We start from the raw sequence: 56,563 nt of genomic DNA, 5'->3' as shown, positions 1-56,563 counted from the left end.
GAAACGCGCCTGCAATTCGCTGCGGAAGCTCATGAGTTCACTCATGACCTCGTGCATGGCTTCCATCGCATTGTTGCCCAGGTCCGGATTGGAGGAGTGCCCGCTTTGTCCGGTAATCCGAAGTTCTTCCATCATTATGCCCTTGTGCATATAGATGGGGCGCAGGCCGGTTGGTTCGCCGATGACAGCATAGCGCGCTTGCCCGTTCTGATTGAAGCCCTGGGCGGCCAGCGCATTGGCCCCGCTCATGGAGCTTTCCTCGTCAGCGGTGGCAAGCACAATCAGGGGGTGTTCGAATGGTGTATTCTCAAAGCGCTCTACTGCGGCCAGCACAGTTGGGAAAAACCCTTTCATGTCGGTTGCACCCAAACCATAAAAGCGTTGATCTCTGTCTTCCAGAGCGAAGGGGTCGCTTTGCCAGCGGCCTTCATCATAGGGCACGGTATCGGTATGGCCAGCTAGAACCAGGCCACCTTTCCCCGTGCCGCGTGTAGCGATCAGATTGGCCTTATTTTCGTGGCCATCGACTGGCAGTATCTGCACGTCGAAAGAGAGCGCCTCAAGCCAGCTGGCGAGGGTATGGATAACATCGATATTGCCCATGTCCCATTGGGGACTGTGGCTGCTAACGGACGGTATTTTTACCAACTCGGCGAGGCGTTGGCTAAACAGCTTTTCGTTCATGTTTTGCAATCCATCGGGCAATAAAGCTCTACTGTGGATTATTGTATAAGGATTTGCAATCTTCGGCTCGGGTCAAGGGTGCGGAAGAATATCTGGAAATAGCCGTAAACTTGACCTGCTGTTTCAGCTAGGTATGCTCCCGTCATAAAACCAATAAATGAAGATCAGAGGAAGATCCGGTGAAAGCTGCCAGTCGAGCATATGCCGCGGTTGAAACACAGAATGCTCCCTGTGTTATTGAACTGAACGCGCTGAACAAAATTTACCAAACCGGTGATTTGAAAGTCGAAGCCCTGAAGTCCATCAGTTTGCAGGTTCATCAAAATGAATTTGTTGCCGTGATGGGCTCGTCAGGTTCGGGCAAATCAACCATGATGAATATCTTGGGCTGTCTGGATAAGCCCAGTGGTGGTGAATACTGTTTGAATGGCCGTAACGTTGCCGCTCTGGATGATGCCGAGCTGGCGTCGATTCGCAACCGTGATATTGGTTTTGTTTTCCAAACGTTTCATTTACTTCCCCGTTTAAGTGCTTTGCAGAATGTTGCCTTGCCGCTGCGCTATGCCGATGTTGAACGCAGCGAAGCGGCGGCAAAAGCACGAGCGATGCTGGAGCAAGTTGGTTTAGGTGATCGTGTTAATCATTTGCCTCACGAGTTGTCGGGTGGGCAACGCCAGCGTGTTGCGGTGGCGCGGGCGCTCATTAACAACCCCAAGATCATCCTGGCGGATGAGCCCACCGGAAATTTGGACAGCAAAACCTCTTTGGAAATTATGGGGTTGCTGAAAAAGCTTCATGAGCAAGGGCAAACCATTGTCTTAATTACCCATGAGGCCGATATCGCCGAATTCGCACAGCGCTTGTTGATTATGCGTGATGGGGAGTTGGTCGATGGGTAATGGGTTTATAGGATCTCGATTTGCAAATCGCCGACCAATGGACAAGCGTGTGTCAATTCGTTTGGTCATTCCGATGTTAAGCGCAGTATTGGCTGTTTCTTGCGGGTTGACTTGCTCGGCGGTGTTGGCGGAGCCCCTGCTGGTTAGCGGCTTTGTGGAGGCCCGATACAAGCAGCAGTTCAGTACTCCGGATTCAGACAGCTGGCAGCTGCAAATCAAGTGGTTAGCCAAAGAAGGGACGTTGGTGAACGCCGGAGACGTCGTCGCGATATTCGATTCGGCGGCCGTTGAATCTGAGGTGGAAGCCGAAGAGGCTAAGCTCAGAAAAACGTTGGCAGAATCTCAGAAAAAAGAGCAGAAGCTTCGCCTGGAATTACTCGAGGCAGAATCTTTGATGCGTATTGCGGAGCTCGAGCTGGAAAAGTCAGCGCTGGAAGCGTCGATCCCAGAAAGCCATTTGACAAAAATTGTGTACGAAAAAAACCAGCTGGACAAACAAAAAAAGTCGCTGGCGTTGCAGGATAAGAAACAATCCTTTGAACAAAAGAAAACAGAATTCTCTAATCAAGTCGACATTGCTGAAATTCAAATTTTAGCCGCCAGATCTGAACTTGAACGAAAGCAAACTATGTTGGCTGGTTTAAATCAAAAGGCCGATCGGATGGGCACCGTAGTTTATGTTCGGCATCCCTGGTATGGGAGAAACATTCGTGCGGGGGATACTGTCCAAAAGAATTTTACTGTGCTTGAAATTCCCGACACCAGCCAACTGTATATTCAGGGTTGGTTGAATGAAGTGGATGTCGCTAAGGTGATGGTCGGGCCTGTTGATATTTACATCGATGCCCTAAATCAGGAAAAAATCAAAGGAGTATTGCGCTCGATAAGTCAGCAGGGGGAGTCGCGCCCGGCCTGGGGTGATGCCTATTACCACGCTTTGGACATTGATGTTGATGACGCTGATTTCGATGCGTCCAAACTTCTGCCTGGAATGAGCGTGATGCTTAAGGTGCCGACCTTAGCCGACAAGCCAGAGGGCGAAGAGGGATGATGCCAGCAATGATTAGATTCAAATTGATATCAATAGCTTTGCTGGTATCCGCCTGTTCTTTCGATCAGGGTGAAGGCTACCGAGTACAGCTGGAAGAAGTCGAGTTGAGCATCGATAGCACGGGTGAGTTGATTTCGTCCGATTCCATCAAGGTTGGAGCACCCTATGTGAAAAACACTTGGCGCTACAAAATCAATTATATGGCCGGCGAGGGAGTTGAGGTCAAAGAGGGCGACAAGATCCTGGCTTATGATGGTCAGGAACAAATGAGAAAACTGCAAAAAAGCAGCGCCACACTGCAAGCGGAAAAAAAGAAACTGGAGAGTGAAAACCTTGTAAGTGAAAAAGCGGCTCAAGATTTAAAGCTGTCTTTGTCCGAAACCCGAATGCAGTTAAAAAAGGCTAAAAGGAAAGCGTCTCAGGATGGGGATTATGCCGCTAAACTGGATGTGAAGCGATTGATTGTCGAATTAAAAATCGCTGAGCAAAAGTTGTTGCTGGAACAGTCTCGCTTAGAGAGCAAAAAAGCAGAGTCTCAAATGCAGCGCAAAATTACAGAATCTGAGATTGCTCGTCTGTCAGCCGAAGTGCAAGCTCATCAACACGCACTGCAGAGCTTAAACGTCACAGCGAAGAAATCCGGTGTGGTGGTTTACCTGAAGGATTTTGAAGGCAATAAGTTTGCCGTAGGCGACACTGTCTTTATGTCTCAGAATGTTCTGGAGATTCCCAATCTCAATAAGATGCAAGTTAAAACTACTATTCAGGAGCATCATTTCTCACATCTGACTTTGGGTAAAGAGGTTCAGGTTCGATTGGATGCTCTGCCAGACAGGATGTTCAAAGGACGGTTGCTGCAGCTTGGAAAGATTGTCCGAATGAAAGCCTATGATGATCCCAGTATGGTTTACGATGCACTGGTCGAACTGGAAGAAACCGATCCGGGCATTATGCGCCCGGGTATGGCGGTACGGCTGAATATTGTTCAACAGACGTTAGACGAGGTGGCGGCGATTCCCAAGCGCTTTGTGAAGTATGAAGACAAGCGAGCCTATGTGGATATTAAAGGCTGGCTTGGGTCATATCGTCAGACAATCAATATTGTTGGCTTTCTTGGTGATCGCGTTGTGATCGATCAGGGCTTGAAAGGCGGGGAGCGCTTACTATGAAGCGATTGCTGTTCCTGTTACCAATATTGTGTCTGCAGGCGTGCACGGAGGCCGTACAAGAACAGACAATTTCGGTTGTGGTTGAGCGGAGTGACTTTGATGTGTTGCTTCGCGCAAAGGGGGAGTTGCACGCAAAGGACAATAAGTTGGTGGCGGCCCCGATCAGCTCGATGTACGCATTACGTCTGGACTGGTTGAGGCCGGAAAACAGTTTTGTGAAGAAAGGCGATCTGCTGGCTCGGTTTGACGCAAGTCGCTATAAATTGATTCGACAAAAAGCCATGTGGTCTTTGCAGCAGCATTCGTTGGCAAAAAATAACACTAAATCAAAACTGGATCTTGATCAGCTTTCCGTGCTCAGTGAAAGCAATGTTGTTGCTGCCGAAATGGCTTTGAGTGAACGCTTCTCCGTGGATGATCTTCTTGTTTACAGTAAAAATGAAATCGCTGATCAAATGTTGGATAAGGAATACTTGGGGTCCAAGCAGGAGTATCTGGATTGGCGAAAAGACACCTCTTCAGCTCAGGGCAGTGCTCAGCTGGCCGTGCATGAAGTCAAGGAGCAGACGGAGCAGCGCACGATTGAACGAAACGACAAGGTCCTCAAACAACTGAATGTCTATGCACCCCAGGATGGCATTTTCGTTTATCACAAAAACTGGCGTGGTGAAAAAGTTCAAGTAGGGCAGCAGCTCCTGTCGGGTAGCCGTTTGGGGAGTATTCCCAATCTCGACGCTCTTCAGGCTAAATTGTACGTTTTGGAAAGTGAGGCCCTTGGAATCGAAGCGGGCCAGCGTGTGACCTTAACCTTGGATGCTTTTCCAGGCAAAAACATCGAAGGTGAATTGTTGTCCATTTCTTCGGTGGCGTCACCCCGTTCGAGGCAAAGTCCGGTCAATTACTTTGAAGTGATTGTTGAGCTCGCTGAAACAGATTCCGAGTATATGCGACCGGGCCAACGCCTTGAAGGGAAGATTGCCATTGTCAGTAAGCCCGACACATTGACTGTGCCACGGCAGAGCCTGTTTTCAAAAGAGGGTTTGTTCTGGGTGTATGTGAAAGTCGGCGATGGGTACGAGCGCCGAGTGGTCAGTCTGGGTGTACGCAGCTTAAGTCGAGTGGAGATCAGCAGCGGGCTTGAGCCCGGTGAAGCGGTGGCGCTCAGTTTACCAGAAAATATAGTGGGGTCCTGATGGCGCTCAGAGACGATTTTATCGACGCGGTGGACCAATTGTGGCACCACAAATTACGAACACTGTTGACCTTGTTAGGGATTATTTTTGGTGTTGGGGCGGTCATTGCAATGATCAGCGTTGGCGAGGGTGCGGAAGAAGAAGCCTTGCGCCTGATTGATTCTATGGGGGTCAGGAATCTGATTGTCGAGGAGCGAGAAATTGATGATGAACGTTTAAAGGAACTGCGTAAGCACTCCATTGGTTTGTCGTTAGGGGATGTGGACGCGGCTCTGGATACCATGCCTTTTGTGGTTAACTATTCTGCTGAGAAAGACTTGGACGTTCATACCTTGTTTAGCCCTTATGCGCAGGGTGAGAGTAAGGTTCAGGGTGTCAGTGAGAGTCACTTTGATTTGTCTCGCAGCAGCATGTTACTGGGACGTTGGTTTACCGAGGCCGACAGCCGCGGTTTTGCTCAAGTCGCAGTGCTCAGTGAGGAGGCGGCAGCTCAGCTGTTTCCTCAGCGTGATGCCCTAGGCGAGGTGTTCAAAGTTAATCATGTCTGGCTTGAAGTGGTTGGCATTTTGAAAAACAAACAATTATCCAAAGATAGCTTTCAAGGTGTTGAGTTGTCGGTTGATGGAAATGTTATCTATTTGCCTTTGAGCACAATTAAAAAACGCTTTAAATACCCGGAGCTCAGTAGTGAGTTGGATCGAATCAAATTGGAACTTGCACCTGGAGTATCTGCACCCGCCGCAGCCAAAGGCCTTGAGCATTTGTTGTTAAAGCGACATGGACAGGAAAAGGATTTCGATGTGCTGGTTCCTGCGGCATTACTACAGCAGCACAAAGCCACTCAGAGAATCTTCAATATCATCATGTCCTGTGTAGCCGGGATTTCGTTGCTGGTGGGTGGTATTGGGATTATGAATATTATGCTCGCAAGCATTTTGGAGCGAACCAAAGAAATTGGTTTGCTGAGAGCCGTCGGGGCGACCCAGGAGGATATTCGAAATCAGTTTATTGTAGAAAGTTTTACGATTTCGGCTTTGGGCGGCTTACTGGGAATTTTTCTGGGCTTTGCCTTAGCGGGCATTATTTCAGTGTTTTCTGGCTGGCCAGTGGCTTGGTCGTTTGTCGCGGTTTTGATTGCGGTGGTGTTTTGCTGTGGCGTGGGCCTATTGTTTGGTATTTATCCTGCGATAAAGGCTTCGAAGCTTGACCCAATTACGGCCTTGCAACGAGAGTAGGTGTTTGACGAAAATTCTCTAGAGATAAAGAGCAGGGGCTGACAGCAGAAAGGCGGTCCACCCAAAGGCATTTGGGTGTATTTGAGTTGTCTCGCAAAGCGGTAAGGTAAGTAACGTGAATCAATCAAGTGAGCGTAAATGGCTATCGCTCACTGGTGACAAGTTTGACAGCCAAAATTGCAAACACACCTCCGGCAAGGCGATTCAGTCTGGTCTGTGCTTCGGGTGATCGGCGTAGCAGTTGACTGAGTGCACCCGATAGCATGGCGATCAGAGAAAAACACAGCAAAGACACAAGCATAAAAACCGCCCCCAGAGCGAAAACCTGCAGACTGACATTGGCGGTTTCCGGGTGAGTAAACTGGGGCAGGAAGGCCAAAAAGAAGATTGCCACCTTCGGATTGGTGATGTTCATAATAATGCCACGGCGGTAAAACGCTGCATTTGATAGGCGACGGCCATTTTCAGTGTCGATAGCTTGCGCATCTGCACGAAACGCTCCCCAGGCCAAATACAGAAGATAGGCTGCACCGACAACTTTCAGTGCGGTGAAGGCCATCGCGCTGACTTGAAATATGGCCGCGACACCGGCCGCAACTGCAAGCGTATGGACAATGAGCCCAGTACACAAACCCAGTGTGATCAGGATGCCTGCGCGTGGGCCATTCATTGCGGATTGGGTCAAGACGAAGATATTGTCAGGCCCGGGGGCGAATGCAAGGAGCGTGGAGGCGGTGATAAAAGCAAGAATAATGTCGACACTAAACATCCGCGCAGCATAACACTATACCGCTCCTCTGTGTGCAAAGATCTAGAACTTCATCCGTCGATGTTGCATGGGGAAGCAAACGAAGTAGAGAAAGCCACTGAAAAACAACGTGCCTAACAGTATGTCCTGCAGTTGCCCGGCGGCACTGATTTGCATAAAACCGTAGGTCAATGCAATGGCCATCGCGCCGCGACTGTAGGCGTCGTAACGAAACCGTAATAATTGTTGCCAATGTATATTCCGGGGAGCCAACAGGGCGTTGATGCTGAGGCGTGTAAACTCAATGCCAATAAACAACAGCAAGGTTGCCAGCAGAACATCACCCAAGTGCTGTCCGAGCCCAGACGCAAGATATATGCTGATAGTAACGCTGATGACTGTTGCGGTCAGCAGCGCCAATATCGATGGCAGGCGTTGATGCAGTACGTTCAGAGGGGTTTTTATCATTTCCCTGGCTCCCGGCTGACTTGAAATGCTGAATCCATTTCATCGCATGATTCATTTCAGTGTAGATCAGCCTGGGGAGCCTAATGTGAACTTTTTTTGAAAGATCCAGCGGCGTATTTAACAGAGTATCAAGCGCCGTGGCTGGAGCCGGCTTGCCACTTCAGTTTGCGTTCAATGGCGCCAATGAGCAGGCCTGCAATATCTTTTTCCGTTGCCGATTCAATTCCCTCAAGCCCGGGTGAGGAATTCACCTCAAGCAACAAGGGACCCTTATTAGAACGAATGATGTCCACACCGGCGACTTTGAGGCCAAGTACCTTGGTGGCTTTGATGGCCAGCGCCCGTTCTTCTTTGCTGATGCGCACGATCCTGGCGGTGCCACCTTGGTGAATGTTTGCTCTGAATTCACCGGGTGCTGCGGTTCGTTCAATGGAAGCTACGACTTTGCCATCAATCACAAAACAGCGTAGATCTTTGCCTTGGGCTTCCTTCACAAATTCCTGCACCAGTAAGTTGGCCCGTAAGGATTTGAAGGCATTGATTACCGATTCGGCTGCTTTGCGGGTTTCCGCCAGGACGACACCCCGGCCCTGTGTGCCTTCCAGCAGTTTAATGATCAGTGGAGCACCGCCAACCATGTCAATCAGTTCGCTGGTGTCACTGGGCGAGTTGGCAAAACCGGATGTGGGAATATCCAAGCCATTTTGTTGCAGCAACTGAAGGGAGAACAATTTATCCCGGGATTGGCTGATGGCCTCTGAGCGGTTTAAGCAATAGACGCCAAGGCTTTCAAAATGTCGGGTCAATGCGCAACCGTAAAACGTAACACTAGGGCGAATGCGCGGAATTACCGCATCCAGATCGTTAAGCAGGCTGCCGCCGCGATAATGCACTTCCGGGTTTAGGGCATCCAGCTTCATATAACATTGTTTAATGTTTAAGAAGTGCATTTGATGCCCACGGGCCTGACCGGCTTCCATAATACGTTGATTGCTGTATAGCTCTGGGTTGCTGGCCAGGACACCAATTTTTAAACCCGTATTCAGCGAATCTTCTTTGCCATACAGCGCCTTGATTTCAGGTTCGCTGAGGTCACCCAGATTGAAACTGCTGGCGGGGTCGACCAACATTCTATGTTGCATCGCTTCGCGACCCAGCAACATTCGATAACCCATGGTATCGCGATTGCTCAAGGTGACTTCGATGTCCCATTGGAGGTCACCGATTTTCATCGGGGTCTTGATGACGTAACGTTTTTCCGTATTACCGCTGGAACTTCTGATCGTTCGGCGATCGATAATTTGCGCTTCACAACGGATAACCGTATTACGGTTTTGCTGCAAAGGATGAACTTCAAAGCTCACCCAGGCAGCATTGTCGCGTTTGAATGTTTGAATGTTAAAGGCATGCAGTGAAGACGTTTTCGCACCGGAATCTACACGCGCCTTAACGGCGGGAACATTTAGATTAGGAAAGCAGCACCACTCTTCGCTGCCGACAATGATTTTCTCATCGAGCATCTCAAGAACTCTCGCAATAGGGTTAAGGAATAACGCACTCGTGCAATGAGTGCTTGGCCAATATGGCCAGTTTCAGTTTTATCTATGAAATTATAGTGACAAAAACAAGGGGGAAGGCAAGCTATAGGCGCGTGCATGCCCCTATAGCTTGTGACAGTAAGGCAGCTCTTCTTACCCGGTAAGTGTTTTAACCAAACACATTTTTAAACGTAAAGAAGAAGACGATGGCTAAGCCAGCACCTGCGGGCAGGGTCACAACCCAGGACATGGCAATGGTGCCAATAACGCGCAGGTTCAGTGCCCCGATACCGCGGGCCAGGCCAACACCCAAAATGGCCCCCACCAGAGTATGCGTCGTGGAAATCGGCAGGCCAGTACCTGAGGCCAATACTACGGTGCCAGCAGCGCCCAGCTCAGCGGCGAAACCGCGGCTTGGGGTGAGTTCGGTAATTTTCTTACCGACCGTGGCGATCACTTTGAAGCCATAAGTGGCCAGACCCAGAACAATACCGGCACCACCCAGTAGCAGAATCCAACTTGGCATGGTGGACTTGGCGGCCACTGCGCCACTTTGAATCACATTCACAACCGCAGCCAATGGCCCTACGGCGTTGGCAACATCGTTTGAACCATGGGCAAATGCCATGGCACAAGCGGTGAAAACCATCAGAATGGCAAAGACTTTTTCAACGCTGGCGAAGCGATTGTTTTCATCTTCCTGATACTGCACCTTGCTCAACAGGTAGATGCCAAAGGCGGCAACGGCCATGCCAATGATGGCGGCAATACCGATAGACTCGATAAAACTGAGTTTAAAACCGTAATCTTTAAAGACGTGTTTCAGACCTTTAAGGATGGTGACCATCGCGATCAAAAAGCCCACGGCAAACATATAGACAGGGATATAACGCTTGGCATTGGCGAAGGGATTGTCGGTGTCCAGAATCAATTTTTGAACACTGCGGAACAAGAAGAAGGAAATAGTGCCGGCCAGAAGAGGTGATACGACCCAGCTGGCTACAATTTTCATGACCTTGCCCCAGGCGACGGCATCAACCGAAATACCTGCCGCAGCAAAACCCACAATAGCTCCCACGATTGAGTGGGTAGTGGAAACCGGCCAGCCCATAATGCTGGCAATTAACAGCCAGGAACCGGCAGCGAGTAAGGCAGAAAGCATCCCATACACAAGGAGTTCGGGGGTGTCATCAAATAATCCGGGGTCGATAATGCCCTTACGAATGGTTGAGGTCACTTCACCACCGGCTAAGTAGGCACCCAGGAATTCAAATACCATCGCGATTAAAATCGCCTGCTTGATGGTCAGGGCTTTCGAGCCCACGGAAGTACCCATAGCGTTGGCAACATCGTTGGCACCAACCCCCCAGGCCATAAACAGGCCAAAAATACAGGCCATAATTAAAAACACATTGCCGTATTCTGCGAGCACGGTCATAGTTAACTCCACATCAGTTTTATGGCGCCCGAAAGCAATGGGCGCTGAATCAATCTAATTGTTGTTTTATTGTCTGAGCGTTTAGCGTGCGATAAGCAACTGCAGGCGAGAGCCTACTTTTTCAGCTCGGTCGGCCAGATCGCCAATCCATTCGATGACTCGGTACAGGAACATCACTTGTACCGGAGGCAAATCTTCTTCGATTTTGAACAGGGCCAGACGCATCTGGATTTCCAATTGATCGGTATGGCTTTCCTGGGCATCGAGATCTTCAATCAGCTTTTCAACCAGGTCCATTTCACGACCAGAGAAACCGGTTTCGAGGAGTTCATCCAGTTCGTTAATGGCTTTGTGAGCCAAGCGGGCGGTGTCGACGGCGGACTGAACAAACGCTTGCAGCTCGGCAGTAATCGCCGCGGGGGGGACCATTTGGCGGCCCAACATAATGCCGGCGATATCTTTTGCGCGGTTGGCGATTTTGTCCTGCATTGCCAATAGCTCCAGCAGGTCGGTACGCGGTACCGGCAGGAACAGGCTTTTGGGCAGGTGGCGGCGCAGCTCACGTTTGAGTTCATCGGCCTCATGTTCTTTGTCAGAGATCGCTTTTTGCACCTGTTCGGCTTTTTCCCAATCGTCCGCAGTGGCGGCGATAAAGAACTCCAGCAGCAATTCAGCAGCCACGGTGGCTACCTTCATATGCTCCTGCATAGGGGTAATAGGCGACTTGCCAAACAGGCTCGTCAGCGGGTTAGAGATAGCCATATAAAGCTCCCTATCGGGTTAATTCGGGCTTGCCGGAGGGTCGGCAAAGTGGGCGAAGTATAGTGCCAGCCGAGCTGGTCGTCATCACAAATATGACAAAAAAATGAACTTTATTTGACAGCGGCTGATCTAGCTCTAGTTAGCGTCATTTCTGGCTTTGAGCGGGAATGGCCCCTCTATATTTCAGTGTGCGCTAAGCCTTTGATTTGCTGTATGATTTATCGTGTTATCCCGATTGACTATGCTAAGCTAGCCACCGTGCAAAGGAAGAGTGAGATTCCACTATGAATGCCGTTTCGGACCGATTATTGAGTTTACGCAGCGTGCTGGATGATTTGCGCTCGGATGGACGCCTCAGTCTAGCCGATGCCAATGTCCTGATTGGCTCCAGCCGAAGCAAAGAAGAAGCGGCGATGCACCCGTTAACTTATATCGCCAATCAGCGTTTGGATGACCAAAGCCAGGAAGGAACGATTCTCAATGCGGAGGTGTTGAGCCGCTGGCTGGCGGAAAAATCAGGTTTGCCTTTCTATCATCTGGACAGCTTGAAGTTGCGAGCGGCTGAAGTCACCAAGGTGATGTCATTTGCCTTTGCCAAACGTCACGACATTCTCTGTGTGGAAGTCAGCCCGGAATACATTACCGTTGCCTGCAACCAGCCCTACAACAACAGTTGGGTTGAGCAGCTTGAGCATGTGGCGCGTAAAAAAGTTAAACGGGTCTTTTCGTTCCCGGGTGATGTTGATAAATCCCGCACTGAAATCTACGCATTGTCGCGCTCAATCTCTGGTGCCAAGTCCATGCCGGGGGGCAGCTCGGTCAGCAACTTTGAACAGTTGTTGGAATTAGGCAAGCTGAAAGATCCCGAAGCGAATGATCAACACATTATTAATATTGTGGATTGGTTGCTGCAATACGCGTTTGATCAGCGCGCCAGTGATATCCACTTGGAGCCTCGCCGCGAAACCGGTAAGTTGCGTTTCCGCATCGATGGCATATTGCACACGGTTTATGAATTGCCCAAAGGTGTGTCCACTGCCGTCCTGAGCCGAATGAAAATTCTCGGTCGTATGGACATTGCTGAAAAGCGCAAACCTCAAGATGGGCGCGTAAAAACCAAACGTCCGGATGGCAGCGAAGTGGAGTTGCGTCTGTCGACGTTGCCCACCGCTTTCGGCGAAAAGCTGGTAATGCGAATTTTTGATCCGGATGTGCTTCTGCGCAGTTTTGAGGACCTCGGGTTAGTCGGTGATGATTTAAACCGTTGGCAGAATATGGTTGGGCGCCCAAATGGTATTGTGTTGGTAACCGGTCCGACGGGCTCGGGTAAAACCACTACCTTGTACACCAGTTTGAAATCCTTATCGACCAGTGAGGTCAACGTCAGCACGATTGAAGATCCCATCGAAATGGTGGAAGAAAGCTTCAATCAAACTCAGGTGCAAAATAATATCGGTCTGGATTTTGCGGCCGGCGTACGAACTCTGATGCGACAAGATCCAGACATTATTATGGTCGGTGAGATTCGCGATAAAGAAACGGCGCAGATGGCATCTCAGGCCGCGCTGACGGGCCATCTGGTGTTAAGTACTTTGCACACTAATGACGCTGCTGGCGCCTTAAGTCGACTACTGGATCTTGGTTTGCCCGCTTACATGGTACGTTCCACGTTGACCGGAGTGGTGGCACAGCGTTTGGTACGCACTTTATGTCATCACTGTAAAAAAGAAGCGCCCGTGGACTTGGATTTATGGAATTCGCTCGTTGCACCTTGGAAAGTGACTCCTCCGCCTCATATTTATCAACCTGCCGGCTGCAATGAATGTCGTCATACTGGATACTTGGGCCGCCAGGGTATTTACGAAATACTTCTTCTCAGTGAACCGTTACGCGGTTTGATCAGTGATGATCTCGATCTGCAAACCATGCGCAAAGAAGCCATGCGCGAAGGTATGCGCACCTTGCGTTTGTCGGGTGCCCAAAAAGTATCGGCAGGTACAACAACGATAGAAGAAGTGATTCGAGTGGCGCCGCCGCCAGAAAAATAAGCCGTGAGATGGGATTAGGTGGAACGTGTTTTGCCTGAGCGGCCGGTAAAACTTTTCAAAAAATAGGGCACCCATAGAGTGCCCTACCTTCGGATGACTGCTTACAAGCGGTGCATCGCGCAGATCTTGTTGCCTGCAGGATCACGCAAATACGCCAAGTACAATTTCATACCTGCGCCTTCACGTACACCTGGGTCATCTTCAATCGCAGTGCCGCCGCTTTCCAGGCCGGCAGCGTGCCAAGCATCGGCGGCTTCGGTGCTGGCTGCAGCGAAGCCGATGGTGCCACCATTACCATGAGTGGCGGGGTTACCATCAATAGGCTTCGTCAGGGCGAAAATGCCACCGTCGGTAAAGTAAAAACAACGACCTTTCTCGTCCATTACGCCAGGGCCGTGGCCCAGTGTGCCCAGTACGGCATCGTAAAAAGCTTTAGATTCTGCTACATCGTTTGCGCCGATCATAATATGGCTAAACATGGAATCGCTCCTGTTGAGTTTATTGATTTTATGAGCTCTTGGCTCATTGAGGGGTTAGTCGCTCTGCAACAACGGACACTAAGAGTTACAAACTTTTGTACCGGCTTCAATGCTCTTTACGCCCCTTAGCATTTACTGTGAAATACTGTCGTTAATAGCTTCTATAATGTCATGGGAAGGCGGATTTGTTTGATCCTGACCCTACAACTGCTCCGGGTTTTCGGATAGGCTTTCTTGGGTATGGGCCAATCGGCAAGGCCCTTATGAGTTGATCTTATAACGATATGCCCGGCTGGCCTGTTAACCGTGACAGCAATTCGGGTTGTAGATAAATAGCATCATAGAAAAAGAGAGCATTGTGTTAGCGTCATACGTGCCAGATCGGGCCAATTTCAGGTCCACCCTAGAGCAATATTCCCAGCAGTGGCAGGAGCGAGTCAGTGATGAGCAGCAAGCCGCTCTTGTGTCGCTCCTGAAGAATGAAACCCTTGCGAAACAGTTGGCGAAAGCGTGGTTGGGCAGTGAGTTCATTTTTCATTGCTGCCGTGATCAGCCCGCGCTTTTGTTTGAGCTGCTAGACAGTGATGAACTCCAGCAAAGCTGGTCGCGCGCTACGTTTACCCAGCAACTGCAGAAGTATGCCCAGAGTGTGGAAAAGGACAGCGAGTTGGATCGTGTCCTGCGCCAATTTCGTCGCCGCGCGATGATTCGAATTGTGTGGCGTGATTTGAATCAACTGGCGTCACTGGAAGAAACCACTGCCGATATGAGTGCCCTGGCTGAAAGCTGTACTCAGCTGGCACTGGAGTTCCATTATCGTGCTTTGGTCAAGCGTTTTGGTTTGCCCATTGGCGAAGAAAGTGGGCAGGTGCAATCTTTGGTGGTGTTGGGCATGGGCAAGCTCGGCGCGCGCGAACTGAATGTGTCTTCCGATATCGATTTAATTTTCTCCTATCCTGAGTCAGGTGAAACTCAGCATCGGCATATTGAGGTGGGAGGGCGCAGTAAGAAAACCACAAGTAACCAGGAATTTTTTAATCGGCTGGGCCAAAAAATTATTAAAAGTCTGGATGCGCAAACGGTCGACGGTTTTGTGTTTCGCGTGGATATGCGTTTACGCCCGTACGGTGAAAGTGGTTCTCTGGTTATGAATTTCGGTTCCATGGAGGAGTATTACCAAACCCAGGGGCGGGAGTGGGAACGCTATGCCATGATCAAGGCACGGGTGATTGCAGAGGGTGGCCCTTTAGCTGAGTGTTTGCAAGAGGAACCTGAGCAAGAACAAACGGCAGGCGAAGAATTGATGGAGTTGTTGCGCCCCTTCAGTTACCGCCGCTACATTGATTTCTCGGCCATTGATGCTTTGCGAGATATGAAGCGCATGATCAATCGAGAAGTGCATCGCAAAGGCATCAACAGCGATGTGAAACTCGGTTTTGGCGGCATTCGTGAAGTGGAATTCGTTGTGCAGGTGTTCCAGTTAATTCGCGGTGGCCGCGATCAACGTTTACAGGAACGTCGAGTGTTAAAGCTACTGCCTCTGTTGCAAGGCGATGGTTATCTTCCGGAGGGTGCGGGTGACAGGCTTGCCGACGCCTATCGTTTGCTGCGTCATGTCGAACATGCCATTCAAGGTCATCAGGATAAGCAAACCCAGGCCTTGCCAATGGATGTCGATGATCTCGAGCGTTTGGCCTGGGTGCTGAATTATTCCGGTTGGGACGCTTTGTCCGAAGATCTGCAGCAACATCGCGAGCAGGTGAACGCCGAATTCCAGGCCGTGATTGCTGAACCGGAAGACGACGCAAAAGAAGACGATGAAGCTGAAGCGTTTTTACCGCTTTGGCTGGATGAGCTGGACAGCGCGGCGGCTATAGAGTTACTTGAACAGCGCGGATACCAGCAGGCGGATAAATTGTTGCAACAGCTTCGGGACTTGCGACAGAGTCGCGCCGTGCTTGCTATGCAATCCGAAGGGCGCAATCGCCTGGATAAATTTATGCCTCGCTTGTTACACACACTCAGCCTCGGCCGCAATCCCAATGAGGATATTGCCGAAACGTTGAGTCGAGTGTTGGGATTGGTGAGTTCGGTGGCCCGACGCACGATTTATTTAGTGCTGTTGACCGAAAACCCAGTGGCGTTAGCACAGCTGGTGCGACTCTGTGCAGCCAGTCCCTGGATTGCTGATCAACTCTCCAAGCACCCGGCGTTATTGGATGAGCTGCTTGACCATCGCAGTTTGTATTCCCCACCCAGCCGGCAGGAATTGGCGGATCAATTGCGCCAGGAATGTTTACGTATCGAGTGGGACGATCTCGAAGAGTATATGGAAGCGTTGCGTTATTTCCGAATGGCCAATGTGCTGCGCATTGCGGCTTGTGAAGTCACGGATGCCATGCCTTTGATGAAGGTGAGTGATCACTTGACGGATATTGCAGAGTTGTTACTGGAAGAAGTGATAGAACTTGCCTGGCAGCAAATGGTTACTCGCCATGGTCGGCCACGCAACCTTGACGGCGATATTGTTGAGCGTCCGGAGTTTCTGGTGCTGGGATACGGCAAAGTTGGCGGTATTGAGCTGGGACACAGTTCGGATCTCGATCTGGTCTTTATTCACGGTGGCGCAGCTGGCCAGAGCACCAGCGGGCGCGACGACAGCGGCGAGCGCAGTCTGGACAATCTGATCTTCTATACCCGCATGGCCCAGAAGATGATTCACATCATGAACACCCAAACCGTTTCCGGTCAGTTGTACGAGGTGGATATGCGCCTTCGTCCTAACGGAAATTCCGGCATGTTGGTCACAACGATTGGTGCTTTTGATCAGTACTTGCAGGAGGAAGCCTGGACTTGGGAGAAGCAGGCGCTGGTGCGCGCACGGGCAATTGCCGGTCATCCTGAGCTGGCTATGCAATTTGATAGGGTTCGCCAAAATATTCTCTGTCAGCCCAGGGATTTAGCAGCATTGCGTGAAGATGTTGTGCAAATGCGGGAAAAAATGCGCAAACATCTCGCGACCCAGGGTTCGGAGGGTGAAAAAGCCCTGCGCTTCGACATCAAGCAGGATGTCGGAGGTATCGTGGATATTGAATTTATGGTTCAATACGGCGTACTTGCCTGGGCTCATGAGCAGCCCTCCCTGGCACAGTGGACGGATAATATTCGTATCCTGGGATGTCTTGAACAGACCGGGTATTTATCGGCAGAAGACACTGCCCAACTTATCGAAGCTTACAAGGCCTATCGATCCGCCGGACACCGACTCGCGCTACAGCGCCAAAAAAGTGTCTTGCACGGAAATACCGATTTTCAAGCTGAGCGCCAAACGGTACAGCGACTATGGCAGCGGTTTATGCAGCTGCCTGAATAGTGGCCTATGTCGGGGTGTTTAGCTTTCCTGTCCAGCAGGGGCGAGCGAGTACCTAAACTTGCTAACGACTTTAATGACGGAGATAACTATGTCTTTTGCAGATCGCGATGGTGTCATCTGGTTAGATGGCGAACTGGTACCCTGGCGCGAAGCGAAAACCCACGTGCTGACTCACACCTTACATTACGGTATGGGCGTGTTTGAAGGTGTCCGTGCATATGAAACAGAGAAACACGGTACGTCGATCTTTCGCTTGAATGAGCATACTGATCGCCTGTTCAACTCTGCCAAAATTATGATGATGGACATGCCGTACAGCAAAGAAGAGCTGAACGACGCCCAGAAATTGGTCGTGCGTGAAAACAATTTGAACGAAGCGTACCTGCGCCCAATGGCCTTTCTGGGATCTGAGGGGATGGGGCTGCGTGCCGATTCCCTGCAGACTCATGTCATGGTCGCGGCTTGGGAATGGCCTTCATACATGAGCCCTGAGGCGAAAGAGCTGGGCATCAAAATCCGCACATCGAGCTACACCCGCCACCATGTGAACATTTCCATGTGCAAGGCGAAAGCTAACGGTCACTACATCAACTCTATGCTGGCCCTGCGCGAAGCGCTGGACAGTGGCTGTGAAGAGGCCCTGCTGCTGGATAACGAAGGTTACGTCGCTGAGGGCAGCGGTGAAAACTTCTTCCTGGTGAATAAAGGGGTGATCTACACGCCTGAATTGACCTCTTGTCTGGATGGAATCACCCGTGATGCCGTGATCCAGATGGCAGAAGAGTGTGGCTATGAAGTCCGCGAAAAGCGTATTACCCGCGATGAAGTGTATGTGGCTGATGAAGCCTTCTTCACCGGGACGGCGGCTGAAGTTCTGCCGATTCGCGAATTGGATGGCCGTCAGATCGCCGATGGCCGCCGCGGTCCAATCACTGAGCGTTTGCAGACAATGTATTTCGACGCCGTAAAAGGCCGTCTGCCCAACCGTTATGACTGGTTGGCACCGGTGAAGTAGTCTTCCCAAGGGATTAAGTGCTACTGATGAAACGCCGATCACTTAAGTGGTCGGCGTTTTGCGTTTAGGGCTGTTATAATCCGCGTTTCACTGAAGACAAGGCAAGATATCGTGTGGCCCACATCGGCTAAAAAGAACAGCGAAGCCTATATTGAGGCCCATTTCCGCAAGCAGTTTCGCCCCGCGCATCTGCTGAATTTTCACGCCTTGTGGGAAATGCAGTTTCTCGACAGTCATAAAGTCTCTTTCCCTGAATCCGGGCACAGCCTGATAGATCGATTTGAGCTGCCTGACGGCCAGGGGGCTTTCTATCTCAAGCGTCAGTTGAATCGTAGTATTCGTACCTGGCGGCGCCCGTTCGGAGAGCCGGCTTTTGCTCAGGAGCTCCGCAATATCCGCCTTTGCGAGCAGTACCATATCCCCACCTTGGAACCGGTTTACTACGCTGAGCGTCAAATGACGGTAGGGCCGGCGGCCATTTTGGTGGTGAGGGCACTGGATGGCTACCAGTCGCTGCAGGATATTCTGACCCATTGGTATGGCCTGGAAAGGCATATGCGAGAGTCCATCCTTCACACCGCAGGTAAAGCTTTGGGGCGTTTGCATGCGGCGGGTTTGGGCCACAGCCGTCTGAAGGCGGATGACATCATTATTGATCTCACCCAAATCCCTCAATGGCGCTTGGCCAGCCCGCAATTTATCACTCAGGTCAAAGGGCGCGATCTCCTGCTCGATGTACAGAGCTTTTTAGACAGTGTCGCTGTTGTGGGTGACACCGAACTGGATTTCCTGCTCAAAGCTTATGTAGATATCAGCCCCCAGTGGCCCAATCTCAGCGCCTTGAAGCAGGCACTGTACCCAAGTCAGCAAGCCAGCTAAACAGCCTTATTACGGGATCTTGGTATGACAGAACTTAGCTCTACCGAAGCTGAGAACAAAACCAGCGGGGCGCAAACCTATCGCCGTCTGCTGTCTTATTTATTGCCTCATAAGTTTATGTTGTCTATGGGGCTGCTGGGCTTTGCCATTTTTGCAGCGTCCCAGCCAGCGCTTACCAAACTGTTTGGCATTTTGGTTGATTCCATTAATGGTGGCGACAGCGACTACAAAGTCATCATCCCCTTGGCAGTGGTTGGTATTTTCTTTGTCCGCGGTGTTGGCACCTTCATTGGCAGCTACGCACTGTCAAAAGTATCTCTGGGCATTGTGCACAATCTGCGGGTGCAACTGTTCGATCAACTGACACTCGCTCCGGGTGAGTATTTCGACAGCAATAACTCAGGGCATCTGGTTTCCAGAATTACCTACAATGTTACTCAGGTTACAGATGCCTGTACCGAAGCCATCAAAGTGTTGATTCGGGAGGGACTGACGGTCATCGTGTTGCTGGGCTATTTGATTTGGGAAGATTGGAAGCTCACTCTGGTGTTTGTGGCCATTGCCCCCATTCTTGGTTTTATCGTTTCCAAAGTAGGGAAACGGCTGCGTCGTCTGTCGAGCAATATTCAGCTGACCATGGGGGACGTTACCCAATCGGCATCAGAAATGATTAATGGATACAAAGTGATGCGCAGTTTCGGGGGCGAACGCTATGAGCGTGGTCGCTTTGAAAAAGCCAGCGTTGCCAATTTCAAACAAAATTTGAAGTTGGTCACCACCGCCGCGATTAATACGCCGGTGTTGCAATTGATTGTTGCGGTGGCTTTAGGTGTGTTGATGTACATCGCGCTGAGTTTTATGGGCTCTTCCAGTCCCGGCGATTTTATCGCTTACCTGGGTGCGGCGGCGCTGATTCCCAAACCGGTGCGCCAACTCAGCGAAGTGAATTCAAAAATTCAAAAAGGCATTGCCGCTGCGGAAGACATTTTCGCACAATTGGATGTCGAACCCGAACCGGATTATGGCCAGCACCGTGTTGAGCGTGTCGCGGGCAATATCTCGATTAAGGATTTGAGCTTTGCTTACAATGCCAGTGAAGGCAATGTACTGAAAAATATCAATCTGGATATTAAAGCGGGTCAGACCATCGCCTTAGTGGGACGCTCCGGCAGTGGCAAGACCACGCTGGCGAGTTTAATCCCACGCTTTTATCACCATGAGCAGGGCAGCATTTGTATTGATGATGTGGCTCTGAACGATTATCAGCTCTCCAGTCTGCGACAGCAGATTGCCTTGGTGAATCAGGACGTCACGCTGTTTAACGACACTCTGCGTAATAATATTGCCTATGGCGGTTTGGCAGATGTTGGCGATGAAAAATTGCGCCAGGCTGCTGAAGCGGCTCATTGCTGTGAGTTTATCGATCAGTTTGGTGAAGGCTTCAACACCCTGGTGGGTGAAGATGGTACTCGCCTGAGTGGTGGTCAGCGTCAACGTATTGCTCTGGCGCGAGCCTTGTTAAAAGATGCGCCGATTCTGATTTTGGACGAAGCCACCTCGGCGTTGGATACGGAATCGGAGCGTAAAATTCAAGCGGCGCTGGATAAACTGATGCAGAACCGCACAACCTTGGTGATTGCTCACCGCCTATCCACCATTGAAAATGCGGATGTCATTGTCGTGATGGAACAGGGTGAAATCGTTGAGCAGGGTAGCCATAAAGACCTGCTGGAAAAAAACGGTGCCTACGCCAAGCTGCATGCCATGCAGTTTGGTGAAGACGACGACGCCAGCTAAGCTCGCATACATGTTAAGCCCAGTGCACAGATTGAGGAGATTATCATGCAGTTAAGCATGCCACGTTTTGACCAGGGCTCCGTGCTGGTTGTCGGCGATGTAATGCTTGATCGTTATTGGCAGGGCGACACTGGACGGGTTTCGCCCGAGGCGCCGGTACCGGTTGTCAATGTACAGGCGACTGATGACCGCCCTGGTGGCGCCAGCAATGTGGCCATGAATATTGCCGCACTAGGCGCCGCTGCAAATCTGGCTGGTTTGGTGGGGAATGATGATGCAGCGGCCAGTTTACTCGATTCTCTGAGCTCAGTGGGGGTGAACTGCCTGTTTACCACCGTTGCAGATAAGCCCACAATTACCAAGCTTCGCGTGGTCAGTCGGCAGCAACAATTGTTGCGCATGGATTTTGAAAAACCGTTCAGTGCGCAAGACAGTGAAAACTTGAGTCAACATCTATCTCTCGACGGTGTTCAGGTTTTGCTGCTGTCGGATTATGCCAAAGGCAGCTTGCAACACTGCCAGGTACTGATCGAATCGGCTCGCAAGAAGGATATCCCTGTCTTGGTCGATCCCAAAGGCCATGATTTTGAACGCTATCGCGGCGCGACATTGTTAACCCCCAATCTGTCTGAATTTGAAGCCGTCGTTGGTGTTTGTCAGAGCGAAGCAGAGCTTGTCAGCAAGGGACAGGAACTTCTGAAAAGCCTGGACTTGGATGCGTTGCTCATCACTCGTGGTGAACAGGGTATGACGTTATTGCAGGCCAATATGGAAGGTGAGTTGCATCTTCCCGCAAAAGCCCGAGAGGTGTTTGACGTGACGGGTGCGGGCGATACGGTTATTGCCGTTCTGGCTGCAAGCATTGCGGCAGGCAGTGATTTGCCCATGGCGGTTGCTTTGGCCAATGTCGCCGCGGGCATGGTGGTCGCCAAGCTCGGTACCGCAACCATTTCTGCTCCGGAATTGCGCCAGGCTGTTGCAGCAGGGCAGGAGGTTGAGTGTGGTGTGGTGAACGAAGAGCAGTTGGTGCTTTCTTTACAGGCGGCGCGCGCGCGTGGTGAAAAATTGGTATTCACCAATGGTTGTTTTGATATTCTGCACGCCGGCCATGTTGGGTATCTGGCGGATGCACGAGAATTAGGTGATCGCCTGATCGTGGCCATTAACAGCGATGAGTCCGTGTCTCGATTGAAAGGGCCTTCCCGACCCATTAATCCAGTGGATCGTCGTATGGCGGTGCTCGCAGGGCTTTCTGCCGTAGACTGGGTGTTGTCTTTTCCTGACGACACACCTGAACGATTGCTGGAATTAATTCAGCCTGATGTTTTAGTAAAAGGCGGTGACTACAACGAAGAGCAAGTAGTCGGCTGGGAAATCGTGAAAGCTTACGGCGGCGAAGTGAATGTGTTGAGCTTTTTCGACAACTGTTCAACTACGGCTATTGTTGAAAAAGTCATTGCGGATGCGGATAAGCCTGCCTAGTCGCTTGTGGTGGTCAAACGCCCCCTTGTGCAGATTCGCGGCCAAGGGAGCACGCTGGAAAGGAATGTTACTGGGCTGTTTCTGAGCGTTTTCTCTCGCTGTATCGATCGACCAAAAAATGTTTATGATCACGCGTGAGATAAGTGAAACGCATCAGTTCTTCCATCACATCGACAATCCGATCTCGATAGGCTGAAGGCTTCATCTGTCCATCTTCATCAAATTCTTGATACGCCTTTGCAACCGAAGACTGATTTGGAATCGTTAGCATACGCATCCAGCGGCCAAGAATGCGCATATTATTCACCGCATTAAAACTCTGCGAGCCACCGGTTACCTGCATTACGGCGAGCACCTTTCCCTGTGTTGGTCTCACTGCTCCGATGGACAAAGGAATCCAGTCAATTTGGTTTTTCATGACGCCGGACATATTGCCGTGCACTTCAGGGGATGACCAGACCTGCGCTTCTGACCATTGACTCAATTCTCGAAGTTCCAACACCTTTGGGTGATCGGCTGATCGATTACCATCAAATAATGGTAGGCCAGCAGCGTCGAAATACCGTACCTCGGCGCCCATGGCTTCCAATATGCGTCCGGCTTCTTCAGCTGAAAAGCGGCTGAATGAGCGATCCCGTAATGAGCCGTAAAGCATGAGGACTCGGGGTTTGTGCGTGCTTGTTGATACTGGGTTTGTGCTCAGTTCAAAGGCTTCTTGATTCAAATAGTTCATCGTTGTTTCCATTAGATTTTCCCTCCAAAAAATATGTGTTCTACCCGTAAGACGTTAGGCTTTTAAAAAAGACGACGCGAACGGCCTGAGGTCACCCAATTCGGGCGAATCACTTCAGATATTTCGTCTTTTTGACATGGTCGTCGTCTTACGGGTAATGACATTGAATGGAGATATCCTCATGAGAAACACGCGGTCTATCACTATGGGGCCTGAGCCACTTGCAAAACAAGATACCAGCAAACGCAACGAGCATAGCCCGAAAACCACAGCACAAAGGACAGCGCGTTATGAGGCGCATGTTCGAAAATCATGTGGACTGTTGTGGGGCGGGATCAACAAAGGCTAGCGACTGCTGTGCATAGAAAGGACGAGTCCATGGTGGCTCTAAAGCTCACGGGAGCGGATGCGTTTGACGATGTTTCAATAGGCTCACTGGGCTTTGCTCAGCTGTGCTCTTGGGGCACGTTGTATTACAGTTTTCCCCAGCTGGCCGATGCAATGATGGCGGAGTTTTCCTGGGTTAAATCCGAGGTTTATGGCGCTTTGACGCTAAGTTTTCTGTTCTCAGCGTTGGCTGCCATACCGGTTGGTCAAGCGATTGATAAGGGTTTGGGAAGACAAGTTATGACCGGAGCCTCGGTGTTCGCGGGCTTGCTGTTTCTGTTGGGCTCACAACTGAGTGCTCTGTGGAGTTTTTATGTGGTATTTGCGGGTATTGGTCTTCTGCAAGCCGGGACATTATACGAAGCTGTCTTTTCAGTCATCGCTAATCACTTCGATGTTGCGACAAGCCGCCGACACATCACAACCTTGACGCTATGGGGTGGTTTTGCCGCCACCCTATTTATTCCATTGATCGAATGGTTGTTGCTGGTTGGGAATTGGCGCCAAGTGATGATTACCCTGGCGGGTATCAATATACTCGTCGGTCTGCTGATATATCGCCGCCTGCCGATATCGGTTCAGCCAAGGGCTCGAACCGAAGCTGAGAGAGCTGAGCATAAGGTTGGTGCTTCAGTTGAGAAAAACACGATAAGCGAATCAAAAAAAATTCACACGCGCGAACGCTGAGTTGGGCACTAAGGCAACCCATGTTTTGGAGTTTGCTTCTGTGCTTTTCTTTCTTTTCGGCTGCCGGAACAGGTTTTAAGTTTCACCTTTATCCCATGCTGCTGGAAAAAGGATTGTCTGCTTCTGAGGTCGTGATAATTATCGCGGTGTTGGGGCCAGCACAAGTGGCTGGAAGAGTATTGCTGTCCGCGATCATGGAATCTATGAGTATCGTTAAGCTTGGTGTGATAACCGCATCGGCATTGCCTGTCGTATTCATTGCCCTGGCGTATTTACCAGTGTCGATGTGGTTGTTGATTCCTCTGGCCGTGGTATTTGGTGCTGCCAGTGGCATCATGACCATTGTGAAAGGCATGTCCGTTCCTGAACTGTTGACCCGAGACGCGTATGGAGCCATCAATGCTGCCATGAATATTCCTGTCAAATTGATACAGGCATTTTCTCCCTGGTTAGCGGCCGCAATTTGGTACATCGGCGGTGGCTACCATGCCGTGCTGATGTTTTTGGCGTTCCTTGGGGTTGTCTCTTTAATCAGTTTTATTCTTTCGGCCAAGGTAACAACTTGTCAGCCTTAACATTACTGACATGCGCTTTAGGAATGGAGGTGTGGGTAACCATGAAAAGTGAATTCAGAGAGCATCTATAAAGATGTACCTGGGGGGAGCTTTGAATACTGTCCGAGCTAAGAGCAGCGGTCGCAATCTGGGTTTTTACGTTGGTAGTCAATGATATTGCCTTGGGCGTCCAGAGTCAGGTGGCAGCAGTTTTCATACAGCTTTCTCAATTCCTGGCGAGACTTCTGGACTCGGGATTTCAGTGTCGAATAGCTGATGTTGTTCGCTTCAGCATAGTCCTTCTGTTTAATATTGTTGATATCAATAGCTTTGAGCAATTCAGATTGTTCTTCTGGCAACGCATTGATAAATGGCAGAATGCAGGTGGACAGCTCAGCCTTGATGTTAGGCAGGTCTTCTTCATACCAAAGATCTTCCGCACGCAACGCTTTAGCCTTGGATTTTTTTCGGTAATGATCGATGATGGTGTTGTTAGCCAGTTGAAACAACCAGGCTTTAACACTATCTGCCGATTTTATGGTGTGCAGGTTTTTATAGCTCTTGATGAGTATATCTTGCAACAAATCCTCGACATCTTCCGGGTTCGATACTCGAGAATTCAGAAAGCGTGTGAGTGCTGAGCGGTACTCGTTCCAAATGGTTTCAATAGACATATTCTATGTTCGGTCGTGGAGCCTAGCTTGCGGCATTATAACATTCGTGATTATTTTATGCTCAAATCCTGTTTCAGCCCGAATTTACTGCTATTCATAGGGGCGTTGTCTATGATTAACCAAAAATCACGTTATCCAGCCGAAATTCACTTTTTGACTCTTTTGGGAATGCCTCTCCCCTACTATTCATCCTGTACCCAATAACACACTTAAATAGGTGACAGAGATGCTTGATAAAATCGATTTGATGCTTAACACCCTATGGGCCGAACATGGTGCTTTTCTGCTGGTGTTTGTTCCGCTTTTCCTGGCCATTTACTTTTTGCCCAGCTTGGTGGCGCTGCTGCTGCGTCGGGAGCACAAAAAGAAAATCATGTTGGCGAATATTCCGGCAGGTCTGTCTTGGATAGCCTGGTTTGGTGTGCTGATTTGGGCGATTAGCGGTAAGCAGGAAAAGGAAGGATGTTAATCACGGTTTACCTTGGGGCCTGGGCATTGTTATGCTGCATGGACGAAATCAACCAACAACAATGGTTATCCTGGATATGCCACAGTTCCTTAGTACTTGGTTGGCTGAATGTCGCCAGCCAAGTACTGCCTATAAAATTGCTTGCTGTATAGCGGTCCTTACCCATGTTTCCATGGCGTATTTAATGACCGATCTCTTTCTTGGCAAGATGATCAACAATAAACCGCTGCTACTTTTGCGAATATTGTGTGAGTCTATAGCGTTGTTGGTGATCTGCCACGTCTTTATACGGCCGTTTTTACGTCTGGGAATACTGCGTTGGGGGTTGAGTATATCCTCAATAGCTGCTGTGTTTATTTACACTATTCCGATAGCCATTGTTCTAACCCTGTTGATGTTTGCTATTGGGCAAACTGTTGTGTTTTCAGAGTTTGATATAGCCAGTATCCAATTCCAAAGCAACAGTGGGGAAGTGTCCTCACGTCACATGTCAACCGCTGCTTACATGATAGTTGCGGGGCAAAACTATATCATTTTACTGTTCTGGTCGGCTCTGTACTTGTCTTGGCATTTTTACCGTAAGCGGAATGAGTTGACTCGAGAATTGGAAGTGACCCGTCTAAAACAACTCGCGAATCAAATTAACCCGCACTTTATGTTCAATACCTTGAATAGTATTCGTGCGCTGGTTTACAGCGATCAAAATAAAGCGGCTGAAACCATCACTCAACTGTCTGAATTGTTGAGGGTTCATATGCATGCTGAAGTGGAAGCGTTGAGCAGTCTTGAGCAGGAGAGAGAGCTGGCCGAAAACTATTTACAGATAGAGCATCTGCGCCTTGGAGACCGATTGCAGCTTAAGTGGGATATAGAAGAAACCCTGCTTCAAGAAACCATTCCCAGTTTGATTATGCTGACGCTGTTGGAAAACTCTGTGAAGTATGGCGTGGCGCCATCCCGCAAAGGTGGATGGATAACGATAACCGCGAGAGAACTGGATTCTGAGCACTTTTGTTTGCAGGTGACAAACAGTCTTCCGGAAAAGAAAGTAGAGCAGGGCAATGGTATTGGTCTTGGAAATATTCGAAAGCGCCTTGAGTTAATGTATGGTGAGCGAGCCACCATGAATGTACGCTCCGATGATAATTTTGATGTGCTGCTGGAATTACCCAAAAAATGAACATACTGATCGTAGATGATGAGCCGCTGGCACGTCAGGAAATTCGCCGATTATTGGGGCGTTACTCACAAATAGAATCGATAGTCGAGGCAGCAGATGGCCTGGAAGCCTTGGCCCTTGTGCAGGAACAAGACTTTCATTTGGTGTTCGTTGATATCAGAATGCCCGAAATGGACGGCATTGAACTGGTATCCAGCGTGGGAAACCGAAGCTTGTTTGTGTTTTGCACCGCTTACAGCCAACATGCTCTGGAAGCCTTCGATTTGAATGCTTTTGATTACCTACTCAAACCGGTCAACCCTAATCGCCTCGACCAAGTGATGGCCAAGGTGGATTTGGCTCTTTCCGGTAAGTCTTATCATGGGCAGCAAGAAAAAGAGTCAACACCGGATATCCTGCCGGAAAACCATGGCTTTCTTTTGAAATTTGGACACGACTATCGAATTGTTCGTTTACAGGAAGTCCTGCGATTCGAAGCGTTGGGCAATCATGTGGTTGTGCATCTGGAAAAGGAAAAATCGTATATTCAAAGCTCCCTCAGCCGCCTGGAAGCTAAACTGAACGATAGCGATTTTTTTAAAGCAAGCCGAAGCGATGTTGTGCGAATCGATGCAATACATAAGGTTGAGGAAGGGATGAATCCGGGGAGTTTGGTGGTACAGCTTAGCAACGGCCACTCTATTGATGTAAGCCGTCGCCAAGCGCAGTATCTCAAAAAGCAGTTTTCGATTTAGGGGCCGATCCCTAACCGGCCTTGTGTGCTTCCAAAATCATATCGGATGCCTTTTCAGCAATCATCATGGTAGGCGCATTCGTGTTGCCGCTGACCACCGTGGGCATAATCGAGGCGTCGATAACACGCAAACCTTCGAGGCCGTGAACGCGAAGCTCTTCATCCACCACGGCCATATCATCTGAACCCATTTTACAGGTGCCCACAGGGTGGTAGATGTGCTGGGCGTTTTTGCGAATGAAGGCCTCAATATCTTCGTCGCTTGTACAGTCCGTTCCCGGAGTCATCTCCAAGCCACTGAGATTCTGCAAGGCTTCCCCTTTGAGAAGTTGGCGCCCACGTTTTACCGCGGCACTCAGCAATTTCAAATCTTCTTCTTCGCTTAGAAGATTCAAGTCAATCAATGGGTCTGCACTAGGATCGGCACTGGCCAAGCTTACTTGGCCGCGGCTTTTGGGGCGCAGGACGCAAACATGCAGGCTGTGACCATACGTGCTGTAATAATCGGTATCGCGGCCGTGGTCGCCCATGGCTACCGGAGAGAAGTGCAGTTGAACGTCGGGGGTTTCAGCGTGTTCACCAACCTTGATAAAACCGCCAGCTTCAGCAATGACCGAAGTTAAGTTGCCGCGACGAGCAAATATAAACTGAAAGAAGGCTTTGGTTTGATTCCACAAAGCTTTGGGGCGGGTGAGTGCAAAGCTGGTGCCCGTGGTTTCCTCTGTGGTGATCAATACATCAACGTGTTCTTGTAGGTTTTCACCCACACCAGGCAACTCATGTATTGAATCGATATTGTGTTTATCGAGTTGTTCTTTTCGGCCGACACCTGACAACAGCAACAGCTGAGGTGAACCAAAGGCGCCAGAACTCAACAGGATTTCTTTATTGGCTGTTAGAATCCGAGTTTGTCCGTTTTCAATGATCTCCACGCCGCAAGCCCGCTTGCCTTCGAAGACGATCTTACTGGCGCGTACGCCCTTGATCAGTGTCAGATTGTTGCGCTTATGTAATACAGGGTGCAAATAGGCTGCCGCTGCGCTGCAGCGCAGACCGTTTTTCTGTGTCGTTTGATACCAGCCCACACCTTCTTGATCGGCGCCATTAAAATCTTGAGTCGCCTTTTCACCTTGCTCAATCGCAGAATCCAAAAAGGCCTGGCACAGCTGATGTTGATTGCGCAACTCAGCCACATTCAAAGGGCCGCCTGTGCCATGAAATTCATTGGCACCCCGCTCCTGATGTTGTGATCGTTTGAAGTAAGGCAGAACCTCATCGTAGCTCCATCCATGATTGCCTGCGGCGGCCCAGCCATCGTAATCTTCTTTTTGACCACGCACGTATAACATGGCATTAATGGAGCTGCTGCCTCCCAACACTTTTCCGCGGGGACAATAGATCTCGCGATTATTCATATTTCTTTGAGCGGTGGAGTTAAAGTTCCAGTTAAACAGCCCACCCGCGAGACTGGCGAGAATACCTAATGGGGTATACACCAAAGGATTGCGATCACTGCCACCGGCTTCAATTAGACAAACACGGTTTTTGGGATCCGCTGATAAGCGATTCGCCAACACGCAGCCCGCTGAGCCAGCGCCAATAATAATGTAGTCGTACATGGGGAAAGGGTCACTCTATTATCTTAACGTCTGACGCTATAGTAATGAAAAGCGTTTGTGTTTAAGTTGAGTGGTTTGACAGATGGTGCCAGACCTTCTATGGAGAAAACAAAGGCGAGAGGGATTGCCAGCCTGATGGTGGGGGCCGGCATTATTCATTATGAAGGAATGGGTAAGTTATGTGCCCGTAAAAAACTCAGCTTATCCCAATAGCCACGTTGAAAAACGATCAAGCCATTTTCAATTTGGAAAAAGCCACAACCGCGAAGGCCAAGAGGGTCTTTCCACTCCAATATGGCCCAGTCACCCTCTTGAAAAATATTCTCAACGATACAGACCATGTCCGCATTCGCGAATTCCTCAGAGAACATTTTGTGAATAGCGGCTTTGCCAACGACAGGTTCATTGGCCACTTGGTGGTTGATGGCGTTTTCAGCGTAGAAAGCCGCAATTTTATCGGCATTGCCTTCGTTGAAAGCGTCTACCCATTGTTGAATAACTTCCTTTGTTCGCATCTTGTTTCCTGCTTCATATATGCCGTCGGTCGTCATCTCAAATTGTGTGTAGAAAATTGCCCACGTTTTCTACCAAGTGCTTCGGATTAATCGTCCCAATAATAGCCGAGGTACTGCCTGGATGGGCGAAGACAAACTTCATGCTTTCCAGCACACCATTCTTCTCATCGTGGTGAGCAATATGTCCGCTGGCCAGTGCTTTTTTAATCAGGGCCGTTTTATTGTGCTCGGCACAGTAGTCCAACACTTTGGCTTCGGCCGTTTCTTGGAGATTGTAAGTCAGCATGACGCAATCGGATTGCTGGGCGGCGGCAATGCCACCTTCGACGGTTTTGGTGGACATGCCGCTGGCGCGGATTAAACCGGCTTGCTTGAGTTCATTCAGTGCATCGAGTCCGCCCTGGGCGATGGCGTCCATATCGTTACCGTCGGAGTGGAGCAGCACCATGTCGATATAGTCGGTTTTTAATCGGCGCAGGCTGCGCTCTACACTGTAACGTATATGTTCCGGGCGAAAATCAAAATTGGATTGGCCACCGTCAAACTCTTCGCCCGCTTTGCTGACAATTACCCAATCTTGTCGGCTGCCTTGTAGCAATTGCCCTAATCGTTCTTCGCTGTGGCCATAGGCCGGTGCGGTGTCGATCAAATTGATACCGCAATCTCTGGCGGTGGCGAGTAACGTTTTTGCTTCTTGGTCGCTGGGCAGTTCAAAAGCTTTAGGGTATTTCACCCCTTGATTGCGTCCCAGCTTAACAGTGCCCAAGCCAAGTGGACTGATGGAAAAATCCAAACCAGGTGCGGGTTTTTGGGGCAATCGTGTTTGGCTCATTTTACGTTTTCCATATCGCTGTTACGGCTGTTTGAGCTTGCAAAGAGTGTGTCCCATGGCGCTGGGGCGATCTCAGCTTTGGTCAGTTGAGGCAATAGTGAATCTTCCGTTAAGGCGATCGCTGTTTTCGGGAGCAAGGCCATCGCCTGATCGGAAAAGTTGGGACTCAAGGCCAGTTTGGTTGGCCAGCCTACGATAATGTTGTCGACCTCTTCAGCGCGAGAGGCGAAGGCTTTGTCGGGGCGAACCAAGCCTTTTTGTTTGGGCTCCGCGCGATTGATGGGGAGGCTTCTCCATTCGGCATCACTAAAATCCAGCCAGGGAAAAAGCTCGCGCAGTTCTCGCTGGGCATTGGCGATGACGTCTTCGCTGTGTTGTTTGGCTCCGGTTTCGGCTAGGCTGCCACCCAGATACCAAACCTGTTCTCCGTCAGCACAGGGGTGACTGGAAATGGTAAGACGCGGTGTACTTTCAGCCCCCATGCAGTGACCGTAAAAACGATAGGGCAGTTTATGCTTTACGCAGACCTGCTGCAGTGGGCGCCTTTGCATGGCGGGCTTTTCCAAACCCAGTGATTCCAATAGCGCTGCATTGCCTTCGCCAGCGCAGAAGATAAAATTTCTGGCTCGGATTGCTTGGGGTTCATCGCTATTGTTATTCAATACGAGAACCGCCGTTTTGCCTTCGCGCTGCCAACGGTGTTCGGCAGGCAGTTTAAAGATTCGTTCGCTTAAGGGGTCGCTTAAGACTTTTAGCAGGGACGGTGTGTCTACCACGATGTCGAGAAGTTTATACACCTGAGCCTGGCTTTGCCCTTTGAAAATCTCGGGCAGGTTCTCTTCGCTGACGGCTTCCACTCGCCCGCGAGTCAGCTTACTGGCCAAAAAAGTACTGATCTTGGAGTGGCTTTGCTTGCTGGAGAACATGTAAAAGTCTTCGCTGAGCAGTTTCGCTTTGCTCAGGTCGATCTCGCCATGTCCTGCAAAACAGTCGCCCCAGCGGCGAGGCATATCGGCGATGGCCTCGGAGGCGCCGCTCAAGGCACCGGCCAGAGTGTATTTGATGCCACCATGAATCATGCCTTGAGAGGCCAGGGTTTGTCCTGCACCGAGGGCGTCCCGTTCGAACAGAGCACAATGACGCCCTTGCTGGTGCAGTCGATTGAGCAGCCATAGGCCCGCAATGCCACCACCGATAATGGCGGTATCGAGTTCAATATAGGCTTGAGCCATGGTGCGAGGGCCCCCTTCAGTCAAGAGCTGTATGGTATTGGCAGATTGCTTTATTATACCGCGAATTAATGAAGAATCTTGCTGGTGTCTGTTCATGTGGGCGGAACTTGCCTGGCGAGTCTAAAAAAGCGTCAACCATGAGTGCAGACAGGCTTTAAATGCGTTTTTTCTACAGTCTTATTTTTTACCTGGCTTTGCCTTTGGTGCTCTTGCGTTTGTTGTGGCGAGCCATTAAGGCGCCTGCCTATGCCCGACGTTGGCAAGAGCGCTTTGCGATATTTCCCAAGCCGGAAGATACGCGCCCACTGATTTGCCTGCATTCGGTGTCGGTAGGTGAGACTATTGCGGCAAGTCCATTGATCAAGCGTTTACTGAAAGATTACCCCGGGCACCAATTAATGGTCACCACGACAACACCTACTGGTTCGGCGTTGCTGCAAGAACGGTTTGGGGAATATGTCTTGCACGTTTACTTGCCGTACGATTTACCTGATGCCATGGCGCGTTTTCTGGATAAGCTAAAGCCAGAGATTCTGTTGATAATGGAAACCGAGCTGTGGCCGAATCTACTTGCTGCATGCAAACAGCGAGGAATCCCCAGTTTGCTATTAAATGGCCGCTTGTCCGAGCGTTCTGCCCGCGGCTATCAGCGAGTCTCAGGATTAAGTCGTCCCATGTTTGCGGCACTGAATGGGGTGTATGCCCAAACGTCGGCGGACCGAGAGCGTTTTATTGCCTCAGGAGCTCATGCCGAGCAGAGTCAGGTGAGTGGCAATATTAAATTCGATTTGCAGTTGAGCGACGAGTTAAGAGCCCAAGCCAGTCAACTGCGTGAGCAATGGCAAGGCAAGTACGAGAGTGGGGCTGAGTATTTTATTCTCGCTGCTGCGTCTACTCACCCCGGTGAGGATGAGATCATTTTAGAGGCGTTTCAACAATTGCTGGCTCAAGGCCTGAATGTCCGTTTGTTGTTGGTCCCCCGCCACCCAGAACGTTTCAGCGATGTTGCTCGTTTGATCGAACATCGGGGGCTTTCCATGCAGCGGCGCAGCGAAACTCGAAACGCTGAAGCTTTACATAAAAGCTGCCAGGTGATCTTGGGCGATACCATGGGTGAGATGTTGTGCTTCTTTGGCGCGGTGGATGCGGCGTTCATTGGCGGCAGTCTGGTGGACCGGGGTGGCCACAATATGATTGAAGCTGCGGCCTGGGGTTTGCCGATAGTGACCGGTCGGAGCTGTTTTAATTTTGCTGAAGCCGATGCGCTGCTGCAGAGTGCGGGCGCTTTGTTACAGGTAGATGATGCGGAAACCTTGGCGGCCCATTGGGAAGAGCTGATGACTCAGCCGGAAGTGGCCAAGACAATGTCGATGAAGGCCTTGGGTGTTGCCGAGGGAAATCGTGGGGCTTTGGATAAAATGATGACGGGCATTGCTGCCCATCTAAGACATGACTAGACGCGCAAGGCTCTAGTTTTATTTACTCTGTGGTGCTGGGCAGTCGGTACCGCCTGCTGCCTCAATGCGTTCTTCGGTGGCAGGGTGTGTTTGCATATAGTTCAGCACTTCACCAAAATCGATTTCTTCGTCTAAGCCGAGCTGTTTCTTGAGGCGTTCTTTCCAATCGGGTTCTTCAGTGTCATTGGGTGCTTCCTCGATAACGGTTGTATCGGATGTTGATGTTTCGGTTATTGCGGTGTTCTCAGTGAACACCTCCTCGTTTTCCTGAGCGGGCTCTGTGGCCTGTTCGGCAGGTGACAGTTTGGCATCTTCGACGATCACATCGGTAACGTCTTTAAAGCCATGGGAGGCCATCAAGTGGTTCAGGCCGGCTCCCAGGCAACTGCTCGGCACTTGCAGTTCCTTTAATTGCGTTATAGAAAATTGATCAGCTTCGCGTTCCAAATCCCGGCTGTAAGAAAGCTGCTGGAACAACACTGGGCCTGAAACCAGAACCGTCTCGGCGAGAGCGCTGATGTCACCGACAATGACCGTGAGCAGTGCGACGGTGCCAAGGGACTGAATGACATTGCGCAGGCCGTGGTATTGCTCAACATGACCGGCTTCGTGGGCCAGAACGGCGAGAATCTCATTTTCATTGTTCAGCGCGCTCACCAGTTCATCGGTGACCAAAATGTGTCCACCCGGCAAAGCAAAGGCATTGGCGCCCATGGCCGGGCTGTTTTTGCTGATCAAGATGTAACGCTCGTTATTGGGTAAGCGCTGCCAGGCCTGATTAAGGAGTGTTTGCTGTTCTTGGTTGAGATCACTTTCCTTAAAATAGCCTTCCATTTGCTTTAGGGCCTGCTCGTCCAGGCTCAATCGCACGTCTTCGGGAATTCGAGGAGACAGTTCCTTGGCGAGTAGGGGAAGGCCCACCTTGATATACAGGAGTGTGATGAGTGGCAGCATCAGCAGCGCGAGCAATGCGAAATGGCGGCTGCGTTCCCAGTAATGCACGAAGTGCGAGTGATATTTGGGTTGGAATATTGCCTCTACGGCAGCGTGATCCTCACACTCAACAGCGTCACCGTTTGGGAATTCAATACGATAGGGCATGCGGCCGATGGGCGAAGAGAGCGTGCATTCGCTCGGCGCGAGGTTCTGCAGTATTTCTCCATTGTGGCTGTGCAGTGTCAAGCGAGATTCCTGATACAGGATCTCGGCTTGAATCTGCTCAGAGCTGCCCGCTCTGTAATATCGTCCCAACATGGCCATGCCTAATTAAAACCCAAAGTCGAAGTCAAAGGCTTCGCCCACTTCGTCGCCTACAGCGTTTGTGTGAACCTGATTATGCGAGATGAATTGATCGCTGTCGCCGCGATATTCAATGGATTCCAGTTGCATTCTCAATAGACGAATCTTGATCCATGGATAGGCAAAGCCCAGGGTAACCACCATTAACAGCGTATTGATAACCCACAGCTTGGCGTAGGCGAGTACACTCAGTTGTGAGCGAAACTCGATATCACCTAATCCCAATGTGTTGAAGGTGTCATTAAAAATACGGCCTCTCCAATAGGCGTAAGCGGCCATATAGGAGGCGATCATCAGGCCATAAATAAACACAAAAGCCAGGATCATCAACACGACCATCAGTGGGCTGCCGTCAAATTCCAGGCCCAGGCCAAGAACAATGGCGACCCCAATACCGACAACAATACCGCCAGCAATCATAATGACCAGGCCCGCGGCAATGGAGATTCCAAAGGCGATCCAGAAATGCTCAAAGAATTTGCCACGTTTTAAATCCACATTAAACAGGCTGCGGCCATACTGACTGTGGCGTGTGGTGAAGTTGCGGACGTCGCAGATAAAGATGGGGAAAATAAAGGCCATAGTGATCATGATTAGACCGTAGAAGCCCATCAAGCGTTGAAACTCTTCCATTTCAGGCATATCCATATCGTCACTGGATTGTTGTGCCCATCCATCGTCAGGGCTGAGTACGCCTTCGCTCTCACTCTCTGTCAAGTCGTACTCGCTGAGTTCAGCCTCCGACTCTTCGAGGTAGTGTTCAGCTTCTTCGGTCTCCAATTCTTCTTGATAGCGTTGCTCGTTGCGTTCCTCCACGTCGGCGCTCCAGGCAAGCAGTTCATTGCCTACGTAGATCATTCCCGCGGCCGCAATCAAAAGCGCAACCAGGTAGGGCCAAAGCGCTTTATAGGCGTCGCTGATCTTGCCACTGAAGCCAAAGCGGATGTTGCGTAAGCTGGTGTGACGTAGACGAAAACCCAATGCCCGAACCAAAAACATGGGCAGCAGGCCAAGAACAATCGCTGCTGAGATAAAGGGAATGGCGCTATGCAGCAGGGCGCCTTGTGACCAGCCAATCAATAAGACGATGGCGATAATTCGACCAAAAAGGATCTGCAGTGGTTTGCCGTGAAAGTCAAAGCGGCCGCCAGCAACTTCGGTATGGCCGTAAAAATAACGGCGCTCGCGAACGGTAGCCCAAGCGGAATAAATGCCCAATGTCAGCAGCGTCAATACGAGATTAACGATCCAGATACGGAAGTATTCGCCTCCTGTTCCGTGAAATGTCACCAACTGCCAGGGTTGCTCTGGTGCTGGGGGCTGCGAGGCGTTGGGTTCGGTTGGGGAGGTTTCTGGAGCGTCCGACATTATATCCTTCCTTACTGAGGTTAAATCCTTTCGTATTACCATACGATCTAAGGGCCGTATCTAAGCCGCAGGGAGCAAGTGTACGCCAAAAGCCCTTTGGCCAGCCAGACCAACTATGAAATTCAGAAATTTGCCTTAGCGACATGTAAAGCTCATCACAAAGTCTAATCGCTGGCTGCAAAATCCAGTACAATGGCACGCCTAAACAGCCTGATCAGAAGAGAGCCCCATGACGGAAGTATTGTCATCCAATATTGAAGAGAATTTCGACCGATTTATTGTCGAAGCCCTTGAAACCGGTTGTGTATGGGGTCTCGAAGGCCCTGATGGCTGGGCCCTTTGCCCCTCCGAACAGTACAGCGAAACCGATGTAATGCCCTTCTGGAGCCAACCTGAATTTGCCAAGCAGCATTGTGTCGAAGATTGGTCTGTATATCAGCCCGTTGCCGTCTCGGTGGAAGAGTTTTTGGATAAGTGGTTGCCAGGCATGCACGACGATGTCTATCTGGTTGGGATCAACTGGGACAAGGATATGGAAGGCATGGAAATTGAGCCATTGGATCTATTGGAAGAATTCGAAAACGAAATCAGCTGATATGTACCCTCTGAACTATATTGAGCCGGTTTTTCGCCCCCCAAGCGAGTGGAAATCGCTGATCCTGCAAGTCGCCAACGGTTGCTCATACAATAAGTGCACCTTCTGCGAGATGTACACTCTGGAGCAGAAGCGCTTTAAGCCCAAAAAAATCGATGTGATTGAAGCTGAACTGCGCCAAATCGCGGAGGCGGGCTATCCGGTCCAGCGGATTTTCCTGGCCGATGGCGATGCGATGACTCTGTCGGTAAGGCGGTTGCGCGAAATTTTGCAGTTGATCAGAGAATACTTCCCTCATATTAGCCGGGTGTCTTCCTACTGTCTGCCTCGCAACTTAAAAAATAAAACCGTAGAAGAGCTGCAAACATTGCGTGAACTCGGTTTGAGCTTGATGTATGTGGGTTGTGAATCCGGTGATGACGAGGTGTTGGCGAGAGTGCGCAAAGGGGAAAGCTACGACAGCTCCCTGGATGCTTTAAAGAAAATCAAAGCCGCCGGTATGAAAAGCTCAGTGATGATTTTAAACGGTTTGGGTGGGCCAAGTTTGAGCGAGCAGCACGCACGTAACTCCGCACGTTTAATGAACGAAGCTCAGCCGGATTATTTGTCTACCCTGGTGGTGGAGTTTCCCCAAGGCAGTAGTGATTTTGAAGACGCTTTTGAAATTCCCTGGCGCAAACTGGAACAACTTGAGCTGTTTCGAGAAATGGAGTTGTTGCTCGAGAATCTCGAACTGGATAAAACCATATTCCGAAGCGACCATGCATCGAATTATTTGGTGTTGAAAGGCGTGTTGGGGAAAGATAAACATACCCTACTCAATACCGTTCGTACCGCGATTAACAAACCGGGAATGATTCCGCTGCGTCAGGAATGGCAGCGGGGCTTGTAACAGGATTGAACGAGATGACAGCGATTGCTTGGGATTACCCAAATCCTTTTACGGTTGATGTAACGGTGGCTGAGGAAGATATTGACGGTCTGAATCATGCTAATAATGCCGTGTATGTGAAATGGTGTGAAATGGCCGGTTGGGCCCATTCCTGCCATCTTGGGTTGGATATCGAAGCGTATCGTGCGCTTGATCGCGCTATGGCTATTCAAAAAGCCGAGTACGAATACCTGCAGGCAAGCTTGTTGAACGATGAATTACGGGTAGCCACCTGGATTACTGAAAGCGACGGTAAGTTGAGCATGATCCGTCGGTTTCAAATCGTACGTGCAAGTGATGCTGCCACAGTATTGCGTGGCCAATGGAAGGTTGTCTGCATTGAAATGAGCAGTGGTCGCCCGCGTCGTATGCCAGCCGAATTCCGTGACGGTTACGGAGCGGTGCTGGTGGATTCCGGCGAGTAAGAATCAGTTAGGCAGGCTTGAATGATGAGCGACGATGAAGACTTTTTCCGTCAGAGCATGGCGGATGTCAAACCCATTAAACAGCCTAAGCGCGTGAACCTGCAATCGGGGAAAGCCCAAAGTCCCGGTCTGGAGCATCGGAAGAAAGCCGCCGTAGAAGAAATGCCCAGCCATCAAGGCGACCCTCTCTCGGATGAGTGTATTGAGCCAATTGATCCATTGGAAATTATCGGCTATCAACGCCCAGGTGTTCAACATGGGGTGTATAAAAATCTACGCTTGGGTAAATATCAAATCGAAGCCCGTCTGGACTTGCATCATATGACCGTCGAGCAAGGGCGTCGCGCGGTGTATCAATTCATTAAAGATTGTCTCGCGCACGATATTCGCTGCAGTTTAATTACCCACGGTAAAGGCGAAGGACGGCAACAGTCCGGCCTGCTAAAAAGTGCCGTTGCTCACTGGCTTCCACAAATTGACGCCGTGCTGGCGTTTCATTCCGCTCAAAAACATCATGGTGGCGCAGGCGCAACTTACGTTATGTTGAAAAAAAGCGATCGAAAACGGCAGGAAAATATGGAACGTTTTTCCAAACGCTGATGTTGATGGATAATAGAAGGTTGACGCTGATCTATTCACTCGGCACAGGTTCCATATACTGACTAAACAATCCAATCACTTCCTGCACAATAGGAATGCACCGTACTTCAGGTTTAACGAAGCACCGACAGGTCCACTGGGGCTGGCTTTCCAGAGGTCTGGCGACAAGTTCTTTATTCGAGATTTCTTGGTGAAACATCGATGCAGGCCCAATGGTGAGGTAATCACTGTTGGAAATAATATTCTTCGCCATCGAAAAACTGTTGTACACGATGTTGGGCTGAAATTGCTCTTGAGCAACATGGTCAACATCGGAAGCCATTGACGCAGGAACGGTGGCTGAAATCAGTTTGTGAGATTGAATGTCTTCAAAGCGGATATTGTCATTGATCGCCAGTTTGTGGTCATACCTCATTAGAACGGAGCAGGGTTCGGAATGGTTCAAAATTTCCTTGAGGTCTGTGTCAGCTTCTTCGGTGCTGAAAGGGCCTATGGCCAAGTCGATGCTGCCTTGTCGCAGGGCCTTTAGTAGGTTTTCGGCTGAGTCGACATGGATGCGAACTGAAAAACGATGCTCTGCTTCAGCGAAATCCAAGAGTACTTTTGGAACAAACAGCTGTTCGACAATAGGTCCGACACCAATAGACACAAAACCTGAGGACTTATTGCTCATCAGCTGTATTTGTCGAGAGACAGCTGAGAGTTGGTTTTCCAAGTCGACGGCTGCGGCTTGAAGATAGAGCGCTGCTTCCGTGGCAATCATACCGCTGGAGCCTCTGTAGAAAAGTTCCAAGCCCAGTTTTTCTTCTAAACGACCAAGACGCTTGCTGAGTGTGGGCTGAGAGAGGTTGAGCTTCTCGGACGCTTTATTGATGCTGCCTTCTGCGGTTATCGTGCTGATTAACGTGATGTCTGAGATGTCTAGCACGTCAAACTCCCTAGCGGCTTAATGTCAGCCCAGTGTGCATCGTGTGAATGCCAAAATCTACTATTGAATGTCGCCAGAATCGATCGGGGGTATAACCTTTTTTTGTAGCCCTGAGAAAATGATTTCAGTACCCAGAGTAGTGGTCCGGTTTTAGACTATTGCTCTGCTGGCATCTTTGAAAAGAACCAGTAAATGAATACGGGGAAAGACAATGAAAAAATACCAAGTAATGGCGTCGGTACATGAAGGCGGAGTGTGGGAGTCGTGTTTTAAAGAGCTTCAGATTGCTATAGAGAACGCCTATGGTCTTGTGGATTCCCATGTGTCGGTCAGTGTGATCTGGCAGAGGATACCTGCGGGGCAAGCTTTCCTCGCCGGAGGACCATCCACAACTTCAACCCTCTTGCTGCCAGTTCCCAGTGACATTCAGCAAAAGAATCGCGAGCAGTTTATGCATGCGATTTGTCAGGATTGGATGAAGGTAACGGGTTGCAGTGTGAATGAAATCATTGCCAATGCGATGAACGAAGAAATGGTGGCGAAATACATGCAATTGTCCAGAGGGCGTTTGAATAAACGTAAAGCCAAGTCCCATTTTGTTTTGATGTCTCTCGCGGCTTTGTTGAAAAAGTGGTTTCGAGGTTACACATCATTCAGTGTCAATCTTAAGTCCTGAGGAATCTGTTATGCCTCTTTATACTGTTTCAACGCGTGGAGAGCTATCGGCTGGGATCAAAGCGAAGGTAGCGGGAATGATTACGGATGTTCATTGTGCTCATACCGAAGCTCCAAGAACTTTCGTGCAAGTTATTTTCTCGGAAAACCTACCTTTGCGAGAAGGCATTGATTTACACGTTTTGGCTTCTGTCCGAGCGGGGCGTACTCAGCAGTTGAATGACGACATTGAACAAGACATTGTCCAACGCATAGAATGCATAAGCTCAGTACCACGATCGAGGATTGAGTATCAGCTTTTTCCAGTGCCCGCGAGTTGGGTAATGGAAGGGGGTGTTATCTTGCCTGAGCCAGGGGAAGAGGCTGAGTGGCTGGAAAAGCACCAGCACTCAGCCTAAGGTTTTCTAAATCTAAGGTTTCACTTGACCTGCGGTGCTCTAAACCCCCGAGGGCGTTGGTGGGCTGCTATTGATGCCGTCGTTTGGTTCAGCGGCGTGCTCTTCGGAGTGCTCGTTTTCCTGCACTTCACGATGAGGTTCTCCGCATTCGAAACAGAACTGATTAAAGCTCACCTGAAGAGTGTTGCAGGTTTGGCATTCACGTTTAATGCATAGACCACAGTAGACACAATATTTGTTATCCGGGCTGACAAACTTTCGATCGCAGGATGGGCAAATACCTTTGTGAATTTTCTCGAAAGAATTTTCCAGATTACGTTCATTGTTTTGCAAGCTGCTGCGACGACTCTCTTCGTCACGTTGCTCCATTTCCCGTTTCTTTTCCAGGTAGTCCTGAAGCTTGTGGATCAGGAAGCGCCCAACCAGGAAGCAGGCGACGATTCCGACGATGGATCGCACGTAACCACCGTAGCTTGGAAAATAAGGAACCAATTCAATAAAAAAAGCATACAACGAGAAATAACCCCAACCATACACAAAGGGCCAGTAACTTGAGTCGCGAAAACGCTTGAACAGGAACACCGCAATCGCCATCAAGGGCAACACAAACAAGAGGCGAATCAAAAACGCTTTTAACGTATTACTGCGTTGTTCCTGACGCAGGACTTTACGTGCTTCGCCTTTGAGGTCTTGAATTTCCTGTTGGATCTGATTTCGCGTTTGTTGATTTTGCAGCAGCTGTTGTTTCAGCTGATTGCTTTTCTGGGTGACTTCCGTGATGGCTACGCGCCCTTGCTCAATTTTTTGGCGAATCTGCTCAACTTGGCGGTTACTCTGGTTGTCTTCGGTAACATAACGCGAAGCGAGCATTTCCTTGTAGTTTTGCTGCTGAATGGCGAGGACGTCTTTTAAGCCCTTCAGCTCTGTTTTGACACTTTGTTGATTGAAACTCAGGGTTTCGGCTTCGAGATTGCTGGCATCGAGTGACTTATCGAGAGCATCCAGCTGAGCTTTGTCCAGGTAGTCTTCCAGTTGTGTTTGAGTGTGTCGGTTGGGTAGGCTCTCAATAATCAACGAGCCCCCTTGAAGCAGAAAATAGGTAAACACCAGGGCGATGATATGAAGAAAGATATTGACAATCTTACTGAGTTGGCGGCTGGATTTCATGACAGTCCCTAATAAGTCAAATACAGAGCACCATACTAGGGAATAGAACTTTTGGGTCAACCGATTTGTTGATGGTATTGCTATTTAATACTTTGGGGCGTGAGAATTACGGTTATTGGGTATCGTCAGAACTCAGTCGGCTCTCAACGGTTGATTTGCTCCGAGTGAATATTTTGTCGGCGAGATACACCAGAATCAGACTGGCGCCAAACAACGGGAGGAGGAGCATGAGCATCAGCAGGCCGAGCAGTGTTGATGGGCTGCGTCGGAACGTGTGTGCGGCCGTCGTGGGTGTGGTTTGAGGGCGACGTTTCCACCAGCTGACAAAAGCAAATAAGCTGAGGACGACAAGCCCAAGTGCCGTGAGTGCACCCAGACATTGGTTCAGGCGTCCGAACAAGGCACCTTCATGCATGGCGATGCCATGGGAGGCGAGTTGCTTGACCGGGTGATAGTGATGAAACTCAATTCGCATTAACTCTTCTCCGCTCCAGCGATCAAAGTGAACGGTTTTGCGGCGGCTGCGGTCGCTGTGCATGGCCCGTACTGACCATACTCCCTTGGGGTGATTGGGGGGCTGTATGGTAATGGGATACGCCCAGGATTCCGAGTGCATTCTATTCAGGACTTGATTGAGTCCAATGTCCTTGGATCTGGAAGCCGGGCCGGGCCGGTCTTGTGAGAGTAATGGCTTGGTCTGTTCCTCTTGGTTGGTAATCTGCCAGAGTGAATTATCGATCAACGCGCGTTGATCGTTCGATTGCAAAGTAATTCGCCATTCCTGTCCAGGACTATTCCAGCCAGCGAGCTTCTGTAATTCTTTGAATCCGCTGCCCCAGAGTTGAGTCCAGGGCAACCCTGAAATCAACAGGAGAAGAATGGCAAACGCGAACCAGCTGCCAAGCAGTTGATGCCAATGCCTGGGCCAGTATGCGGATTGCTTACCTGAGGGCCAAAATACCTGCCGAAAGGCGGTTCTTTTATTGGGGCTTCGTTTTTGTTGGCGCAAATAGCTCAGCCAGAGGCCACAGAGAATCAAAACGATGCACCATTGTGCCGCCAGTTCAACGACATAGGAGCCCATTTTGCCGGCATGCAATTCGCCGTGAAGCTTTTTTAGCCATGACATCAATTGCTGGCCTTTTATGGCTTCTTTCAGCACTTCGCCGGTTTGACGATTCAGCCAGTACAGTTTTCGTTGTTTGCCTTCTTTAAGTTCAATCTGAACGATGGGATTGTCTGGCTGGCTGATTTGGAGTTTCTTGAAGCGCGCGTCCGGGCGACTTGTCAGGAGTTGAGTGATGCTGCGCTCAAGATCGTGGGGATTCTGAGAGACGGGTATGGACTTCGCGTTATCCAGCAGGCGTTGATCATGCCACTGTTGATACTCTGTTTTAAACAGATAAATGCCGCCGCTGGTGGCAAGCGTCAGGATTACTGGCAGACATAGAAGGCCTGCCCAAAAATGCCAGCGCCAAAGCACTCTTTCCAAGGCAAGGCGCTTTTGTTCTTTCGATGACAGCATCAGAACTGATATCGCCCTTCGAGATAATAACTGCGCGATGGCCATGGGTGTGCCACGTACGCCGTGTCGTTAAATATATTGTCAACGCCAGCGCTAATGGACAGCGCGTCATTCATCCGCCAGCTGACTTTACTGTTAACAAAGAAGTAGTCGTCAATTGCACCGAAGACCTCGCTGCCACCGTCACTGTTGTCGAGATCGCCATGGCTGTTGCTGGCATAGCGGAAACTGGAATGCAGACTCAGTTGATCGTTGAGCGGATAGCTGAGCATAAGATTCGAGCGCCAACTGGGAATCCTCGGAAGGTCATTGCCTTCGATGCGGGTGTTGGCGGAGTTTTCGCTAATTTCTGCATCGGTATAATTCAGATTGAATCTCAGGGAGAGCTTGCTTAAGAGAAAGTCGCGCTGTTCGTATATGAATTCGACGCCAGAAGTGTTGACCTCATCAATGGCAAGAAAAGTCGATACACTGATATTGTTGCCGCCGTCATTGATGGTACCACGTTGGTTATAAATAGAATCCTTAATGGTTTCCCAGAAGACATTGATCTGTAGCTTTCCAGAATCAAACTCATTGATCAAACTGATGTTTTGGTGAAAGCCCTGTTCGGGTTCAAGGCTCGCATCGGCAATAAGAACCGCCGTAGCGGCAGCTTCATTACGATACAATTCTTCTACGATGGGGAAACGGTAAGCCTCAGCGGCTGAATACCGTAAGCTCCACTGTTCATTCAGTGTATAACCGATAGAGAATTTAGGTGACCAGCTGCTTTCGTCTCGTTTGGGTGCTTGAATATTGTTATAGAGCCCATCCTGGGTTCTCCATTGTTCGTAACGCAGCCCTAGTGCGATATCCAGATGTTCATTGCTCTGCCAGCCCCATTGTGCAAATACGGCTGTGGTTGAGGTTTCACCCTGGCTGGGCGAACGGGTGGACACAACCGAGCCATCACTGGCGTTGAGGTTAAATCCATTGATGGCGAGTTGATAGCGATCCTTCAGAAATCCTATCGAGAGGCGCATATCATCGCGATCAAACCATGTGTCAGTGCCCAGTTTGATATCCAGAGTGTTCCATCCGGTGTCGCCAAACTGAGTCAGTCGACCGTTACGGCTGCCAAAGCTAGGGTCATTCGGGTTCAAGCCGCTTCGCTGTTCTTTGTCTTTGATGATTTCAAAGTTAGTGGTGTAAATATCGTAGAACCAATTGCCCCAGATTTCAGCGCTGACACCGAAACCCAACAACAAACTATTCCTTTCCTGTGAGCGCTGTTCGAAATTTCTGTTGCCGAGCCCCCAGTAAGTATTGCCGGTGGCGTCGATCAAATAATTACGTTTATTGTGTTCCTCTCGAATGCGATCTTCATACGCAATGGTGCCACGCAATTGCATATTGCCCAATTGGTAATTCAGTTTCAGTTTATACAGTTCTGTCGTGGATTCCTCCGCGCCAGAGTCGCCGATATAAATAACGTCGTTACCGTATTTGTCTTGCCCGCGAACGTAGCCTGTGACACCAAGCTCATCCAGAGTTTCGGCTTCGTTGGCCTCGGTGAAATATTGGCTCATGGGCTGGCTGTCATTGCGCAGGCGGTTGTAGGAAGCGCTTAAGCTGAGGTCGCCGATGTTATCTTCATAGGCCATATAGATTTTATTGCCATTGACGCTGTCGTTCTTGCCTAGCGCATCATAATCCTGACTGAGCAGGTGCCCTTGCACAATAAAACGACGTTCTTGAGGCGTGCGTGTTTTAATGTCGACAACGCCGCCCATGGCGTTACCGGAATATTCAGCGGAATAGGGGCCATAGATGACCGTGGCGTTGGCAATTTCATCCGGGCCCAGTAAAGACCAGCGGGGAGAACCCGACCAGCGTGTCTGTAATAAATAGTGCAGTGGCAAACCATCCGCAAAAACGAGGCTGCGTGCAGTTTGAAACATGCCTGAGCCGCGAATACCCAAGACACCGTTCGGGTCACCAACATAACGGCGGCGGACAACCAGATTCGGCTCGTACGCAATGCTGTCTTCGGCGGTAAGCAGGCTAATGGCTTTTAAATCGTCAGCGGTGATGCGGCTGCTGGGACTGAGGCGTGTGCTATCAGCGAATAAACGGTCGGCGATTACATGTATTTCTTCTATGTCGTTTTCGTTATGGTCTGATGCGCTCTCTGCGTAGAGGTTGGCGGATAGCTGGCCAATAGAAATGAACAGGCATAGAGGTTTGCACCAGAGTGGGTTAAGTAATCGCAACGTTTATTCCCCTTAAACAATGTCGAAATCAGAACAATGCTAGCAGTGCTTGGGAATGTTTCCGATGTGACAAAGTGACGCGACTTATTAGCTTTTGCTAATGTCGTCTGTGGGGTGCGGCCTACCATCCAGACTCAATTGTTTTTTCAGCTCATCTTTATAGCGCCTTGAGATTCCGAGTACCTTGCCTGACTCAAGAGTGATTTCGCCGTCGCCACTGCTGAGGTTGTCGATTGAATGAACGCACTCCAGATTGACCGCATGGGAACGATGAACACGGCAAAAGCCGCGCTCAGCCATTGTTGTTACAAAATGAGCCAGAGTCGAGCGAATCGGATAAACCCGATTCGCAATATGCAGATTGACGTAGTTACCGGAGGCTTCCATCCATTCAATGTCTTGAACTTTGATAATGAATTCCTTGCCAAGTTTTTTGACCAGCAAGCGATCGCCGTGACTGTTGGCCTCAGAATCTTCTCCAGTACTGAGTTGGCTGGCTTCTCCAATCAGTCTTGCCAGGATAAACTGGTAGCCGTGCACAATAACCAAGGCGGTGACGAAGCCCCAAGCGTCTTTGCGGTATTCGTACAGTAATTCAAAGCCGATGTCCCCAAAAAAGCGTTCGCTGCCAAACAGAGGGTAAATCATCCATCGCAGAAGAGACATCACCAGAACATGACCCAGAGACAGAACAATGGAGGCCAGAAAGTAGATAGCTAAACTGCGCTTGATATGCGCCAGGTCGAAAGGGAAGCGCCTGAGCAACCACAGAAACAAAGGAACAATGGCAATGACGCCGAGCGCGCTGCTGTATTCATCCACCCAGTGGGGCCATAGAGGAATAGGTCCGTCGCTGTGACGGCTGGCTTCCATGATTCGGGAGGTTGCAATGATGCTGTTGTTGATGAAAAGGCTCAGAACAAAAGCGCCAATCTCATAGAAAGATTGATGCTTTTGATAATGCTGAAGGTTCATAGTTTACCTTTGTGTACGGCGATGTCATGCAAGGGCACTGTTGGTGGGGTGCCACATTCGGTGCCACCCTAACGATTTGGCTTTTGCGCCGCAAGAATTTCATCCCTCATCGCCACCGCTTGTCCCTAGTTATTGTTTTATAAACACTTTTTCTCTTTTGCTGTGGTCGAGCCAAGTAAGGTACGGGCTTCTTTGTATGAGCTTTGAAAAGTGAGATGCCGCTATGCCAATGCCTTCTGAACGCCGACATGATATCGATAATATGCGCAGTATCGCCTTCCTGCTGCTGATAGTGTATCACTGCGGCATGTATTTCGTGGCGGATTGGGGATGGCATATCAAAAGTGCCCATCAGAGTGAGCTTCTCCAAAGTCTGATGCTGTGGTCGGCGCCGTGGCGAATGTCTTTGATCTTTCTCATTTCGGGTTTGGCTCTGCGTTATGCGGAGCGCTCAATTACACCGTTCTCATTGTTGCGCTTAAGGTTGCGTCGTATTTTGGTGCCCCTGTTGTTTGGTATGTATGTCATTGTGGCGCCGCAGCTCTTTTTTGAATTACAGCAAGGGCATGAGTACCAGGGCAGTTATCTCGAGTTTCTGCGGATGTATTGGGCAACCGGCGGTGAGAGTTTTCCTGAATACCGGCATGGCGGTTGGCTGTTAACCTGGAACCATCTTTGGTATCTGGCGTACTTGCTCGTATTTACGTTCGTGTTTTTGCTCATCCGGCCTTTGGTGAAGCGATTGGCTGATCGTTTGGACCAGTGTTCCATCCACGGTTTTGCCCTGCTGCTGCTTCCTTCGCTGGCGCTGGCGGGCTTGGGTTTTTGGCTTCAGGCCGATTACCCGAGTAATCACGCTATTTGGGGAGACTGGTTCAATCTAGCGCGCTATTTTCTGGTGTTTTTGTTGGGGTACTGTTTTGCGAAAAATACCTCCTGCTGGCAGTTTTTAAATGGGTATCGACGTTGGATTCTCGCGGCGGCGCTCATTGGCTATGGAGGGGTGCTACTGGTACACAATGGAGTGATTGAAACGGATTGGACGGATGGACGACAGTGGGCCGCTCTGCAACTTTGGGGCAAGAGTAATGCGTGGTTATGGATACTCGGCGCTTGTGCATTTTCCTATGCCTACTTGCAGAAGCAGGGGCCATTGGGGCGTTACTTTCAAGAGGCCGTGTTGCCATGGTATATCCTGCACCAAAGTTACATCATCATCATCGCGATGGCGTTAAAGCCATTGGGACTGGGAGGGATGTCGGAGTTTCTTATTCTACTGATGACCACAGTTTTCGCGTGTTATGTCAGCTATGAGGTGATTCGGCGTATACGTTTACTGCGCTTTCTCTTCGGTTTGAAACCTCATGCCAGTATGGGAGGCTTGTTGGTATATCGCCCGTCTCAATAACAGGGAAAACAAAAGTCGGGAGATAAAAAAAGGGCCCCCTAGAAGATTCTTTGGGAGCCCTACGTACGGAAATCGATACGGTTTCAGTGTAGAAAAAACTTATACGTTCATTTCAGGAACATGGTCAGGCACGATGAGCTTGCCGGCGGTTTTGCTGACAATTTCTTCCACGCTCACGCCGGGTGCGCGTTCTTTAAGAACAAAGTGGCCATCTTCAATTTCGAGATAGGCCAAGTCGGTCACCACTTTCTTAATGCAGCCTGCACCAGTGAGCGGCAGGGTACATTCGCCTAGCAGCTTCGAATTGCCATGTTTGTCGGCGTGGGTCATGGTGACAATGATATTGTCTGCGCCGGCGACTAAATCCATCGCGCCGCCCATGCCTTTAATCAGTTTTCCGGGAATCATCCACGAGGCAATGTTGCCTTGCACGTCCACCTCGAAGGCGCCCAGTACGGTCAAGTCGACATGACCGCCGCGAATCATGGCGAACGATTCTGCAGAGCTGAAAATGGAAGCGCCGGTGATGGTGGTAACGGTTTGTTTGCCGGCATTAATCATGTCAGCATCAACTTCCTCTTCTGTAGGGAAGGGGCCCATGCCCAGCAGACCGTTTTCGGATTGCAGCATCACTTCCATGCCTTCAGGCACATAGTTAGCAACCAGTGTCGGAATGCCGATGCCCAGATTGACGTAATAGCCGTCTTGTAATTCCTGCGCTACGCGCATTGCCAGTTGTTCACGAGATAAAGCCATGATCAATCTCCTTATGCGCGTACGGTGCGTTGTTCAATACGTTTTTCGAAAGTGCCTTGAATCAGGCGGTCCACATAAATACCAGGGGTGTGGATTTGTGTGGGGTCCAGTTCGCCGGGTTGAACGATTTCTTCTACTTCGACAATGGTGATTTTTCCGGCTGTGGCGGCCATTGGGTTGAAGTTTTGCGCTGTATGGCGGTAGATCACATTACCGTATGTATCGGCTTTCCAGCCTTTAACGATGGCGTAGTCACCGGTGATGGCCTCTTCCAGAATGTAGTTGCGACCGTCAAACTCACGTACTTCCTTGCCGTCACCGACAGGTGTGCCGTAACCGGTAGCGGTATAAAAAGCCGGGATGCCCGCGCCGCCCGCGCGCATTTTTTCAGCCAGGGTACCTTGAGGAGTCAGCTCGACTTCCAGTTCACCGGCCAGTAACTGATCTTCAAACAGTTTGTTCTCACCCACGTAGGATGACACCATTTTTTTGATTTGCTTGTCTTCCAGCAAGATGCCCAGGCCAAAGCCATCAACACCACAGTTATTGGACACAATGGTCAGCTCTTTGGTGCCCATCTTCTTGATTTGGGCAATACAGCCCTCGGGGATACCGCACAGGCCAAAACCGCCTGCAATGATTGTCATGCCATCTTCCAGGCCGGCCATGGCTTCTTCATAGCTGCCGACAACCTTATTGAAACCGGACATCATCCACCTCGTTATCTATGATTCAATTATGCATTGGTGGCCTAGCTTGGTGGAATTCGCTATATTTATCAAATATAAAAAAATTCACTATTAATAAATTTTATAAAACTAAGAGTGTCATGAGTCAGCGCCCTTCTTTTACCCATAAGCAACTGCGTGCTTTTGTCTGCGTGGCTAAGCATAAGAGTTTTGCCGAAGCCTGTGGTGAGCTGCACCTTTCCCAGCCAGCCTTGAGCATTACGATCCGTAATCTGGAGGAGCAATTGGGTGGGCCACTGATCAATCGTACTACCCGCAGTGTCTCTTTAACCCCGGAAGGAGAGGCCTTTTACCCCATCGCCGAGCGTATTTTGCAAGATTGGGAGCGCGCTTTTGATGAGATGCATAACCGCTTTGCTTTACGTCGTGGGCGGCTGGCGATGGCGTGCATGCCTTCGCTGGCGGCCAGTGTCTTCCCGGCACTGATGGCCCGTTTTCATGAGCAATACCCTGAAATTGATCTCAGCTTGGAAGATATTGTGATGGAGGATGTGCTCAGTGCGGTGCACTCTGGGCGAGTGGAGTTGGGCATTGCGTTTGAGCAGGAGCCCCCGGACGATATTGACCAGCAGGTGTTGTTCAGCGATCGGGCCATTGTCGCCTTGCCGGCGGCCCATGAATTATCGTCGAAACCACAGCTTGCCTGGCGGGATCTGGCACGCTTCCCTTTTATCAGTTTGAATGCTCGCTCTGGTTTTCGCCGCAGTCTGGACACCATTATGTTGGAGCAAAATGCAGTGCCCGAGCGCATCTATGAAGCCAACCAACTCACCACGGTGGGACGTATGGCGGCTGAGGGTTTGGGTTTGTGTATTGTTCCTGGTTTTTGTCAGCAGCAGATGGAACAAATGGGCTTGCAATGCATGCCTCTCGCCAAGCCGGTGTTTAAGCGAAAGGTTGTGATTCTGAGTCGCCGCCGTCACGGTTTGTCTGCGCCGGCCTCGGCAATGGTGGGCATGCTGATGAATCTCTATCGGTAGGTGAATTTTAATTTGTACAAATGTCCTATTCGGTAAAGATTGGTTAAACCCAAAGCCCCAATTAGAGTCATCAATTAGACTGCTATTTATAGATTCTGGGCCTGTCTGGCTCAGAGATAATAAGCCTTCAGGCAGGATTAGCTCATGATCGAATTTCAGCTCAATGGCGAGCCCGTGTCCGTGGATTTGCCCGCCGATACCCCCTTGTTATGGATTGTCCGCGAACACTTTCAGTTAACCGGCAGTAAGTTTGGATGTGGCATGGGCTTGTGTGGTGCCTGCACCATGCATGTCGATGGTATTGCCAGTCGTACCTGTATCCTGCCAATTGCTGCGGTTGCCGGAAAATCCGTGACCACAATCGAGGGGCTGGGCAATGCTGAGGAGTTGCATCCTGTTCAAGAAGCTTGGCTGGAGCACAATGTGCCGCAGTGCGGTTACTGCCAGCCAGGGCAAATCATGTCAGCCAGTGCACTGTTGGCTAACAACCCCAAACCGAGTGACGGCGAAATTGATGCTGCCATGAGTGGCAATATCTGCCGCTGCGGTACTTATCCAAGAATTCGCAAAGCCATTAAAAGTGTTGCTGGCGTTCAGCAGTTTGATCCAGCGGCTCAAGCCGCAGGGGGTGAGGCATGAGTCAGTCCAATATGGCGATTCAGCGTCGTTCCTTTTTAAAACTATTGGGTGCTGGTGGTTTGATGCTCAGCATGCCCGCGCTCGCGAAGGATAAGCCGTTGTTGTACAGCCAGGGCGATGCGCTGGTCAGCGATGGTGTTTTGCAGATTACACCTGCCGGTGAAATTATTTTCCTGATGCCACGTGCAGAAATGGGGCAGGGCACCAACACCGGTTTAAGTATGTTGATTGCTGAGGAGCTGAACACGCCCCCGGAACTGATCACCATTCTGCATGCGGGTGTTGGCGAGCCTTACAAAAATCCCTTGTTCGGTATGCAAATGACCGGTGGCAGCACCAGTATCATGGCGCACTATGAACCGCTGAGGAAAACAGCGGCGACGGCTCGGGAAATGATCGTGCAAGCGGCTTCTGAAAAACTGAATATGGACCCAAGCAGTTTGCAGCTTCGCGACGGAAAGCTGTGGTTAGCTGAAAAGGCTTACAGCCTTGGAGATTTTGTTGAGCGAGCCAGCCAAATAAAGCCTCCCACGAAAGTCGTTCTGAAATCCAACAGCAGTCTCCGTTTTATTGGCAAGCCGCAGAAAAAAGTTGATGGCTTAGCCAAGGTGACCGGGCAGGCGCGTTTTGGTATTGATGTGGGTAGTCCAAGCGCTGAATCGGTCATTAATGGTTCCGATCAACATATTCCTAATTTGAAACGTGCGGCGTTGTTGCGTTGCCCGGTAATTGGCGGTGAAGTAAAAACCGTGGATGCCAGTGCCGCCAAAGCACTGCCAGGTGTTATCGATGTCGTGACCATTTTTAATGGCGTCGCCGTTGTTGCAGAGCATTATTGGCAGGCTCGCAAAGCATTGACCGAATTAAAGGTCGAGTGGAATTTGCCCGAGCTCGCAAAACAGAATTCAGCGGATATTCGACGGGCGTTTGAAAAAGCCCTGTCGGAAGATGGACAAACTGCCTTTGAAGAAGGCGACAGTCGCGCAGCGATCGCCAAAGCAGGCGACAATACCTTAACGGCTGATTATCACGTGCCGTATCTGGCGCACGCAACAATGGAGCCCATGAACTGCACTGTGTGGTTGCAAGATGATGTGGCGGATGTGTGGGTGCCAACCCAGGGGCCGGATGTAAGCCAGACGGTAGCCTCTGAACACTGCGATGTGCCCCGCGATAATATTCGTGTTCACAGTACGTTTCTGGGTGGCGGCTTTGGCCGTCGCGTGAATCAGGATTACGTTGCTGAAGCGGTGGCGATTGCCAAGGCCAGTGGTTATCCTATCCAACTGGTTTGGAGCCGTGAAGACGATATGAAAAATGATTTCTATCGTCCGGCGGCGTCGGCGCGAATGAGTGCGGCCATGGATGAGAATGGTCAGCTGCAGGCATGGGATGTGACCCGTGTCGGCCCCAATATTATGGGTTACACCATTGATGAAGCTGCGGGCATGTATTTGCCGGAATTTTTACCGGGCGGTTTTGTCGATTGGATCAGTAAGCGCGGCCACGGCATTTTTGAAAACTGGACGGTTGATCCCAGCAGCGTCGAAGGCCTGTGGGAAGAATACAGTGTGGCCAATAAAACCGTTCGCCAAGTGACCATTGATCCTGGTTTGCGTTTGGGATTCTGGCGCTCTGTTGGGCACTCATTCAGTGGTTTTTTCAAAGAAGGCTTTATGGATGAATTAGCCGAGAAAGCAGAAATTGATCCACTGGATTATCGCTTGCAGCACTGTGGCGATATGCCTCGCCTGGCGGCGGCACTGAAGAAAGTTGCGGACATGTCTCACTGGAAACAGCGCGAGCAATTGGCTGCCCAGGGACGCTATCTCGGCATTGCCTCGGTCTTCAGTTTTAACTCCTACGTTGCTCAGGTGGCCGAAGTGTCGGTCGAGGGTGGTCAGATCAAAGTGCATAAAGTGTATTGCGTAGCGGACTGTGGCCGAGTGGTGAATCCCGACGGTGTGGCCGCGCAGATTGAAGGTGGTATTGTCTTTGGTCTGTCTGCAGCATTGAGTGGCACCATCACATTGAAAGATGGTGTAGTGGAGCAGAGCAATTTCCATGACTACCCGGTTGTGCGCATGAGCGAAGCGCCGGATATTGAGCTGCATATTGTTCCGAGTACTCAAGCACCTACCGGCGCGGGTGAACCCGCTGTGCCGCCGATAGCGCCTGCGGTGGCAAACGCTGTTTTTGCTGCCAGTGGTCAACGTTTGCGTGAATTGCCTTTGCGTCTGGCTTAAGAGTGTTTTAGAGAGACATGCAGGCTGAACACGAAGAAATTTTACAAGCAGCATTGACGGCGGCTGATGCCGGAAAACAGATTTGTCTGGTGTCGGTCATAGAGACCTTTGGCAGTTCTCCGAGGCCAGTCGGTTCTCTGTTGGCAGTGGCCGACAGTGGAGAATTTTGGGGGTCCGTTTCCGGCGGCTGCGTTGAAGAAGAGCTGCTGGAGCGCCTGCGAGGCCATTGGCCAGGGCAGGCTGAAGTGTTGTTGTACGGTGAGAGCGAAGAAGAGCGTGCACGTTTGCAGCTGCCTTGTGGTGGCTGCATGCGTTTGTATGTTCAACCGTTGCAAGACAATGTGTTGCGTGATGCCTTGCAAGCACTCAAAGATCGTCAACCCATTGCGCTATTGAGTACCTTCAGCGACAAGCACTGTGTCGTACAACCTTGCGACAGTAAACAGGAATCTTCATGGGATGGTGAACGTTGGCTCAATGTATTGGGTCCACGTTGGCAGCTTTATATTGTCGGGGCAGGGCCGATTGCTCAGTACCTTGTGCAAATGGCTGAGCTGGTGAACATTCGCTGCGCCGTGATTGACCCCCGTCCGGAATACGCTGAACAATGGCAAGAACACTGGGCGCCGTTGTATCGGCAATATCCGGATGATGTACTGGCTGCTCGTGGTGTTGATCGGCATTGTTTTATCACCACCGTCAGCCATGATCCAAAAATTGATGACTTGGCGATTATGTTAGCCCTGCGTTCTGACGCTGCCTATGTTGGGGCAATGGGTTCAGTTCGAACCAGTGCCAAACGTCGCCAGCGATTGCAGGAACATTTCGGTTTCAGTGAGGAAGAATTGGCTGCACTGAAAGCTCCCATTGGTTTGGATATTCACAGCAAAACGCCTGCTGAAATTGCTGTCGCAATTCTGGCGGATTTGATCTCGGTTAAAAATGCCTGATCACCAGAGTGTTGATCAATTGCAGGTTTGTGTTCTTGCGGCTGGTTTTTCAAGGCGTTTCGGTCGAGCGAAACTGTTGGAAAAAATGGCGGACGGGCGTCGCCTGATCGATCATAGTTTGCAAGCTTATTTGGAATTGAATCTGCCGTTGGTGGTCTTTCTCAGGGAAGACGATCATGATTTGCGCTCACACCTCAGTGCGCAAAATATTGCCTTCAATTTGTTGGGCGATGTCCGCGAAGGATTGTCGGTTACTGTGAGGGCAGCGGCCAGCTTTTGTCTTTCTGGGCAACACCCGTTCACTTTATTTGCTTTGGCTGATATGCCCAGTCTGGATGCTGAAGCGCTCAAGGCGTTTCTGAAAAAAATTATCTGGCGAGACGATGTGATTGCTGCACCTTACTCAGAGAAAGAAGGGCGTTTAGGGAACCCGGTGGTGTTTGCTCGGCGCTTTTTGCCTGAGTTTCAGAAGCTCAAAGGTGATCAGGGTGCCCGCCCTGTTATTCAGTCGCAGCTTGATATGTTGCAGGCAATTGACAGTCCACATCCTGGTTTCTACCAAGATGTGGACAAGCCGGAAGATCTAATAAGGTCTCTTGATTAGTGGGCGTTTGCAACCTGACCGCCATCTAACACGATGGTGTGACCGTTCACAAAGGCCGACGCGCGTGAGCTCAAGTAGATTGCCGTTCCGGCTGCATCTTCCGGAGTGCCAATTCGGCCTGCGGGAACGGAAGACGCCGCCGCTTGTTCATCGTGATCCAAAATAAAGGCGGTCATCTTGCTCGGGAAAAAGCCCGGGGCAATACCGTTAACCAGAATATTATCTTTGATCAGACGTGCCGCCATATGGCGCGTTAAGTGAATAACCGCCGCCTTACTTGCTGAGTAGGAATAGTTCTCCATGTTCGGATTGGTTAAGCCATTGATGGAGGCGATGTTGATAATCCGGCTGCGGTCATCGGCATTGGCGCCCTGGCGCAGCAGTGGCAATAATTGTTGGCTCAAAAAGAAAATGGATTTGGTGTTCAAATCCATGACTCGATCCCAGCCTTGCTCGGTGAACTCATCAATGTCCTGGCCCCAGGTTGCGCCGGCGTTATTGACCAGAATGTCGATTTGCGATTCCCGCGCCTGAATTTCAGCGACAAACTGCTCTATGCCTTCCATTGTGCTGAGGTCTGAACTGATAGCGATGCATTCACCCTGTTCGCTGAGTGCTTCAGCCGTGGCGTCCAGTTCCGCTTGCTTGCGCGCGGTTATGTAGGTTCTCGCGCCAGCGGCCACAAAGCCCTGGGCAATCATGGCGCCAATTCCCCGTGAACCACCGGTCACAATGGCCACCTTACCCTGTAAATCAAATAGTGCCTGCATGGCTGTCTCCTGGCTGACTTTAAAAGAGGGCTCATTGTAAGAGCCAATAGTTATAGCGCCTAGGGTGAATACTGACAGGATGTCGCACTTAAAGAGTGAGTCAGTTGGCGCTTGATACGTGCACAGGATCCATCCTTCGTTTGAGGTTGATGTCTGTGGCATTGTATCCATCAAATTGCCAAGTCCTTCACATTCCTCCGGGGAAACCCGGCGTAGGATTGCCAGCTAGCTCGCTTAAGCCCCCTGGGATTTTGCCGATAATAACAATAACCATTTGTGCATAAAGGGAAGTTTCATGCCAAATATCAAAGCTCAACGTGTCAAACAAGTCGAAATAGAGATGTATCGGGGCATCGTGCCTCATCTGGTTGTGGTGGCCTTGGGGCACTGTTGCCAACAGCACGACCGTGCCACACTCTGTTTGGCGAAAGAGCAGCCTGATGCAGACCGAGGCATCTTCGATTTTGAATTCTGCATGGGGGCAGCCTCGTGTGATTGCGGCGGTGAACCGGAAAACAGCTTGGCCAGTTATCGTCTGTTGCGCCCCCAAACCGCCAGTTATACCTGGGTTGGTTTCCCGTCAAGCCTTCGGGCAGTTCGAATCGTTTCTGAGCACAACACCTTGATGAAATACCTCGCCGAGCCTGATATGGCCGAAGCGATCTGAATCCAGGCCGACCTGATACCCTCTTTCGCCTTCCTGAATTGCCAGACCTTGTATTGTGTTTGACCTCTCACTATCCTGAGCCTCCAACGATCTTGGTGAATTGGGGTAGTGGCATGGATAAGGCTCAGTTGGAATCGTTTCTTTCTCAGTCTCTCAGCGATGAACGTTTGGACAATCAGGAGAAGCGTGAGCTGCGGGGTTTTGTGTTGGAATTGAGTGACGCCGAACGCAATTTTGTGCGCAATCGGGCTTTTGATCTGGCCCGCGATGCGATGGACGAAGAGGACAGCGAGCCCGCTGCGATTCTGGAGTGGTTGAGAAAG

54 protein-coding genes (2 of these 54 running past the window's edge) are annotated in these 56,563 nt (G+C 50.2%); 31 read left to right on the top strand and 23 right to left on the bottom strand.

Translation table 11 applies throughout. The features are described 5' to 3' along the window. Positions 1-684: the 5' portion of an acetylornithine deacetylase gene (gene argE, locus ABWW03_RS02130; protein ID WP_353406063.1), read on the bottom strand. 489 nt of this gene lie to the left of the window's left edge; only the first 684 of its 1,173 coding nucleotides appear in the window; it begins with the start codon at positions 682-684; its stop codon lies off the left edge, out of view. Positions 685-863: 179 nt separating this feature from the next. Between argE and ABWW03_RS02125 the strand changes: the two genes are divergently transcribed. From ABWW03_RS02125 to ABWW03_RS02105, 5 genes are read left to right on the top strand one after another with little or no spacing between them, the layout of a single operon-like run. Continuing rightward, positions 864-1,583: an ABC transporter ATP-binding protein gene (locus ABWW03_RS02125; protein ID WP_353406062.1), complete on the top strand. Its 720-nt coding sequence runs from the start codon at positions 864-866 to the stop codon at positions 1,581-1,583. 49 nt (positions 1,584-1,632) lie between these two features. Beyond that, positions 1,633-2,634 carry an HlyD family secretion protein gene (locus tag ABWW03_RS02120; protein ID WP_353406060.1) on the top strand — a complete coding sequence of 334 codons (1,002 nt, stop codon included), beginning with the start codon at positions 1,633-1,635 and terminating at the stop codon, positions 2,632-2,634. Between the two features lie 8 nt (positions 2,635-2,642). Further along, on the top strand, positions 2,643-3,803 hold the full coding sequence (locus tag ABWW03_RS02115) for an efflux RND transporter periplasmic adaptor subunit (protein ID WP_353406059.1): 1,161 nt from the start codon (positions 2,643-2,645) through the stop codon (positions 3,801-3,803). Further along, on the top strand, positions 3,800-4,996 hold the full coding sequence (locus ABWW03_RS02110) for an efflux RND transporter periplasmic adaptor subunit (protein WP_353406057.1): 1,197 nt from the start codon (positions 3,800-3,802) through the stop codon (positions 4,994-4,996). Before ABWW03_RS02115 ends, ABWW03_RS02110 begins: the two co-directional genes overlap by 4 nt. Next, positions 4,996-6,231, top strand: coding sequence for an ABC transporter permease (locus ABWW03_RS02105; protein WP_353406056.1), 1,236 nt, complete (start codon positions 4,996-4,998; stop codon positions 6,229-6,231). Before ABWW03_RS02110 ends, ABWW03_RS02105 begins: the two co-directional genes overlap by 1 nt. A 142-nt stretch (positions 6,232-6,373) precedes the next feature. On the opposite strand, the gene ABWW03_RS02100 is transcribed toward ABWW03_RS02105, so the two are convergent. The 5 genes from ABWW03_RS02100 to ABWW03_RS02075 all read right to left on the bottom strand — a co-directional run bounded on the left by ABWW03_RS02100 (position 6,374) and on the right by ABWW03_RS02075 (position 11,185). Then, positions 6,374-7,000, bottom strand: a complete 627-nt coding sequence (locus ABWW03_RS02100; protein ID WP_353406055.1) for a LysE family translocator — start codon at positions 6,998-7,000, stop codon at positions 6,374-6,376. A gap of 42 nt (positions 7,001-7,042) precedes the next feature. Then, positions 7,043-7,447, bottom strand: coding sequence for a hypothetical protein (locus ABWW03_RS02095; RefSeq protein WP_353406054.1), 405 nt, complete (start codon positions 7,445-7,447; stop codon positions 7,043-7,045). Between the two features lie 128 nt (positions 7,448-7,575). Further along, positions 7,576-8,967, bottom strand: a complete 1,392-nt coding sequence (gene rimK, locus ABWW03_RS02090) for a 30S ribosomal protein S6--L-glutamate ligase (RefSeq protein WP_435372735.1) — start codon at positions 8,965-8,967, stop codon at positions 7,576-7,578. Positions 8,968-9,154: 187 nt separating this feature from the next. Then, positions 9,155-10,423, bottom strand: a complete 1,269-nt coding sequence (locus ABWW03_RS02080; RefSeq protein ID WP_353406053.1) for an inorganic phosphate transporter — start codon at positions 10,421-10,423, stop codon at positions 9,155-9,157. A gap of 81 nt (positions 10,424-10,504) precedes the next feature. Then, positions 10,505-11,185, bottom strand: a complete 681-nt coding sequence (locus tag ABWW03_RS02075) for a TIGR00153 family protein (protein ID WP_353406052.1) — start codon at positions 11,183-11,185, stop codon at positions 10,505-10,507. 284 nt (positions 11,186-11,469) lie between these two features. Between ABWW03_RS02075 and ABWW03_RS02070 the strand changes: the two genes are divergently transcribed. Beyond that, positions 11,470-13,233 carry a GspE/PulE family protein gene (locus ABWW03_RS02070; protein WP_353406051.1) on the top strand — a complete coding sequence of 588 codons (1,764 nt, stop codon included), beginning with the start codon at positions 11,470-11,472 and terminating at the stop codon, positions 13,231-13,233. 101 nt (positions 13,234-13,334) lie between these two features. Here ABWW03_RS02070 and ABWW03_RS02065 read toward each other — a convergent pair whose 3' ends face one another. Beyond that, the gene (locus ABWW03_RS02065) at positions 13,335-13,712 is read right to left on the bottom strand and encodes a VOC family protein (protein ID WP_353406050.1); all 378 of its coding nucleotides are present in this window, start codon (positions 13,710-13,712) and stop codon (positions 13,335-13,337) included. A gap of 358 nt (positions 13,713-14,070) precedes the next feature. On the opposite strand from ABWW03_RS02065, the gene glnE reads away from it, so the two are divergent. The 5 genes from glnE (at position 14,071) to hldE (ending at position 22,258) form a co-directional block, all read left to right on the top strand. Further along, positions 14,071-17,085: a bifunctional [glutamate--ammonia ligase]-adenylyl-L-tyrosine phosphorylase/[glutamate--ammonia-ligase] adenylyltransferase gene (glnE, locus tag ABWW03_RS02060; RefSeq protein ID WP_353406049.1), complete on the top strand. Its 3,015-nt coding sequence runs from the start codon at positions 14,071-14,073 to the stop codon at positions 17,083-17,085. An 88-nt stretch (positions 17,086-17,173) separates the two neighbouring features. Continuing rightward, the gene (locus ABWW03_RS02055; protein ID WP_353406048.1) at positions 17,174-18,100 is read left to right on the top strand and encodes a branched-chain amino acid transaminase; all 927 of its coding nucleotides are present in this window, start codon (positions 17,174-17,176) and stop codon (positions 18,098-18,100) included. A gap of 111 nt (positions 18,101-18,211) precedes the next feature. Beyond that, positions 18,212-18,979, top strand: coding sequence for a lipopolysaccharide kinase InaA family protein (locus ABWW03_RS02050; RefSeq protein WP_353406047.1), 768 nt, complete (start codon positions 18,212-18,214; stop codon positions 18,977-18,979). Between the two features lie 24 nt (positions 18,980-19,003). Next, positions 19,004-20,776 (top strand): lipid A export permease/ATP-binding protein MsbA, encoded by a 1,773-nt coding sequence (msbA, locus tag ABWW03_RS02045; protein ID WP_353406046.1) that lies wholly within the window; start codon positions 19,004-19,006, stop codon positions 20,774-20,776. A 45-nt stretch (positions 20,777-20,821) separates the two neighbouring features. Further along, a complete protein-coding gene (hldE, locus tag ABWW03_RS02040; protein WP_353406045.1) occupies positions 20,822-22,258 on the top strand; it encodes a bifunctional D-glycero-beta-D-manno-heptose-7-phosphate kinase/D-glycero-beta-D-manno-heptose 1-phosphate adenylyltransferase HldE in 1,437 nt (478 codons plus the stop codon). A gap of 67 nt (positions 22,259-22,325) precedes the next feature. Here hldE and arsH read toward each other — a convergent pair whose 3' ends face one another. Continuing rightward, complete coding sequence (arsH, locus tag ABWW03_RS02035) at positions 22,326-23,003, bottom strand: arsenical resistance protein ArsH (protein WP_435372734.1); 678 nt, start codon at positions 23,001-23,003, stop codon at positions 22,326-22,328. 366 nt (positions 23,004-23,369) lie between these two features. On the opposite strand from arsH, the gene ABWW03_RS02030 reads away from it, so the two are divergent. Both ABWW03_RS02030 and ABWW03_RS02025 read left to right on the top strand, forming a co-directional pair. Then, positions 23,370-24,065, top strand: coding sequence for an MFS transporter (locus ABWW03_RS02030; protein ID WP_353406044.1), 696 nt, complete (start codon positions 23,370-23,372; stop codon positions 24,063-24,065). Positions 24,066-24,085: 20 nt separating this feature from the next. Beyond that, positions 24,086-24,640 (top strand): hypothetical protein, encoded by a 555-nt coding sequence (locus tag ABWW03_RS02025; protein WP_353406043.1) that lies wholly within the window; start codon positions 24,086-24,088, stop codon positions 24,638-24,640. Between the two features lie 107 nt (positions 24,641-24,747). Here ABWW03_RS02025 and sigZ read toward each other — a convergent pair whose 3' ends face one another. Next, a complete protein-coding gene (gene sigZ, locus ABWW03_RS02020; RefSeq protein ID WP_353406042.1) occupies positions 24,748-25,293 on the bottom strand; it encodes an RNA polymerase sigma factor SigZ in 546 nt (181 codons plus the stop codon). Between the two features lie 226 nt (positions 25,294-25,519). Between sigZ and ABWW03_RS02015 the strand changes: the two genes are divergently transcribed. The 3 genes from ABWW03_RS02015 (at position 25,520) to ABWW03_RS02005 (ending at position 27,676) form a co-directional block, all read left to right on the top strand. Then, positions 25,520-25,762: a superinfection immunity protein gene (locus ABWW03_RS02015; protein ID WP_353406040.1), complete on the top strand. Its 243-nt coding sequence runs from the start codon at positions 25,520-25,522 to the stop codon at positions 25,760-25,762. 184 nt (positions 25,763-25,946) lie between these two features. Beyond that, positions 25,947-26,942, top strand: coding sequence for a sensor histidine kinase (locus tag ABWW03_RS02010; protein WP_353406039.1), 996 nt, complete (start codon positions 25,947-25,949; stop codon positions 26,940-26,942). After that, positions 26,939-27,676, top strand: a complete 738-nt coding sequence (locus ABWW03_RS02005; protein WP_353406037.1) for a LytR/AlgR family response regulator transcription factor — start codon at positions 26,939-26,941, stop codon at positions 27,674-27,676. The genes ABWW03_RS02010 and ABWW03_RS02005 overlap by 4 nt, the downstream gene beginning before the upstream one ends. A 10-nt stretch (positions 27,677-27,686) precedes the next feature. Here the strand turns inward: ABWW03_RS02005 and ABWW03_RS02000 are convergent, their stop codons facing one another. From ABWW03_RS02000 to ABWW03_RS01985, 4 genes are all read right to left on the bottom strand, one after another. Continuing rightward, entirely contained in the window at positions 27,687-29,294 is a 1,608-nt protein-coding gene (locus ABWW03_RS02000) for a GMC family oxidoreductase (RefSeq protein ID WP_353406036.1), read from the bottom strand. Positions 29,295-29,452: 158 nt separating this feature from the next. Further along, on the bottom strand, positions 29,453-29,809 hold the full coding sequence (locus ABWW03_RS01995) for a nuclear transport factor 2 family protein (protein ID WP_353406035.1): 357 nt from the start codon (positions 29,807-29,809) through the stop codon (positions 29,453-29,455). A gap of 37 nt (positions 29,810-29,846) precedes the next feature. Then, complete coding sequence (locus tag ABWW03_RS01990; protein WP_353406034.1) at positions 29,847-30,641, bottom strand: aldo/keto reductase; 795 nt, start codon at positions 30,639-30,641, stop codon at positions 29,847-29,849. After that, positions 30,638-31,873, bottom strand: a complete 1,236-nt coding sequence (locus ABWW03_RS01985; protein WP_353406033.1) for an FAD-dependent oxidoreductase — start codon at positions 31,871-31,873, stop codon at positions 30,638-30,640. The genes ABWW03_RS01990 and ABWW03_RS01985 overlap by 4 nt, the downstream gene beginning before the upstream one ends. A gap of 158 nt (positions 31,874-32,031) precedes the next feature. Between ABWW03_RS01985 and waaA the strand changes: the two genes are divergently transcribed. After that, positions 32,032-33,330 carry a lipid IV(A) 3-deoxy-D-manno-octulosonic acid transferase gene (gene waaA, locus ABWW03_RS01980; RefSeq protein ID WP_353406032.1) on the top strand — a complete coding sequence of 433 codons (1,299 nt, stop codon included), beginning with the start codon at positions 32,032-32,034 and terminating at the stop codon, positions 33,328-33,330. A gap of 18 nt (positions 33,331-33,348) precedes the next feature. On the opposite strand, the gene ABWW03_RS01975 is transcribed toward waaA, so the two are convergent. Continuing rightward, positions 33,349-34,584, bottom strand: coding sequence for a M48 family metallopeptidase (locus ABWW03_RS01975; RefSeq protein ID WP_353406031.1), 1,236 nt, complete (start codon positions 34,582-34,584; stop codon positions 33,349-33,351). Positions 34,585-34,596: 12 nt separating this feature from the next. Then, the gene (locus ABWW03_RS01970; RefSeq protein ID WP_353406030.1) at positions 34,597-35,997 is read right to left on the bottom strand and encodes a YjgN family protein; all 1,401 of its coding nucleotides are present in this window, start codon (positions 35,995-35,997) and stop codon (positions 34,597-34,599) included. Between the two features lie 229 nt (positions 35,998-36,226). Between ABWW03_RS01970 and ABWW03_RS01965 the strand changes: the two genes are divergently transcribed. From ABWW03_RS01965 to smrA, 4 genes are read left to right on the top strand one after another with little or no spacing between them, the layout of a single operon-like run. After that, entirely contained in the window at positions 36,227-36,592 is a 366-nt protein-coding gene (locus ABWW03_RS01965) for a DUF2750 domain-containing protein (protein WP_353406029.1), read from the top strand. Position 36,593: 1 nt separating this feature from the next. Continuing rightward, positions 36,594-37,484 carry a radical SAM protein gene (locus ABWW03_RS01960; RefSeq protein ID WP_353406028.1) on the top strand — a complete coding sequence of 297 codons (891 nt, stop codon included), beginning with the start codon at positions 36,594-36,596 and terminating at the stop codon, positions 37,482-37,484. 14 nt (positions 37,485-37,498) lie between these two features. After that, on the top strand, positions 37,499-37,948 hold the full coding sequence (locus tag ABWW03_RS01955; RefSeq protein WP_353406027.1) for an acyl-CoA thioesterase: 450 nt from the start codon (positions 37,499-37,501) through the stop codon (positions 37,946-37,948). Positions 37,949-37,969: 21 nt separating this feature from the next. Then, complete coding sequence (gene smrA / locus ABWW03_RS01950; RefSeq protein WP_353406026.1) at positions 37,970-38,548, top strand: DNA endonuclease SmrA; 579 nt, start codon at positions 37,970-37,972, stop codon at positions 38,546-38,548. Positions 38,549-38,579: 31 nt separating this feature from the next. Here smrA and ABWW03_RS01945 read toward each other — a convergent pair whose 3' ends face one another. After that, positions 38,580-39,476 carry a LysR family transcriptional regulator gene (locus tag ABWW03_RS01945; RefSeq protein ID WP_353406024.1) on the bottom strand — a complete coding sequence of 299 codons (897 nt, stop codon included), beginning with the start codon at positions 39,474-39,476 and terminating at the stop codon, positions 38,580-38,582. Positions 39,477-39,687: 211 nt separating this feature from the next. On the opposite strand from ABWW03_RS01945, the gene ABWW03_RS01940 reads away from it, so the two are divergent. Continuing rightward, on the top strand, positions 39,688-40,152 hold the full coding sequence (locus ABWW03_RS01940) for a hypothetical protein (RefSeq protein ID WP_353406023.1): 465 nt from the start codon (positions 39,688-39,690) through the stop codon (positions 40,150-40,152). Positions 40,153-40,162: 10 nt separating this feature from the next. Then, the gene (locus tag ABWW03_RS01935) at positions 40,163-40,549 is read left to right on the top strand and encodes a hypothetical protein (RefSeq protein ID WP_353406022.1); all 387 of its coding nucleotides are present in this window, start codon (positions 40,163-40,165) and stop codon (positions 40,547-40,549) included. A gap of 39 nt (positions 40,550-40,588) precedes the next feature. On the opposite strand, the gene ABWW03_RS01930 is transcribed toward ABWW03_RS01935, so the two are convergent. The 4 genes from ABWW03_RS01930 to ABWW03_RS01915 form a co-directional block, all read right to left on the bottom strand. Continuing rightward, positions 40,589-41,716 carry a hypothetical protein gene (locus ABWW03_RS01930; protein ID WP_353406021.1) on the bottom strand — a complete coding sequence of 376 codons (1,128 nt, stop codon included), beginning with the start codon at positions 41,714-41,716 and terminating at the stop codon, positions 40,589-40,591. Between the two features lie 112 nt (positions 41,717-41,828). Next, on the bottom strand, positions 41,829-43,241 hold the full coding sequence (locus tag ABWW03_RS01925) for a PepSY-associated TM helix domain-containing protein (RefSeq protein ID WP_353406019.1): 1,413 nt from the start codon (positions 43,239-43,241) through the stop codon (positions 41,829-41,831). Continuing rightward, positions 43,241-45,496, bottom strand: a complete 2,256-nt coding sequence (locus tag ABWW03_RS01920; protein ID WP_353406017.1) for a TonB-dependent receptor — start codon at positions 45,494-45,496, stop codon at positions 43,241-43,243. The genes ABWW03_RS01925 and ABWW03_RS01920 overlap by 1 nt, the downstream gene beginning before the upstream one ends. Positions 45,497-45,583: 87 nt before the next feature. Next, positions 45,584-46,471, bottom strand: a complete 888-nt coding sequence (locus ABWW03_RS01915; RefSeq protein WP_353406016.1) for a LytR/AlgR family response regulator transcription factor — start codon at positions 46,469-46,471, stop codon at positions 45,584-45,586. 223 nt (positions 46,472-46,694) lie between these two features. On the opposite strand from ABWW03_RS01915, the gene ABWW03_RS01910 reads away from it, so the two are divergent. Further along, positions 46,695-47,879: an acyltransferase family protein gene (locus tag ABWW03_RS01910; RefSeq protein WP_353406015.1), complete on the top strand. Its 1,185-nt coding sequence runs from the start codon at positions 46,695-46,697 to the stop codon at positions 47,877-47,879. Between the two features lie 99 nt (positions 47,880-47,978). Here the strand turns inward: ABWW03_RS01910 and ABWW03_RS01905 are convergent, their stop codons facing one another. Then, on the bottom strand, positions 47,979-48,635 hold the full coding sequence (locus ABWW03_RS01905; RefSeq protein ID WP_353406014.1) for a CoA transferase subunit B: 657 nt from the start codon (positions 48,633-48,635) through the stop codon (positions 47,979-47,981). Positions 48,636-48,646: 11 nt separating this feature from the next. Then, complete coding sequence (locus ABWW03_RS01900; protein WP_353406013.1) at positions 48,647-49,345, bottom strand: CoA transferase subunit A; 699 nt, start codon at positions 49,343-49,345, stop codon at positions 48,647-48,649. A 119-nt stretch (positions 49,346-49,464) separates the two neighbouring features. Between ABWW03_RS01900 and ABWW03_RS01895 the strand changes: the two genes are divergently transcribed. From ABWW03_RS01895 to ABWW03_RS01875, 5 genes are all read left to right on the top strand, one after another. After that, positions 49,465-50,364: a LysR family transcriptional regulator gene (locus ABWW03_RS01895; RefSeq protein WP_353406012.1), complete on the top strand. Its 900-nt coding sequence runs from the start codon at positions 49,465-49,467 to the stop codon at positions 50,362-50,364. A gap of 144 nt (positions 50,365-50,508) precedes the next feature. Next, on the top strand, positions 50,509-51,003 hold the full coding sequence (locus tag ABWW03_RS01890; RefSeq protein ID WP_353406011.1) for a (2Fe-2S)-binding protein: 495 nt from the start codon (positions 50,509-50,511) through the stop codon (positions 51,001-51,003). Next, positions 51,000-53,249 (top strand): xanthine dehydrogenase family protein molybdopterin-binding subunit, encoded by a 2,250-nt coding sequence (locus ABWW03_RS01885; RefSeq protein ID WP_353406010.1) that lies wholly within the window; start codon positions 51,000-51,002, stop codon positions 53,247-53,249. Before ABWW03_RS01890 ends, ABWW03_RS01885 begins: the two co-directional genes overlap by 4 nt. Positions 53,250-53,266: 17 nt before the next feature. Then, positions 53,267-54,199: an XdhC family protein gene (locus tag ABWW03_RS01880; protein WP_353406008.1), complete on the top strand. Its 933-nt coding sequence runs from the start codon at positions 53,267-53,269 to the stop codon at positions 54,197-54,199. Further along, positions 54,192-54,803, top strand: coding sequence for a nucleotidyltransferase family protein (locus ABWW03_RS01875; RefSeq protein ID WP_353406007.1), 612 nt, complete (start codon positions 54,192-54,194; stop codon positions 54,801-54,803). The genes ABWW03_RS01880 and ABWW03_RS01875 overlap by 8 nt, the downstream gene beginning before the upstream one ends. Here ABWW03_RS01875 and ABWW03_RS01870 read toward each other — a convergent pair. Next, on the bottom strand, positions 54,800-55,573 hold the full coding sequence (locus ABWW03_RS01870; RefSeq protein ID WP_353406005.1) for an SDR family oxidoreductase: 774 nt from the start codon (positions 55,571-55,573) through the stop codon (positions 54,800-54,802). The two genes, ABWW03_RS01875 and ABWW03_RS01870, sit on opposite strands and share 4 nt — an antisense overlap. Positions 55,574-55,868: 295 nt before the next feature. Between ABWW03_RS01870 and ABWW03_RS01865 the strand changes: the two genes are divergently transcribed. Both ABWW03_RS01865 and ABWW03_RS01860 read left to right on the top strand, forming a co-directional pair. Then, complete coding sequence (locus ABWW03_RS01865) at positions 55,869-56,240, top strand: hypothetical protein (protein WP_353406003.1); 372 nt, start codon at positions 55,869-55,871, stop codon at positions 56,238-56,240. Positions 56,241-56,353: 113 nt separating this feature from the next. Then, positions 56,354-56,563 carry the beginning of a phospholipase D-like domain-containing protein gene (locus ABWW03_RS01860; protein WP_353406002.1) on the top strand. It continues 471 nt past the right edge of the window, so the window shows 210 of its 681 coding nt (coding positions 1-210); the start codon lies at positions 56,354-56,356; its stop codon lies off the right edge, out of view.

Source organism: Pseudoteredinibacter isoporae (assembly GCF_040372805.1).
GTDB lineage: Bacteria > Pseudomonadota > Gammaproteobacteria > Pseudomonadales > Cellvibrionaceae > Pseudoteredinibacter > Pseudoteredinibacter isoporae_A.
The sequence above is the reverse complement of the archived record's forward strand: the minus strand, read 5'-3'. Positions and strand labels throughout refer to the sequence as shown.

Excerpts from the sequence above, each read along its gene's own strand:
- ABWW03_RS02115 (WP_353406059.1), top strand. The coding sequence starts at position 2,643 with ATGATTAGATTCAAATTGATATCAATAGCTTTGCTGGTATCCGCCTGT.
- ABWW03_RS02110 (WP_353406057.1), top strand. The coding sequence starts at position 3,800 with ATGAAGCGATTGCTGTTCCTGTTACCAATATTGTGTCTGCAGGCGTGC.
- ABWW03_RS02105 (WP_353406056.1), top strand. The coding sequence starts at position 4,996 with ATGGCGCTCAGAGACGATTTTATCGACGCGGTGGACCAATTGTGGCAC.
- ABWW03_RS02100 (WP_353406055.1), bottom strand. The coding sequence starts at position 7,000 with ATGTTTAGTGTCGACATTATTCTTGCTTTTATCACCGCCTCCACGCTC.
- ABWW03_RS02095 (WP_353406054.1), bottom strand. The coding sequence starts at position 7,447 with ATGATAAAAACCCCTCTGAACGTACTGCATCAACGCCTGCCATCGATA.
- rimK (WP_435372735.1), bottom strand. The coding sequence starts at position 8,967 with ATGCTCGATGAGAAAATCATTGTCGGCAGCGAAGAGTGGTGCTGCTTT.
- ABWW03_RS02080 (WP_353406053.1), bottom strand. The coding sequence starts at position 10,423 with ATGACCGTGCTCGCAGAATACGGCAATGTGTTTTTAATTATGGCCTGT.
- ABWW03_RS02075 (WP_353406052.1), bottom strand. The coding sequence starts at position 11,185 with ATGGCTATCTCTAACCCGCTGACGAGCCTGTTTGGCAAGTCGCCTATT.
- ABWW03_RS02070 (WP_353406051.1), top strand. The coding sequence starts at position 11,470 with ATGAATGCCGTTTCGGACCGATTATTGAGTTTACGCAGCGTGCTGGAT.
- ABWW03_RS02065 (WP_353406050.1), bottom strand. The coding sequence starts at position 13,712 with ATGTTTAGCCATATTATGATCGGCGCAAACGATGTAGCAGAATCTAAA.
- ABWW03_RS02055 (WP_353406048.1), top strand. The coding sequence starts at position 17,174 with ATGTCTTTTGCAGATCGCGATGGTGTCATCTGGTTAGATGGCGAACTG.
- msbA (WP_353406046.1), top strand. The coding sequence starts at position 19,004 with ATGACAGAACTTAGCTCTACCGAAGCTGAGAACAAAACCAGCGGGGCG.
- hldE (WP_353406045.1), top strand. The coding sequence starts at position 20,822 with ATGCAGTTAAGCATGCCACGTTTTGACCAGGGCTCCGTGCTGGTTGTC.
- arsH (WP_435372734.1), bottom strand. The coding sequence starts at position 23,003 with ATGGAAACAACGATGAACTATTTGAATCAAGAAGCCTTTGAACTGAGC.
- ABWW03_RS02030 (WP_353406044.1), top strand. The coding sequence starts at position 23,370 with ATGGTGGCTCTAAAGCTCACGGGAGCGGATGCGTTTGACGATGTTTCA.
- ABWW03_RS02025 (WP_353406043.1), top strand. The coding sequence starts at position 24,086 with ATGTTTTGGAGTTTGCTTCTGTGCTTTTCTTTCTTTTCGGCTGCCGGA.
- sigZ (WP_353406042.1), bottom strand. The coding sequence starts at position 25,293 with ATGTCTATTGAAACCATTTGGAACGAGTACCGCTCAGCACTCACACGC.
- ABWW03_RS02015 (WP_353406040.1), top strand. The coding sequence starts at position 25,520 with ATGCTTGATAAAATCGATTTGATGCTTAACACCCTATGGGCCGAACAT.
- ABWW03_RS02010 (WP_353406039.1), top strand. The coding sequence starts at position 25,947 with ATGACCGATCTCTTTCTTGGCAAGATGATCAACAATAAACCGCTGCTA.
- ABWW03_RS02005 (WP_353406037.1), top strand. The coding sequence starts at position 26,939 with ATGAACATACTGATCGTAGATGATGAGCCGCTGGCACGTCAGGAAATT.
- ABWW03_RS02000 (WP_353406036.1), bottom strand. The coding sequence starts at position 29,294 with ATGTACGACTACATTATTATTGGCGCTGGCTCAGCGGGCTGCGTGTTG.
- ABWW03_RS01995 (WP_353406035.1), bottom strand. The coding sequence starts at position 29,809 with ATGCGAACAAAGGAAGTTATTCAACAATGGGTAGACGCTTTCAACGAA.
- ABWW03_RS01990 (WP_353406034.1), bottom strand. The coding sequence starts at position 30,641 with ATGAGCCAAACACGATTGCCCCAAAAACCCGCACCTGGTTTGGATTTT.
- ABWW03_RS01985 (WP_353406033.1), bottom strand. The coding sequence starts at position 31,873 with ATGGCTCAAGCCTATATTGAACTCGATACCGCCATTATCGGTGGTGGC.
- waaA (WP_353406032.1), top strand. The coding sequence starts at position 32,032 with ATGCGTTTTTTCTACAGTCTTATTTTTTACCTGGCTTTGCCTTTGGTG.
- ABWW03_RS01975 (WP_353406031.1), bottom strand. The coding sequence starts at position 34,584 with ATGTTGGGACGATATTACAGAGCGGGCAGCTCTGAGCAGATTCAAGCC.
- ABWW03_RS01970 (WP_353406030.1), bottom strand. The coding sequence starts at position 35,997 with ATGTCGGACGCTCCAGAAACCTCCCCAACCGAACCCAACGCCTCGCAG.
- ABWW03_RS01965 (WP_353406029.1), top strand. The coding sequence starts at position 36,227 with ATGACGGAAGTATTGTCATCCAATATTGAAGAGAATTTCGACCGATTT.
- ABWW03_RS01960 (WP_353406028.1), top strand. The coding sequence starts at position 36,594 with ATGTACCCTCTGAACTATATTGAGCCGGTTTTTCGCCCCCCAAGCGAG.
- ABWW03_RS01955 (WP_353406027.1), top strand. The coding sequence starts at position 37,499 with ATGACAGCGATTGCTTGGGATTACCCAAATCCTTTTACGGTTGATGTA.
- smrA (WP_353406026.1), top strand. The coding sequence starts at position 37,970 with ATGATGAGCGACGATGAAGACTTTTTCCGTCAGAGCATGGCGGATGTC.
- ABWW03_RS01940 (WP_353406023.1), top strand. The coding sequence starts at position 39,688 with ATGAAAAAATACCAAGTAATGGCGTCGGTACATGAAGGCGGAGTGTGG.
- ABWW03_RS01935 (WP_353406022.1), top strand. The coding sequence starts at position 40,163 with ATGCCTCTTTATACTGTTTCAACGCGTGGAGAGCTATCGGCTGGGATC.
- ABWW03_RS01930 (WP_353406021.1), bottom strand. The coding sequence starts at position 41,716 with ATGAAATCCAGCCGCCAACTCAGTAAGATTGTCAATATCTTTCTTCAT.
- ABWW03_RS01925 (WP_353406019.1), bottom strand. The coding sequence starts at position 43,241 with ATGCTGTCATCGAAAGAACAAAAGCGCCTTGCCTTGGAAAGAGTGCTT.
- ABWW03_RS01915 (WP_353406016.1), bottom strand. The coding sequence starts at position 46,471 with ATGAACCTTCAGCATTATCAAAAGCATCAATCTTTCTATGAGATTGGC.
- ABWW03_RS01910 (WP_353406015.1), top strand. The coding sequence starts at position 46,695 with ATGCCAATGCCTTCTGAACGCCGACATGATATCGATAATATGCGCAGT.
- ABWW03_RS01905 (WP_353406014.1), bottom strand. The coding sequence starts at position 48,635 with ATGGCTTTATCTCGTGAACAACTGGCAATGCGCGTAGCGCAGGAATTA.
- ABWW03_RS01900 (WP_353406013.1), bottom strand. The coding sequence starts at position 49,345 with ATGTCCGGTTTCAATAAGGTTGTCGGCAGCTATGAAGAAGCCATGGCC.
- ABWW03_RS01895 (WP_353406012.1), top strand. The coding sequence starts at position 49,465 with ATGAGTCAGCGCCCTTCTTTTACCCATAAGCAACTGCGTGCTTTTGTC.
- ABWW03_RS01890 (WP_353406011.1), top strand. The coding sequence starts at position 50,509 with ATGATCGAATTTCAGCTCAATGGCGAGCCCGTGTCCGTGGATTTGCCC.
- ABWW03_RS01885 (WP_353406010.1), top strand. The coding sequence starts at position 51,000 with ATGAGTCAGTCCAATATGGCGATTCAGCGTCGTTCCTTTTTAAAACTA.
- ABWW03_RS01880 (WP_353406008.1), top strand. The coding sequence starts at position 53,267 with ATGCAGGCTGAACACGAAGAAATTTTACAAGCAGCATTGACGGCGGCT.
- ABWW03_RS01875 (WP_353406007.1), top strand. The coding sequence starts at position 54,192 with ATGCCTGATCACCAGAGTGTTGATCAATTGCAGGTTTGTGTTCTTGCG.
- ABWW03_RS01870 (WP_353406005.1), bottom strand. The coding sequence starts at position 55,573 with ATGCAGGCACTATTTGATTTACAGGGTAAGGTGGCCATTGTGACCGGT.
- ABWW03_RS01865 (WP_353406003.1), top strand. The coding sequence starts at position 55,869 with ATGCCAAATATCAAAGCTCAACGTGTCAAACAAGTCGAAATAGAGATG.